The organism is Pseudoalteromonas sp. RWi3, from assembly GCF_054960735.1.
Map to the genome: position 1 here is coordinate 1 of NZ_JBHNYL010000015.1, position 57,671 is coordinate 57,671.

The 57,671-nt window shown below is 40.8% G+C and carries 53 protein-coding genes, 4 tRNA genes and 1 riboswitch (1 of these 58 running past the window's edge); of the genes, 33 read left to right on the plus strand and 24 right to left on the minus strand.

Going from position 1 to position 57,671, the window contains the following annotated elements; translation table 11 throughout:
* Positions 1-588: 588 nt before the first annotated feature.
* Positions 589-1,602: a UDP-glucose 4-epimerase GalE gene (galE, locus tag ACFI4Z_RS15655; protein WP_462671391.1), complete on the minus strand. Its 1,014-nt coding sequence runs from the start codon at positions 1,600-1,602 to the stop codon at positions 589-591.
* A 223-nt stretch (positions 1,603-1,825) separates the two neighbouring features.
* Between galE and ACFI4Z_RS15660 the strand changes: the two genes are divergently transcribed.
* Positions 1,826-2,323, plus strand: a complete 498-nt coding sequence (locus ACFI4Z_RS15660; protein ID WP_462671392.1) for a DUF3016 domain-containing protein — start codon at positions 1,826-1,828, stop codon at positions 2,321-2,323.
* A gap of 41 nt (positions 2,324-2,364) precedes the next feature.
* Here the strand turns inward: ACFI4Z_RS15660 and ACFI4Z_RS15665 are convergent, their stop codons facing one another.
* Complete coding sequence (locus tag ACFI4Z_RS15665; protein WP_462671393.1) at positions 2,365-2,655, minus strand: prephenate dehydrogenase; 291 nt, start codon at positions 2,653-2,655, stop codon at positions 2,365-2,367.
* A 72-nt stretch (positions 2,656-2,727) separates the two neighbouring features.
* Between ACFI4Z_RS15665 and ACFI4Z_RS15670 the strand changes: the two genes are divergently transcribed.
* Entirely contained in the window at positions 2,728-2,937 is a 210-nt protein-coding gene (locus ACFI4Z_RS15670) for a hypothetical protein (protein WP_087534599.1), read from the plus strand.
* On the opposite strand, the gene epmB is transcribed toward ACFI4Z_RS15670, so the two are convergent.
* Positions 2,934-3,947: an EF-P beta-lysylation protein EpmB gene (epmB, locus tag ACFI4Z_RS15675; protein WP_462671394.1), complete on the minus strand. Its 1,014-nt coding sequence runs from the start codon at positions 3,945-3,947 to the stop codon at positions 2,934-2,936. The genes ACFI4Z_RS15670 and epmB overlap by 4 nt on opposite strands.
* A gap of 42 nt (positions 3,948-3,989) precedes the next feature.
* Here epmB and efp point away from each other — a divergent pair, with 42 nt between their 5' ends.
* The gene (gene efp, locus ACFI4Z_RS15680) at positions 3,990-4,556 is read left to right on the plus strand and encodes an elongation factor P (protein ID WP_099297804.1); all 567 of its coding nucleotides are present in this window, start codon (positions 3,990-3,992) and stop codon (positions 4,554-4,556) included.
* Between the two features lie 59 nt (positions 4,557-4,615).
* Complete coding sequence (epmA, locus tag ACFI4Z_RS15685) at positions 4,616-5,590, plus strand: elongation factor P--(R)-beta-lysine ligase (RefSeq protein ID WP_462671395.1); 975 nt, start codon at positions 4,616-4,618, stop codon at positions 5,588-5,590.
* Between the two features lie 84 nt (positions 5,591-5,674).
* Here the strand turns inward: epmA and ACFI4Z_RS15690 are convergent, their stop codons facing one another.
* Positions 5,675-7,768, minus strand: coding sequence for a TonB-dependent receptor (locus tag ACFI4Z_RS15690; RefSeq protein WP_462671396.1), 2,094 nt, complete (start codon positions 7,766-7,768; stop codon positions 5,675-5,677).
* A gap of 120 nt (positions 7,769-7,888) precedes the next feature.
* Between ACFI4Z_RS15690 and ACFI4Z_RS15695 the strand changes: the two genes are divergently transcribed.
* From ACFI4Z_RS15695 to ACFI4Z_RS15730, 8 genes are all read left to right on the plus strand, one after another.
* Entirely contained in the window at positions 7,889-8,275 is a 387-nt protein-coding gene (locus ACFI4Z_RS15695; protein ID WP_462671397.1) for an acyl-CoA thioesterase, read from the plus strand.
* Positions 8,276-8,413: 138 nt separating this feature from the next.
* Positions 8,414-8,815: an META domain-containing protein gene (locus ACFI4Z_RS15700; protein ID WP_462671398.1), complete on the plus strand. Its 402-nt coding sequence runs from the start codon at positions 8,414-8,416 to the stop codon at positions 8,813-8,815.
* A gap of 52 nt (positions 8,816-8,867) precedes the next feature.
* Positions 8,868-8,978: riboswitch (TPP riboswitch) on the plus strand.
* 152 nt (positions 8,979-9,130) lie between these two features.
* Positions 9,131-11,083: a phosphomethylpyrimidine synthase ThiC gene (gene thiC, locus ACFI4Z_RS15705; protein ID WP_462671399.1), complete on the plus strand. Its 1,953-nt coding sequence runs from the start codon at positions 9,131-9,133 to the stop codon at positions 11,081-11,083.
* An 81-nt stretch (positions 11,084-11,164) separates the two neighbouring features.
* Positions 11,165-12,160, plus strand: a complete 996-nt coding sequence (locus tag ACFI4Z_RS15710; RefSeq protein ID WP_462671400.1) for an FAD-dependent oxidoreductase — start codon at positions 11,165-11,167, stop codon at positions 12,158-12,160.
* Positions 12,161-12,168: 8 nt separating this feature from the next.
* A complete protein-coding gene (thiS, locus tag ACFI4Z_RS15715) occupies positions 12,169-12,366 on the plus strand; it encodes a sulfur carrier protein ThiS (RefSeq protein ID WP_462671401.1) in 198 nt (65 codons plus the stop codon).
* Between the two features lies 1 nt (position 12,367).
* Complete coding sequence (locus tag ACFI4Z_RS15720; RefSeq protein WP_462671402.1) at positions 12,368-13,153, plus strand: thiazole synthase; 786 nt, start codon at positions 12,368-12,370, stop codon at positions 13,151-13,153.
* Positions 13,154-13,170: 17 nt separating this feature from the next.
* Positions 13,171-14,700 carry a thiamine phosphate synthase gene (gene thiE, locus ACFI4Z_RS15725; protein WP_462671403.1) on the plus strand — a complete coding sequence of 510 codons (1,530 nt, stop codon included), beginning with the start codon at positions 13,171-13,173 and terminating at the stop codon, positions 14,698-14,700.
* 3 nt (positions 14,701-14,703) lie between these two features.
* Positions 14,704-15,453, plus strand: a complete 750-nt coding sequence (locus ACFI4Z_RS15730; RefSeq protein ID WP_462671404.1) for a HesA/MoeB/ThiF family protein — start codon at positions 14,704-14,706, stop codon at positions 15,451-15,453.
* Positions 15,454-15,487: 34 nt separating this feature from the next.
* Here the strand turns inward: ACFI4Z_RS15730 and asd are convergent, their stop codons facing one another.
* Both asd and rsgA read right to left on the minus strand, forming a co-directional pair.
* A complete protein-coding gene (gene asd / locus ACFI4Z_RS15735) occupies positions 15,488-16,354 on the minus strand; it encodes an archaetidylserine decarboxylase (RefSeq protein ID WP_462671405.1) in 867 nt (288 codons plus the stop codon).
* 15 nt (positions 16,355-16,369) lie between these two features.
* Positions 16,370-17,428, minus strand: coding sequence for a small ribosomal subunit biogenesis GTPase RsgA (gene rsgA, locus ACFI4Z_RS15740; protein ID WP_462671406.1), 1,059 nt, complete (start codon positions 17,426-17,428; stop codon positions 16,370-16,372).
* 121 nt (positions 17,429-17,549) lie between these two features.
* Here rsgA and orn point away from each other — a divergent pair, with 121 nt between their 5' ends.
* The 4 genes from orn to ACFI4Z_RS15760 all read left to right on the plus strand — a co-directional run bounded on the left by orn (position 17,550) and on the right by ACFI4Z_RS15760 (position 18,597).
* Entirely contained in the window at positions 17,550-18,095 is a 546-nt protein-coding gene (gene orn, locus ACFI4Z_RS15745; protein ID WP_462671407.1) for an oligoribonuclease, read from the plus strand.
* Between the two features lie 93 nt (positions 18,096-18,188).
* A tRNA-Gly gene (locus ACFI4Z_RS15750) sits at positions 18,189-18,264 on the plus strand.
* A gap of 52 nt (positions 18,265-18,316) precedes the next feature.
* Positions 18,317-18,392, plus strand: a tRNA-Gly gene (locus ACFI4Z_RS15755).
* 129 nt (positions 18,393-18,521) lie between these two features.
* Positions 18,522-18,597: transfer RNA gene (locus ACFI4Z_RS15760), tRNA-Gly, on the plus strand.
* 275 nt (positions 18,598-18,872) lie between these two features.
* Here ACFI4Z_RS15760 and ACFI4Z_RS15765 read toward each other — a convergent pair.
* A complete protein-coding gene (locus ACFI4Z_RS15765) occupies positions 18,873-20,129 on the minus strand; it encodes an aromatic amino acid transport family protein (RefSeq protein ID WP_462671408.1) in 1,257 nt (418 codons plus the stop codon).
* Between the two features lie 326 nt (positions 20,130-20,455).
* Positions 20,456-22,294 carry a cation:proton antiporter gene (locus tag ACFI4Z_RS15770; RefSeq protein WP_462671409.1) on the minus strand — a complete coding sequence of 613 codons (1,839 nt, stop codon included), beginning with the start codon at positions 22,292-22,294 and terminating at the stop codon, positions 20,456-20,458.
* 894 nt (positions 22,295-23,188) lie between these two features.
* Here ACFI4Z_RS15770 and proB point away from each other — a divergent pair.
* On the plus strand, positions 23,189-24,295 hold the full coding sequence (proB, locus tag ACFI4Z_RS15775; protein WP_135474746.1) for a glutamate 5-kinase: 1,107 nt from the start codon (positions 23,189-23,191) through the stop codon (positions 24,293-24,295).
* Positions 24,292-25,539, plus strand: coding sequence for a glutamate-5-semialdehyde dehydrogenase (locus ACFI4Z_RS15780; protein ID WP_462671410.1), 1,248 nt, complete (start codon positions 24,292-24,294; stop codon positions 25,537-25,539). Before proB ends, ACFI4Z_RS15780 begins: the two co-directional genes overlap by 4 nt.
* 383 nt (positions 25,540-25,922) lie before the next feature.
* Here the strand turns inward: ACFI4Z_RS15780 and ACFI4Z_RS15785 are convergent.
* A tRNA-Ala gene (locus tag ACFI4Z_RS15785) sits at positions 25,923-25,998 on the minus strand.
* A gap of 172 nt (positions 25,999-26,170) precedes the next feature.
* Here ACFI4Z_RS15785 and ACFI4Z_RS15790 point away from each other — a divergent pair.
* A complete protein-coding gene (locus tag ACFI4Z_RS15790; protein ID WP_462671411.1) occupies positions 26,171-26,557 on the plus strand; it encodes a hypothetical protein in 387 nt (128 codons plus the stop codon).
* A complete protein-coding gene (locus ACFI4Z_RS15795; RefSeq protein WP_462671412.1) occupies positions 26,558-27,058 on the plus strand; it encodes a prolyl-tRNA synthetase associated domain-containing protein in 501 nt (166 codons plus the stop codon).
* On the opposite strand, the gene ACFI4Z_RS15800 is transcribed toward ACFI4Z_RS15795, so the two are convergent.
* Positions 27,025-28,167, minus strand: a complete 1,143-nt coding sequence (locus tag ACFI4Z_RS15800) for an MFS transporter (protein WP_462671413.1) — start codon at positions 28,165-28,167, stop codon at positions 27,025-27,027. The genes ACFI4Z_RS15795 and ACFI4Z_RS15800 overlap by 34 nt on opposite strands.
* A 292-nt stretch (positions 28,168-28,459) precedes the next feature.
* Between ACFI4Z_RS15800 and ACFI4Z_RS15805 the strand changes: the two genes are divergently transcribed.
* The 4 genes from ACFI4Z_RS15805 (at position 28,460) to ACFI4Z_RS15820 (ending at position 31,709) form a co-directional block, all read left to right on the plus strand.
* On the plus strand, positions 28,460-28,999 hold the full coding sequence (locus tag ACFI4Z_RS15805) for a DUF2058 domain-containing protein (RefSeq protein ID WP_462671414.1): 540 nt from the start codon (positions 28,460-28,462) through the stop codon (positions 28,997-28,999).
* A gap of 273 nt (positions 29,000-29,272) precedes the next feature.
* On the plus strand, positions 29,273-29,596 hold the full coding sequence (locus ACFI4Z_RS15810) for a c-type cytochrome (protein WP_462671415.1): 324 nt from the start codon (positions 29,273-29,275) through the stop codon (positions 29,594-29,596).
* 160 nt (positions 29,597-29,756) lie between these two features.
* A complete protein-coding gene (locus tag ACFI4Z_RS15815; protein WP_462671416.1) occupies positions 29,757-30,524 on the plus strand; it encodes a class II aldolase/adducin family protein in 768 nt (255 codons plus the stop codon).
* A 9-nt stretch (positions 30,525-30,533) separates the two neighbouring features.
* Complete coding sequence (locus tag ACFI4Z_RS15820) at positions 30,534-31,709, plus strand: mandelate racemase/muconate lactonizing enzyme family protein (protein WP_058560482.1); 1,176 nt, start codon at positions 30,534-30,536, stop codon at positions 31,707-31,709.
* A gap of 304 nt (positions 31,710-32,013) precedes the next feature.
* Here ACFI4Z_RS15820 and ACFI4Z_RS15825 read toward each other — a convergent pair whose 3' ends face one another.
* The 9 genes from ACFI4Z_RS15825 to zapB form a co-directional block, all read right to left on the minus strand.
* Positions 32,014-32,409, minus strand: a complete 396-nt coding sequence (locus ACFI4Z_RS15825) for a hypothetical protein (RefSeq protein WP_462671417.1) — start codon at positions 32,407-32,409, stop codon at positions 32,014-32,016.
* Complete coding sequence (locus ACFI4Z_RS15830) at positions 32,402-33,964, minus strand: S41 family peptidase (protein WP_462671418.1); 1,563 nt, start codon at positions 33,962-33,964, stop codon at positions 32,402-32,404. Before ACFI4Z_RS15830 ends, ACFI4Z_RS15825 begins: the two co-directional genes overlap by 8 nt.
* A 57-nt stretch (positions 33,965-34,021) precedes the next feature.
* Entirely contained in the window at positions 34,022-34,867 is an 846-nt protein-coding gene (locus ACFI4Z_RS15835; protein ID WP_462671419.1) for an amidohydrolase family protein, read from the minus strand.
* 13 nt (positions 34,868-34,880) lie between these two features.
* Positions 34,881-35,609 (minus strand): SDR family NAD(P)-dependent oxidoreductase, encoded by a 729-nt coding sequence (locus ACFI4Z_RS15840; protein ID WP_462671420.1) that lies wholly within the window; start codon positions 35,607-35,609, stop codon positions 34,881-34,883.
* Positions 35,610-35,622: 13 nt separating this feature from the next.
* Positions 35,623-36,111 (minus strand): FKBP-type peptidyl-prolyl cis-trans isomerase, encoded by a 489-nt coding sequence (locus ACFI4Z_RS15845; RefSeq protein ID WP_394193779.1) that lies wholly within the window; start codon positions 36,109-36,111, stop codon positions 35,623-35,625.
* 71 nt (positions 36,112-36,182) lie between these two features.
* Entirely contained in the window at positions 36,183-37,682 is a 1,500-nt protein-coding gene (locus ACFI4Z_RS15850) for a transglycosylase SLT domain-containing protein (RefSeq protein WP_462671421.1), read from the minus strand.
* A 54-nt stretch (positions 37,683-37,736) separates the two neighbouring features.
* On the minus strand, positions 37,737-38,747 hold the full coding sequence (locus tag ACFI4Z_RS15855) for an MBL fold metallo-hydrolase (RefSeq protein ID WP_462671422.1): 1,011 nt from the start codon (positions 38,745-38,747) through the stop codon (positions 37,737-37,739).
* An 82-nt stretch (positions 38,748-38,829) separates the two neighbouring features.
* Positions 38,830-39,129, minus strand: coding sequence for a cell division protein ZapA (locus ACFI4Z_RS15860; protein WP_394193776.1), 300 nt, complete (start codon positions 39,127-39,129; stop codon positions 38,830-38,832).
* Positions 39,129-39,359 carry a cell division protein ZapB gene (gene zapB / locus ACFI4Z_RS15865; protein WP_394193775.1) on the minus strand — a complete coding sequence of 77 codons (231 nt, stop codon included), beginning with the start codon at positions 39,357-39,359 and terminating at the stop codon, positions 39,129-39,131. The genes ACFI4Z_RS15860 and zapB overlap by 1 nt, the downstream gene beginning before the upstream one ends.
* Before the next feature lie 276 nt (positions 39,360-39,635).
* Here zapB and ACFI4Z_RS15870 point away from each other — a divergent pair, with 276 nt between their 5' ends.
* Positions 39,636-40,475, plus strand: coding sequence for a 23S rRNA (adenine(2030)-N(6))-methyltransferase RlmJ (locus tag ACFI4Z_RS15870; protein WP_462671423.1), 840 nt, complete (start codon positions 39,636-39,638; stop codon positions 40,473-40,475).
* A 57-nt stretch (positions 40,476-40,532) separates the two neighbouring features.
* Here ACFI4Z_RS15870 and ACFI4Z_RS15875 read toward each other — a convergent pair whose 3' ends face one another.
* Both ACFI4Z_RS15875 and ACFI4Z_RS15880 read right to left on the minus strand, forming a co-directional pair.
* Positions 40,533-41,327: an META domain-containing protein gene (locus ACFI4Z_RS15875; protein ID WP_462671424.1), complete on the minus strand. Its 795-nt coding sequence runs from the start codon at positions 41,325-41,327 to the stop codon at positions 40,533-40,535.
* A gap of 142 nt (positions 41,328-41,469) precedes the next feature.
* On the minus strand, positions 41,470-42,036 hold the full coding sequence (locus ACFI4Z_RS15880) for a PhnA domain-containing protein (RefSeq protein WP_462671425.1): 567 nt from the start codon (positions 42,034-42,036) through the stop codon (positions 41,470-41,472).
* Positions 42,037-42,297: 261 nt separating this feature from the next.
* Here ACFI4Z_RS15880 and ACFI4Z_RS15885 point away from each other — a divergent pair, with 261 nt between their 5' ends.
* The 7 genes from ACFI4Z_RS15885 (at position 42,298) to ACFI4Z_RS15915 (ending at position 51,620) form a co-directional block, all read left to right on the plus strand.
* Positions 42,298-43,572, plus strand: coding sequence for an EAL and HDOD domain-containing protein (locus ACFI4Z_RS15885; protein WP_462671426.1), 1,275 nt, complete (start codon positions 42,298-42,300; stop codon positions 43,570-43,572).
* A gap of 47 nt (positions 43,573-43,619) precedes the next feature.
* On the plus strand, positions 43,620-44,228 hold the full coding sequence (locus tag ACFI4Z_RS15890) for a paraquat-inducible protein A (RefSeq protein ID WP_462671427.1): 609 nt from the start codon (positions 43,620-43,622) through the stop codon (positions 44,226-44,228).
* A gap of 139 nt (positions 44,229-44,367) precedes the next feature.
* Complete coding sequence (locus ACFI4Z_RS15895; protein WP_462671428.1) at positions 44,368-44,739, plus strand: hypothetical protein; 372 nt, start codon at positions 44,368-44,370, stop codon at positions 44,737-44,739.
* Positions 44,740-44,838: 99 nt separating this feature from the next.
* Positions 44,839-46,164: a TolC family protein gene (locus ACFI4Z_RS15900; RefSeq protein WP_462671429.1), complete on the plus strand. Its 1,326-nt coding sequence runs from the start codon at positions 44,839-44,841 to the stop codon at positions 46,162-46,164.
* Positions 46,154-47,875, plus strand: coding sequence for an efflux RND transporter periplasmic adaptor subunit (locus tag ACFI4Z_RS15905; protein ID WP_462671430.1), 1,722 nt, complete (start codon positions 46,154-46,156; stop codon positions 47,873-47,875). The genes ACFI4Z_RS15900 and ACFI4Z_RS15905 overlap by 11 nt, the downstream gene beginning before the upstream one ends.
* Before the next feature lie 8 nt (positions 47,876-47,883).
* Positions 47,884-51,003 carry an efflux RND transporter permease subunit gene (locus ACFI4Z_RS15910; protein ID WP_462671431.1) on the plus strand — a complete coding sequence of 1,040 codons (3,120 nt, stop codon included), beginning with the start codon at positions 47,884-47,886 and terminating at the stop codon, positions 51,001-51,003.
* 161 nt (positions 51,004-51,164) lie between these two features.
* Positions 51,165-51,620 (plus strand): hypothetical protein, encoded by a 456-nt coding sequence (locus ACFI4Z_RS15915; RefSeq protein WP_462671432.1) that lies wholly within the window; start codon positions 51,165-51,167, stop codon positions 51,618-51,620.
* 38 nt (positions 51,621-51,658) lie between these two features.
* Here ACFI4Z_RS15915 and ACFI4Z_RS15920 read toward each other — a convergent pair whose 3' ends face one another.
* The 3 genes from ACFI4Z_RS15920 to ACFI4Z_RS15930 all read right to left on the minus strand — a co-directional run bounded on the left by ACFI4Z_RS15920 (position 51,659) and on the right by ACFI4Z_RS15930 (position 55,851).
* Entirely contained in the window at positions 51,659-53,146 is a 1,488-nt protein-coding gene (locus ACFI4Z_RS15920) for a Ppx/GppA phosphatase family protein (RefSeq protein WP_462671433.1), read from the minus strand.
* Complete coding sequence (ppk1, locus tag ACFI4Z_RS15925) at positions 53,139-55,226, minus strand: polyphosphate kinase 1 (RefSeq protein ID WP_462671434.1); 2,088 nt, start codon at positions 55,224-55,226, stop codon at positions 53,139-53,141. The genes ACFI4Z_RS15920 and ppk1 overlap by 8 nt, the downstream gene beginning before the upstream one ends.
* Before the next feature lie 118 nt (positions 55,227-55,344).
* Positions 55,345-55,851, minus strand: coding sequence for a glycine cleavage system transcriptional repressor (locus ACFI4Z_RS15930; RefSeq protein ID WP_462671435.1), 507 nt, complete (start codon positions 55,849-55,851; stop codon positions 55,345-55,347).
* A gap of 376 nt (positions 55,852-56,227) precedes the next feature.
* Here ACFI4Z_RS15930 and ACFI4Z_RS15935 point away from each other — a divergent pair, with 376 nt between their 5' ends.
* Positions 56,228-57,671, plus strand: the 5' portion of a protein-coding gene (locus ACFI4Z_RS15935; protein WP_462671436.1) for an ABC transporter permease subunit. 791 nt of this gene lie beyond the right edge of the window; 1,444 of the gene's 2,235 nt are visible here — the first part of the coding sequence; its start codon is at positions 56,228-56,230; the stop codon falls past the right edge of the window.

Consider the following 57,671-nt stretch of genomic DNA (forward strand, 5'->3'; position numbering starts at 1 on the left):
GGAATAAAGGTATAGCGCTCAACTTTAAGCCGTCAATGCGAAAGTAGGTCATCCTACTGCGTAGCGCACCATGGCTCCAAATACAAGAAAGCCCGACTCATTGAGTCGGGCTTTTTTACGTCTTCAAGAAAGCGAATGTGTACGACAGCGTCAACCTATACACCGTAGCGTGGGTTGAGTATCACGAAACCCACGGATAAATAACGTCACGGACGATGAGATGTAGCATTTGTTATGTGACTCTTTACCGCTGTGGGCACCATGTCATCCTACTGCGTAGCGCACCATGGCTCCCATTAAGAGAAACCCGTTACAGCAATGTGACGGTTTTTTTGTTGTCTGGGATTAATACGAGCTCTCAGCGTAAACCGTTATCTATCAGCCGCACAGCGTCAATTCATACACCGTACCGTGGGTTGAGTAATTGATACCCACGGATAAAAGAACGCGACGAGCACTTCAAAGTCCAATATATCCCTTTAAATAGGTTAAATTTTGGTGGTTAATTGCAAAATTCACTACACGTTCGTATTTTTAAGACATAAAAAAACCGCTTAAAAGCGGTTTTATAGATTTGAGTAGATACTTTTATTTATAGCCGTTAGGGTTGTTACTTTGCCAACGCCAAGTATCTTCCATCATGGTATCAATGCCTCGCTCTGCTTGCCAACCTAGCTCTTGTGAAGCTTTTTCAGGTGCTGCATAGCAGGCTGCGATATCACCTGGTCTACGTGGTGACAATTGGTAAGGAATTTCCTTACCACAGGCTTTGCTAAAAGCATTAAGCATTTCAAGTACTGAGTAGCCATTACCTGTGCCAAGATTATAAACATGTGCACCAGTATCTTGGTCAATTTTGTTAAGTGCTTTTAAGTGGCCAAGCGCTAAATCAACTACATGTATATAATCTCGAACGCCGGTACCATCCACTGTATCGTAGTCATCCCCAAACACGCCCAACTGCTTTAATTTACCTACAGCAACCTGTGAGATATATGGAAGTAGGTTATTTGGAATGCCATTTGGATCTTCACCGATTAAGCCTGATTCGTGAGCACCCACAGGGTTAAAATAACGTAATATTGCAAAAGCAAATCGCTCATCAGATTTAGCGATATCTTGTAACATCATTTCAACCATCAACTTTGATGTACCATAGGGGTTTGTTGTGCCACCTACTGGAAAGTCTTCTTTAATAGGCAAGCTTGCTGGATCGCCATAAACAGTGGCAGATGAGCTAAAAACAAGTTTAAATACACCAGCATCGCGCATTGCATCTACTAATGTGAGAGTGCCTTGAACATTGTTTTGATAATATTCAATTGGCTTTTCAACTGACTCACCAACGGCTTTAAGCCCTGCAAAATGTATTACACTATCAATATTATGCTTATTAAAAACACCATCTAAAAAATTCTTATCAAGAATGTCACCTTGATAAAACTGCGTGCTTTTACCTGTTATCGTTTTTACTCTGTTTAGTGACTCGAGCGAAGAGTTACTCAAGTTATCAATCACAACAACATCGCTATTTTGTGCTAATAACTCAACTACGGTGTGCGAACCTATATATCCTGCACCACCTGTTACTAAAATTGTCATGAAATCTCCATATATAAGCTTAATTAAGCTAATTTCACCATAAAATACCTGCTATTACATGTTTTAAATTTATTATTTTTTTGTATCGAGTTTTTTACTGTATCTTTGATTACACATTTTATATAAATGATAACAATGATAGTAAAAAGGATTAAGCTATAGTTAAGTTGTAGCTGCTAATATTTTAATCAAAGTCATCCCGAGTGTTTTTGGAGAATAATATATGAATACATTAAAAAAAATTGCTGTGGCAATGTTTGTTTTAGTTCCTGCATTTGCACACGCGGGTGAAGCTGTCGTTAAGTGGCATGATTTTGATGATTATCGTGACGTGCGTCCTTCTAATGATGTTAAGGGGGCTTATCACAAACGTATTGCCTCTAGTTTTGAGAAGCACTTTAATAAACTTGCTGCAAAACTACCTGAAGGGTATAAGTTTAGTGTTGAGGTTACTGAGCTTGATCTTGCTGGTGATGTACAATTTGGAGGCATCAATGAGTTTAGAATTATTAAGCCAATTTATATTCCTCGTATTGAATTTAATTACTCTGTAACTGATAAAGACGGGCAAATTTTGAGTGAAAATAACAATGTTTCGCTAAAAGATATGGGCTTTATGGATAGGATTAAAAGAGGTCGTGATGAAGAGTTTTACTATGATAAACGCATGATCACGCAGTGGTTCGATAAAGAATTAATCCCTAAAGTAACCCCACAATAGTGTTTTAAAGCGCTGACTTATTTAAGTAAGCGCCTTTAAAATTATTTGAACGTTGATAATAACTGTAATAACTTTTGTAGTTTAAGCACAGTTAATTTTAGTTTTTCTTCATCTAAACCGTCAGAGCTTAAACTCTCAACATCTGCGGCAACGTTCAGTACGTAAGGTTTGAAGCGTTTAGCTTCAAAATCAAAACCAGCGTCTGCAGGGAACAATGCTTTGAATTTTCCATGACCTTGTTGTTGAAGATCATCTAATTTTTTATCAGCATCAAGTGATTGACGATAAACGATTTTTAAGTTGGCATTGAGTTGCTCAATAATTGATTCCATTTTTTTCCTAAAGCTTAAACTTGCAATGCCGATATAGTACTTGGATTGCAAATAAATGTCAGGTATTGAACTATGAATATATCAGGTGGAAACTTACCAGCCATGAGTGGCGCCGGTGAAAGCGCTGAAGTTTACAGTGCAGCGCTTGCCAAAAAGCAACAGAAAGCGGATGGTGCAGCTGCTCTAGCACTAATTGAAGGTGCAGCTTCGTCTAGTGTTGCACAAACTCCCGCTAAATCTGTTACTGCAACTTTAGGCAACAACGTAAACGTATACGTTTAAATCAGTTTGAGATCGATGGGGGTTTTGCTTTGCTGACCACCAATTTCTCGAACGAGTTTAGGCACTAAAAATCCTGGCAATGCAATAAGCATATCTGCCATTATTTTACGTGCTTGTTTTTCTTCAATATCAAAGTGACTCGCCCCAGCTACTTTGTCTAATAGGTAAAGATAATAAGGTAATATGTCTGCATCAAATAATGCTTCACTTAATGCAATTTGTGCTGAGCTTGAATCATTCACATCTTTTAAGATTACCGCTTGATTCAATAAAGTTACACCCGCTTTTTTTAGTTGCTGCATTGCGGCTTTAAAATCATCATCTATCTCATTGGCATGGTTTATGTGATTTATAAAGACTATTTTCAGGGGGGAGTTTGCTAAACGCTGGCATAGTTCATTAGTGATACGCGCTGGGATCACGACGGGAAGACGACTATGAATACGCATGCGCTTAATTTGCGGTAGCTGTTCAAGTTTATCCATAAACCAACTAATTGCATCATCTTTGGCCATCAGTGGGTCGCCGCCACTGAGAATAACTTCGTTGATATTACTGTCTGATTTTATATATTCTAATGCATCAAGTAAGCTGTGTTTGTTTAACTGATTTTCTTGATAAGGAAAATGACGACGAAAGCAATATCTACAATTCACCGCGCAGCCTGTTTTAAACATAACGAGCACTCTAGACTTATATTTATGGAGTAAGCCTGTTTGTGTATTGTCTTGCTCTGCTAGCGGGTCGTTATTAAAACCTTTTTTATCAATAAACTCTTGATGGCGAGGCATGACCTGCAGTAAAAGTGGGTCGTTAATATCACCATAACGCATTTTTTTTATAAAAGGGACAGGTACGCGCACAGGGAATAAACTGCGAGCTTTTGTATCCTTTTCATGTACTTGGCTTGAAAGCCCGACCATTTCTAGCAAGGTTTTTGGGCAAGTAACTACATTAGCTAATTCTTTTTGCCAGTTTTTATGCAAATTTGCTTCATTTCTTTGTATCATTGGTAAGTAGATTACTCGAAAAATTATTAGACAGAGGAAACGATGGCGAATTATAGCACTAATGAGTTCAAGGGCGGCCTAAAAATTATGATGGACGGCGAACCTTGCAGTATTTTAGAAAATGAAATGGTAAAACCTGGTAAAGGCCAAGCGTTTAACCGTGTTCGTATCCGTAAGCTTATCTCTGGCAAAGTGCTTGAAAAAACATTTAAATCAGGCGAATCAGTTGAAGGCGCTGATGTAATGGATACCGATCTTGCTTATCTTTATACCGATGGTGAGTTTTGGCATTTCATGAATAACGAAACGTTTGAGCAAATTGCCGCGGATGAAAAAGCGTTGGGCGATGCTGTTAAATGGCTCGTTGAAAACGACCTATGTACTATTACATTATGGAACGGCAGCCCAATCGCTGTAACACCGCCTAACTTTGTTGAGCTTGAGATCACTGAAACAGATCCAGGCTTAAAAGGTGACACTGCGGGTACTGGTGGTAAGCCAGCTACATTAAGCACAGGTGCTGTAGTACGTGTTCCTTTGTTTGTACAAATTGGTGAAGTAATTAAAGTAGACACTCGTAGCGGTGAATACGTAGGCCGTGTTAAGTAAGTAATAATACTGTTTAATAGAATCCCGGCTTTAGGCTGGGATTTTTTTTGGAGAAAATTATGTCAGCAGATCTTTGGGAGCCAAGTGCAAAGGTTGCAACCTTGCAGCGACGAGCCGAAATTTTACGGGTTATACGCGAGTTTTTTTACCAACGTAATGTAATGGAAGTTGAAACGCCTAGCCTAAGCGCAGCAAGTGTAACGGATATCCATCTTGCTAGCTTTCAAACTCATTTTGTTGGCCCAGGGCATGCTGCAGGACTCGATTTATATCTACAAACATCGCCTGAATTTGCCATGAAACGATTATTAGCGGCTGGTAGTGGTGCAATTTATCAGATTTGTAAAGCATTTCGAAATGAAGAGGCAGGAAAGCATCATAACCCTGAGTTTACTATGTTGGAATGGTATCGCCCTGAGTTTGATGAGTTTGCATTAATGGATGAAATAGATGAGCTAATGCAGTTAGTTCTCGATGTACTGCCCGCAGAGCGTTTAACCTATCAACAGGCTTTTTCGCAAGTGCTGGGTCTTGATCCGTTAACGGCTTCACTTGAGCAATTACAGCAACTTGCCATTGAACAGGGTTTTGCTGATATTGCTGCAGATGAAACTCATCGAGATACGTTATTGCAGTTGTTATTCTGCATGAAGGTAGAGCCAACAATCGGTCAAGATAGACCTTGCTTTGTATATCATTTTCCAGCATCTCAAGCTGCTTTAGCAAGCATTTGTAGCCACGATGAACGCGTTGCTGGACGGTTTGAGCTTTATTATCAGAACATGGAGCTAGCAAACGGCTTTAATGAGCTTACAGACGCGCAAGAGCAAACGAAAAGGTTTATGGATGATAATGTCTATCGTAAAGCAAATAACTTACCTGAAGTGCCTATAGACTCGCGTTTAATCAAAGCCCTTAAGCATGGTTTACCGCAATGCGCAGGCGTTGCACTTGGGATTGATAGGTTAGTGATGCTAGCGACACAAAAACAAACAATAAAAGAAGTCATCGCATTTGATGTTGATAGGGCTTAATTGAAGAGCTAGGTACTAGGTAACTAGATGCTAGGAAATCCTAGTACCTAGTAACCTATCACCTAGTAACCTAGCACCTATTAATTACAATTCGTAAATAAATGTCACACCTGCAACCATTGGCTCACCAAATTGCGTGTAGGTATGTGATTGCCAACCGTCAGTAGGATCGTTACCAAATTCAAATCCGCGAGTAGGCACTTCTTCATCAAGCACGTTACGTGCCCAAGCACGAATTGACCACATATCAGCCTCGTATCCTGCAGTGAAATTAACTAAGTTAACACTGGGGGCTTGCGAGTTATGACTATCAGAGAAGTAGTAATCATCTTTACCTTCAACACCCATAGTGGCAAATAACTCGTTGGTAAAGTTATAACGCGCAGTAAATGCGTATTGATATTTAGGTGATTGTGCTTGCTCGCGGCCATCTTGGTCTAAACCTGATTTAGCAACGAAATCGTTGATTTTAGTGTTTAAATAGCCCGCGCTACCAGTCAAAAATAAGTCATCGGTTAACTGATAACTACCTTCAATTTCAAGGCCGTAGTTTTCACCAGAACTTGCATTATCAACATAGCCAGTAAACTTTTGGCCATCGACTTGCCACGCTTTAAGCTGCATATCTTCACGGTACATATAAAAAGCCGCTAAGCGAAGAACGAATTTGTCATCTAATGAGCTGCCTTTAACACCAAACTCACCACTCCATAAGTATTCAGGAGCAAAGCTTGTATGATTTTGAAAAAAGTCAGCATCGAGGTTTAGTCCATCATCTTTCGCTTTAGCCAGTGCTTCAGAGTTAATACCGCCAGCTTTATAACCTCGGGTCAGGCTTGTGTAGATCATGGTGCGATCAATCACTTGATATTCAAGGGCTAATTTACCACCAACCATAATATCGTCAGTATCATTAATAAAACCATTGTTATCAGTGTAATCACCTTGGTACTGTTCAACACGCAGGCCGGTAACTAACGTGGTTTTATTACCAATAGGTGTTGCTAATTGGCCATAAGCTGCAATGTTACTAGTTTCGTAAGTTGATAAAAATGGATTGGCAAGCCAAGTGTATTGGCGTTCTAAATCAACATCTCGGCCTTGATAATAAAGCCCGGCTACCCAGTTTCCACCTTTACCGTTAAATTGCAGTTCTGCGGCTTGGTCTTGACGATCACGGAAGTAAATATCTGTCGAGCTATAACCTTCAGGGTGAAGGCCCGCAGCGCACAGAGTTGGCTTACTAGTATCATTACACACCCAATCTTCATCAAAGCTGTAAAGGAGGTCACTATCAATACCAGATAGGTTTAAACTAACGTCAAACAAATCAAATCCAGTGTAAATATTGGCAAGGCCAACAGCAATGCTTTCTTGATTATCTTGGCCAGGCTCATCAGCTACGCTATTACGGCTGTTATCAAGGGTAAATGCATCATAGCCGTTATTTATATCGATATAATGGACACTGAGCTCAGAGCGTAAATCATTAGTCAATTGGCTGTGTAGCTTAAAGCGGCTAACAAGTTCATCTTGTTGTTGTGTTGGTTTATTTAAATAAAGGTTATTTTGATAACCGTCTGATTCACGTTGATAAATACTACCACGCACAGCTGTATCGTTAGTTATACCAGTACCTGCTGCAATACCGGCTTCGTAGCTATTAAAATTACCTGCGCCAAGTTGTACTTTTACACTTGGATCGAGTGTCGGGTCAGCTGATTCCATTTGAATCATACCTGCCATGCCGTCAGCACCAAAGCGAGTACCTTGAGGGCCGCGATAAATTTCAATTTGGTCTACATCAAAAAGTAATGAGCTGCCACCTAATCCTGAGTAATTAATGCCATCAATAACTAATCCAACGGATGGATTAATAGGATCAACAAATTGAGAGCGTAAGCCCACGCCCCTTATTTGAATATAGCGTCCGCGAGATGCTCCAGCACTAAAGTTTACATTAGCAGCACTGGCAAGCATTTCATCTAAGAATGTAGCACCACGTTCATTAATTTCGTGCTCACTGAATAAACTCGCACTAGCGCTTAATGTTTGAATGCTTTCTTTTTGGAAGTCTCCAGTGACCACTATTTTTTCAAGGTCGGTATCTTCCGCAAGCGCTGGAACGCTCAATAATGGTAATAATGCAGCAGTAATTAAAGACAGACGTAGTTTCATTCGGTTTCTTAACTCCATTTCAGGGACGTGCATGATAACAACTATTCTCATTAAAGTCGTGATACCAGCTGTATAAATATGCTATAAACGCGCACAGTATACATAATTAGGAATATTAATATGACCTTTAAAGTGGATTTTAAAGTGCGTGATTATGAATGTGATCTGCAAGGAATAGTAAATAATAGTGTCTACTTTAACTATCTTGAACATGCTCGTCATGAGTTCTTACATGCCAATGGTATTGATTTTGCAAAGCTTGCTCGCGATAAAATAAATCTAGTAGTCATGCGTAGTGAAATGGATTATAAGCAATCACTCAAACCTGGTGATGAATTCTATGTAGTAGTAGAGCCTGAGCGCATTAGTCGCTTAAAGTTTGGTTTTCGTCAAACCGTGATACGTAAATATGATGATAAAGTAATGCTTAAAGCGTTGGTAATAGGTACTTCTGTTAATGAACAGGGTCGTCCTTTTTTACCAGAGGAAATTGATAAGGTATTTTAATTAGCCTAAATAAGCGCTGATGTTGAAAGTTTATTACTATCTTAGAACAATTTTTTACATTAAAAACATGCATTATTAACGGTATCTATGGTTAATTATTGTTATTATGTTCCGATTGAATTTTAGGTTAATAATTACATGAAATTAGCAGCAATACCGATGCTTATTGTCGGTCTTTGTATTGGCTGCTCATCGACAGGGACAGTCACCAGTGAGCAATTAAAATACACTAAGTGGCAACTATCACGTGTAGATGGTTTAGCAATTCCAGCGTCTTATAGCGCGTCGTTAAGTTTTATTGAAGCATTGCAAGTTAATGGGTTTGCTGGTTGTAATAAATTTTTTGGTGAAGGCGATTTAACTAATAACCAGCTAAGTATTAATAAACTCGGTATGACGAGAAAATCATGTGGCGAGAAACTCGATCAATTTGAGCAACAGCTATTAGATTCGCTAAAGCAAGGAGCGCAAGTTCAGTTGCAATCGCAGCAGCTGATTTTAAATGGCAAGCAAACTTTTGTGTTTGTTCCTGCAAGTTAACCGCTTGCAGGCTTACACCATCTAACGTACACTCAACCTCGAAATCAAAGAATTTTACTTGTCGGAGTGCCTTGAGTATTAACTTAAAGGCTGAGATCGCGAAAGCGGGATCCGTGAACCTGATCAGGCTAACACCTGCGTAGGGAACAAGCTGCCTTTACTGGTGCTTGTGTGCCATGTTTTGGCCACAAGCCCTGTGGCTGCCAAGGTTGGTAGTACATGAATAATACCAATCTACGATCCATGTAGCACTTGCTACTCTCTATTGCGTTTGCAATATCTGACAAGACAACCCTTTTAGCAATGAGGTAAGTCATGTCAAACACATCAAATAAACCGTCTCGCCGCGAAACTCGTGCGGCTGCATCAGATTATATTTATAACCTTACAGGGCAACCATTCCCAAGTTCTCATAAAGTGTATGTTGAAGGCACCCAAGAAAATGTACGTGTGGGTATGCGTGAAATCACCCTAAGCGACACTTTTGTAGGTGGTACAGATGAGAATCCAATCTATGAGCCGAATCAACCGCTACGCGTATATGATACATCAGGCCCTTATACCGATCCTGAATTTACGCTCGATGTACGTAAAGGGTTAGATAAATACCGCGAACAGTGGATTGAAAGCCGTGGCGACACTGAGATATTAGAGTCAGTGACGTCACAATTTTCACAGCAACGTATGGCCGATGAAGGGCTCGATCATATTCGCTTTGAGCACCTTCCTAAAATACGCCGTGCTAAAGCAGGTAAAAATGTCACGCAAATGCACTATGCACGCCAAGGAATTATCACCCCTGAAATGGAGTATGTGGCAGTACGTGAAAATATGGGCCGGGCAGAAATACGTAAAGAGCTATTAGCTGAACAACATAAGGGCGAGTCATTTGGGGCGAGTATTCCTGAGTTTATTACTCCGGAATTTGTTCGTGATGAAATCGCTCGTGGCCGTGCCATATTACCAAATAACATCAATCACCCTGAAACAGAACCCATGATAGTTGGCCGTAACTTTTTAGTTAAGGTGAATGCAAATATTGGTAATTCATCGGTAAGTTCATCTATCGAAGAAGAAGTTGAAAAAATGGTTTGGTCAACCCGTTGGGGCGCCGACACTGTAATGGATTTATCAACTGGGCGCTATATTCATGAAACGCGTGAGTGGGTAGTACGTAACTCACCAGTACCAATTGGTACCGTACCCATTTATCAAGCGCTTGAAAAAGTAAATGGTGTAGCAGAGGATTTAACGTGGGAGATATTCCGCGATACTCTGATTGAACAAGCTGAGCAAGGCGTTGATTACTTTACTATTCACGCAGGTGTGTTACTTCGATATGTACCAATGACAGCCAAACGTGTGACGGGCATCGTATCACGTGGCGGGTCTATTATGGCGAAGTGGTGTTTAGCACACCATAAAGAAAACTTCCTTTACACTCACTTTGAAGATATCTGCGAGATTTTAAAACAATACGATGTCTGTTTTTCACTCGGTGATGGCCTGCGCCCAGGTTCTATTGCGGATGCTAACGATGAAGCACAATTTAGTGAGCTACGCACCTTAGGCGAACTGACAAAAATAGCGTGGAAACACGATGTACAAGTATTCATTGAAGGCCCAGGCCATGTGCCAATGCACATGATTAAAGATAATATGGAAGAGCAGCTTAAGCATTGTGACGAAGCGCCTTTTTATACTTTAGGCCCATTAACGACTGACATCGCCCCAGGTTATGATCACATTACGTCGGGTATTGGTGCGGCGCAAATTGCTTGGTATGGCTGTGCCATGTTGTGTTACGTAACACCTAAAGAACACTTAGGCTTACCAAATAAAGAAGACGTTAAAGAAGGCTTGATTACCTACAAAATAGCAGCTCATGCTGCGGATTTAGCTAAAGGTCACCCTGGTGCACAAGAGCGTGACAATGCGTTATCTAAAGCGCGTTTTGAGTTCCGCTGGCATGACCAATTTAATATTGGCTTGGACCCTGAGCGTGCCCGTGAATATCATGATGAAACTTTACCGCAAGAGTCAGGCAAAGTAGCGCATTTTTGCTCTATGTGTGGACCAAAGTTCTGCTCAATGAAAATCACCCAAGAAGTCCGCGAATACGCCAAAGATCTCGAATCGCGTGGTATCGACCCTAATAATGTGGGAGATGCGATTGAAATTAAGATGGTCGATGTAGAGGCTGAAATGAAAGCGAAATCTGAAGAGTTTAAGCAAACAGGCTCAGAGATTTATCATAAAGCGATATAAAACTAGTTATAAGCGATAAGCTTTAAGTTGTAAGCACTTGCTTATGACTTAAAGCTTTTGACTTAAAGCTTAGAGGTTATTATGTCTTACAACATTGCGGTGGTGGGGCTTGGCTTAACAGGGCGTTTGGCGGCGCTTGAATTAAGCTTAGCGCATAATGTGACCGTGTATGAAGCTGATGACGCTCAGGCGTTAAATAGTGCTGGGCGTGTTGCTGCCGCTATGCTTGCGCCTTTAGCTGAATCAGTATTGTGTGAACCAGACTTGGCGCTAATGGGGCTTGACTCAATAAGTCGTTGGCCCGGAATTTTAGCGCAGCTAGACGATACTGTGTTTTTTCAGCAGCAAGGCACGCTGGTGGTTGCTCATCAACAAGATAGAGGCGACTTACAGAGCTTTACTGAACGTTTAAAACCGTTAGCTAATCACCATGCTCAGCAATTAAGTGGTGCACATATTAGTGAGCTTGAACCTGAATTATCTGGGCGCTTTAATCAAGGCGTTTACTTACCTTGTGAAGGGCAAATAGATAATCAGGCATTTTATCAAGCAAGCTTTAAAACGCTTAAAGCGCGCGGTGTGAAGTTCAATTTTGGTGAAAATATCAATTGTCAGCAGCTACAGCAATCACATGATTACATTTTTGATTGCAGAGGCTTAGGTGCTAAAAGTGCACAGTGTAAACTGCGTGGTGTTCGTGGTGAAGTGATTCGTTTACACGCGCCCGAGGTTAATCTGACGCGTCCTGTACGGTTAATGCACCCGCGCTACCCATTGTATATTGCGCCTAAACCAAATCATGAATACGTTGTTGGCGCGACCGAAATAGAATCGCAAGATAATGGACCTGCAACGGTACGCTCAACCCTTGAGTTGTTATCGGCGGTGTATACGGTACATAGTGGGTTTGCTGAAGCACGTATTATCAACATTCAAACAGGTTTGCGCCCCGCATTTAGTGATAATCGCCCACAAGTAAAACGCCAAGCTAAGGTGATCAGTATTAATGGTCTGTACCGACATGGTTACTTACTTGCACCAAGCTTAGTAGCTGAAGCCGTCGCGTTAATTAAATAGGTTAAAAAATGAAGATTACAATTAATGGTCAGCCGTTTGAAACTAAAAACCAAACGACATTAGCTAATGTACTTGCAAAGTTTGGTGCTAAAGAACCCTTTGCAGTAGCGTTAAATGGCGATTTTATCCCACGTAAAAATTGTGATGAGATTGTAATTACGCAAGGCGATAGCCTCGAGCTACTTTCGCCCATTCAAGGGGGCTAACATGAGAGACAGTTTTAACATTTATGGTGAACAAATAACCAGTCGTTTATTAATTGGTTCAGCCCTTTACCCGTCGCCTGCGATTATGGCCGATTCAATTAAGGCTTCAGGCGCACAAGTGGTTACTGTTTCGCTGCGACGCCAGCAAAATGCTGCCGCAGGGGATGATTTTTGGCAGCTGATAAAAGATACTGGTTTAAAGATTTTACCCAATACCGCAGGATGCCATAGTGTCAAAGAAGCGATAACGCTGGCACAAATGTGTCGCGAAGTATTTGCTACCGATTGGATAAAGCTCGAACTGATAGGCGATGAATACAATCTTCAGCCTGACCCATTTGCGTTGCTAGAGGCAACAAAAATACTGATGGATGATGGTTTTAAAGTTTTACCATATTGCACCGATGACTTAGTACTTTGCCAGCGATTAGCTGATGTTGGCTGCGAGGTATTGATGCCATGGGGAGCGCCAATAGGCACAGGCAAAGGGTTATTAAACCAATACAATTTAAAAACCATTCGCGAGCGTCTACCCGAGTTAACATTGATAGTTGATGCAGGGCTTGGTTTGCCTTCTCATGCATGCCAAGCGCTTGAGCTTGGTTATGATGGTGTTTTGTTAAATTCGGCTATTGCAGGGGCGGGTTGCCCTGTTACCATGAGTCATGCCTTTAAAGCGGCGGTCGATGCTGGGCGCTTTGCTTATACAGCCAAAGCCATGCCAGAAAAAGACGTTGCCGCGCCATCAACACCCACGATGGGTATGCCTTTTTGGCATCAAACGTAATAAATTAGGAAGTAATAATGAATCAAGTTGTTTGGACAATTGCTGGCTCAGACTCTGGCGGTGGTGCAGGTATTCAAGCTGATATAAAAGCCATGCAAAGTTTTGGCGTACATGGCTGCACAGCCATTACTGCACTCACGGCACAAAACAGTTTAGGTGTTGAGGCATTAAACCCCATATCAACAGAGGTGATTGAATCACAACTACTTGCCCTTGCCAGCGACATGAAAGCGAGCGTGATTAAAATCGGCATGCTCGCCAACGTACAGCAAATACAGCTTATTAGTGAGCATATTAAGCATTATCAAGCCACATGGCCAACCCCCCCTTTAGTGGTTTATGACCCGGTAGCTATTGCTAGTAGCGGTGATTTACTCACAGAGGAAGATACCGTCAGCGCAATAAAAGAATGTTTATTGCCGCTGGTGGATGTGATCACCCCAAACACCCATGAAACCCAATTATTAACGGGTGTTTACTTAATTGGCCCAAGCGCGGTTATTGAGGCGGCTGAAAAGCTACAACGCTGGGGTGCAAAAGCCGTGGTGATCAAAGGTGGGCATTGGGATTACCCCAGTGGCTACTGCATAGATTATTGCCGTGAAAACACCACTGATGGCGCAAATGAATATTGGCTAGGTAATGAAAAAATAGCCACACCGCATAATCACGGTACAGGCTGTAGCATGGCGTCTGTTATTGCGGCGTGCTTAGCAAAACAATACCCACTTAAAGATGCATTTATTTTAGCAAAAGCGTATATAAACCAAGGATTAAAAGCGGCTGTGCGTTATGGCGAAGGCATTGGCCCTGTTGCACAAACTAGCTTCCCACAAAATATTGACGATTACCCACAAGTTATTGAAGCAGGCAGTTTGCTTGGTGATGAGCTAGACTTTGATGCACCGAATGAGTTTACTATGGCTGCTAATTTTGCAGCGTGTGAAAGCAAGCAGCTAGGTTTATATGCGGTAGTTGATACCGTTGATTGGCTAGAAAAGTGCTTAGCGCAAGGCATTAAAACCGTGCAGTTACGTATCAAACAGGGCAGTGAAGCCGAGCTTGAAACTGCTGTTGTTGCCGCCGTTACGCTTGGCCAAAAATATGAAGGTAACGTGTATATAAACGATCATTGGCAACTTGCAATTAAGCATAGTGCTTACGGCGTACATTTAGGCCAAGAAGATTTGTTAAAGGCAAACCTAGTCGCTATTAAAGAGGCAGGTTTACGCTTAGGGCTTTCAACTCATGGCTTTTATGAAATGATCCGCGCACATAATTATCGCCCAAGTTATATGGCGTTTGGTGCTATTTACCCAACCACCACCAAAGATATGACAGGGCAAATTCAAGGTCTTGAAAAGCTCAAACACTTTGTGCCGTTAATGCAAGGTTACCCGACAGTCGCGATTGGTGGTATCGACTTATCCCGTGCCAGTGAAGTGGCTGCAACTGGTGTTGGCAGTGTAGCAGTGGTAAGAGCCATTACCGAAGCTGATGATTACCAACAAGCTATTGCAGACTTACAAAGGGCTATAGGTCATTAAATAATGAGTGAGTTATCTGACAAAGAGCAGCTGCGTTATAGCCGTCACTTAATGCTCAAAGAAGTGGGTTTTGAAGGTCAGCTAAAATTAAAAGCAGCCCATGTGGTGGTAGTTGGTGCGGGCGGTTTAGGCAGCCCAGCACTGTTATATTTAGCAGCCTCTGGCGTGGGAGAACTCACTTTATTGGATGACGATAAAGTTGAGCTTTCTAACTTGCAGCGCCAAGTACTTTATAAAGTAAACCATTTAGGGCAAGCCAAAGTGAGCGCCGCTGGTAAAGTGCTTGGTAGTTTAAATAATCAAATTACTGTGAATAGCGTCGAGCAGCAATTAACTGAACAAAATGCCGAGCAAGTTTTTACCGGGGCTACCTTGGTGCTTGATTGCAGTGATAACTTTACTACGCGTTATACCGTTAACCGTTTTTGTTTAAAGGCAGGGATTCCGCTGATATCAGGTGCGGCGATAGCCAGTGAAGGGCAGTTGATGTGTTTTGATTTTCGAAAGGCAGATAGCCCTTGCTACGGCTGCTTGTTTCCAGAGCAACCAACAGAGCAAGCGTTAAATTGTGATAATGCTGGCGTATTAAGCCCGTTATTGGGAGTAATAGGTTCAATGCAGGCACTATTGGCAATTAACCTGATTTTGGGTCACCACGAGGGGAGTCAGTTTGTGCGCTTTGATGGATTGAGTTTGACGCAACAGCAGTTTAGATTAACTAAAGCACCTGAATGCACTGAATGTGGATTGTAATGAAAGCGCGAGGTAACACTCGCGCTTGCTATTGTTAATCGTTTATTTTGGCGAACGGTGTGCCCATGCGGGTTACCGTTTCAGGTTGCTGATCAGCTAAGATTTCTGCCTGATTAGCGCCCCACGCTAAAATAACCGTTGAGCCGAGCTTAAAGCGGCCCATTTCTTCACCTTTTTTCAAGGTGATTGCGTTATCGCCTGTGGTTGGGTAATTCCAACTAAATACGTCTTTCCCTGCTGGTGGTGTTACCGTACCAGCCCAAATAGTTTCAATGCTAGCGACAATCGTTGCACCGACTAATACCATCGCAAGCGGGCCAATTTCGGTGTCAAAAATCGCGACTACACGTTCATTACGGGCAAACAAGTTAGGCACATTTTGTGCTGTTAGTGGGTTCACCGAAAATAAATCACCTGGCACGTAAATCATTTTGCTTAATGTGCCGTCGATAGGCATATGAATACGATGGTAATCTTTTGGTGCTAAATAAATCGTCGCAAACTCACCACCTAAAAATGGCGCTGTGTCTTGCTCTGAGCCACCAAGTAATGCTTGTAAGCTGTAATCGTGACCTTTAGCTTGAATAAGTTGGCCATCAACAATTGCGCCAAGCTGGCTAATTGCACCATCCACAGGGTGAGCGATTATGTCACTTTGCGCATCTAACGGGCGTACACCTTCTTTAAGCGGACGGGTAAAAAATTCATTAAAGGTTTTATAATGAGCAGGATCTGAATATTGTGCCTCGCTCATATCTATTTTGTACTGCTTAATAAATAATTTGATTAACCATGTTGTTAAGCCACCAAGTTGTGCAGCAGCTAATTTACCTACCATGCGCGATAGAAAATGTTTTGGCATTGCATATTGCATGGTAATTTTGAATTTATCTAAACTCACTTGTTTCTTCCTAAATTATACGCGCGGAGCACGAGCTCCAGCACGGCCATCGGCCATTGTTTCTAAAATTCGGTGGTAACTATCAAAGCGCAGCTCTGAAATATCACCATCATCAACCGCTTGGCGAATAATACAGCCAGGGTCGTTTAAATGTTTACAGTCGCGAAAGCGGCAACCACCAATAAATTCGCGGAATTCTTTAAAGCACCAAGTTACACGTTCAACCTCTAAGTGCCATAAGCCAAACTCTCTAATACCAGGAGAATCGATAAGGTTACCACCTGAAGGTAAATGGTGTAACCGCGAAACAGTCGTTGTATGTTGACCAAGACCACTGTTTTCAGAGACTTCTTTAGTCAAGATTTCAGCATCAGGCAGTACAGTATTAACTAATGTTGACTTGCCAACACCACTTTGACCAACAAAAATGCTATTTTTGCCCACTAATGTTTGCTTTAAAGCATCGATACCTTGTGCAGTTTTATTACTCACAAGTAAAACTTGATAGCCGAGTTTACGATAGATATCGAGCACTTCCTCAATAGCTGTAAGGCCTGGTTCGTCAATAAGGTCTATTTTATTGAGCACTAAAATAGGCTCGATGCCCATATCTTCACAAGCCACCAAATAGCGGTCGATAATATTTGCAGTAAACTCAGGTAATACCGCAGAGACCATTAGTATTTGATCAATGTTAGCCGCGACGACCTTAACGCCATCGTAAAAATCAGGGCGTGTTAATTGTGAACGGCGCTCATGCATCGCTTCAATAACGCCTGCTATATCGCCTTCACTTACTTTTGCCCGGCGAAATTGTACTTCATCACCGCAAACAATGCCTTTAACAGTTCGACGTATATTACAGCGCAGTACATCACCATTATCGGTTTCGATATCGGCATGCTGACCAAAACGACTAATAACCACTGCATTTTCAGCAGGGCCTAAATTGTCGTTCTGTAGTTGCTCGTTAGTCCCTTTGGCTGACTTAGCGTCGGCATTGGACAAGCGTTTTTGATGATTAGCCTTGATCCTACGGGATTGGCCTTTACTTAATTTCTTCTGTTTTGCCACTTTTGGCCTATAACTTAGTTAAATGTCGCGCTTTTTGAAAAAAAAGCTTTAGGTCGACTGATGATACTAATATGATATATCTAAATGCGTTAGATCTAAAGGAAAGCACCGCAAGGTAATTATGTCTTTTCATAAATCAAATCTGATTTGGCTCGACCTCGAAATGACAGGTCTAGAACCAAGTACAGACAAAATACTCGAAATAGCGACTGTTGTCACCGATAGTGAGCTAAACATCTTGGCTGAAGGCCCAACGATTGCTATTCATCAAAGTGATGAATTGTTAGATGGGATGGATGAATGGTGTACCACTCAACACGGTCAATCAGGGCTTACGGCTCGCTGTAAGGCAAGTACTTATGATGAAGCTTACGCCGTTGATCAAACCATTGAATTTTTAAAGCAATGGGTTCCTGCAGGTGCATCACCCATGTGTGGAAATTCTATTGGTCAAGACCGACGCTTTATGAATAAGTATATGCGCGAGTTGGAAGATTACTTCCATTACCGTAACTTAGACGTGAGCACTATTAAAGAGCTTGCTAGACGCTGGAAACCTGAGGTTTTAGCGGAAGTGAACAAAAAAGGCTCACACCTTGCTCTTGATGACATTAAAGATTCCATTATGGAATTAAAAGTTTACCGAGAAAAATTCTTTAATTTGTAAAAAATACTTGCAAACACATCGAATTATTGTAGAATCCTGCCCCGCTTAAGACGATAACCCCCGCGGGGTTAGTATGCTTAAGATGATTGAAATGCGGCACTAGCTCAGTTGGTAGAGCGCGACCTTGCCAAGGTCGAGGTCACGAGTTCGAGCCTCGTGTGCCGCTCCAATTTCTCACCAAAGAAATTCGAGTAAGTTTCAAGATAAAAGTAATGCATATTGCGGCACTAGCTCAGTTGGTAGAGCGCGACCTTGCCAAGGTCGAGGTCACGAGTTCGAGCCTCGTGTGCCGCTCCAATTTCTAACCAAAGAAATTGCAGCAAGTTACAAGAAAAAATAATAGATAATGCGGCACTAGCTCAGTTGCCAGAACGTTTTACCGCGACTCGTCGCGCACCAACGGACAAATTACTGACTATTTTGAATGCGGCACTAGCTCAGTTGGTAGAGCGCGACCTTGCCAAGGTCGAGGTCACGAGTTCGAGCCTCGTGTGCCGCTCCAATCTCTTTTCTTAACATTTCATACCCACCAATACTCAGCTACTTTAAAACACTACCTTATACAAAATCAATGCTTTAGCTTTTATCCCAAAGACAATACTTATTCTCCTGTACTCGCTTTTTACTCCGTCGACTTAGTTACAAACTTCGCATCGAGTTTAAACGAACTTTAATCCTAAAAGATCAGTAGAGCTTGCTTTAAAAATAAAAAAGGCCAGCAAATGGCGACATTTGCTGGCCTTTTCTGTATTTATACCAATCCGCAATAATACTTAATTACTTTATAAAGCTATACAGCAGTGCTAGAACCGCCAAGCTACCCATAAATAAAATAAAGTAAGTACTTTTACCACGATACTTTTTAAGGGCCGGTACCTTAAATACGGCTATCATTGGCATGATAAATAAGATCATGGCGATAATAGGGCCTGATAGTTGATCCATCATATCTAAGATACTTGGGTTTTTAACCGCACAAAACCAGATAGCAAAAAACATAATTGCCACACCCAACTTATCAGCGCTCTTCATACTTAGTTTGGTTTGCTTGGTGACTAAGCCGTTAAAGCTTTCACGCGCTCCTAAAAAGTGCCCTAGGAATGAAGATGTGATAGCTATAAACGCCACTAGAGGACCTAAGGTGGCGATAAACGAGTTATCTGTGATGTTTGCTAAGTACGATAAGATAGACACGTTCTGAGCTTTCGCCTGCGCCATTTGCTCTGTTGAAAGAGAAAGCACGCACGAGAATACAAATAACAGTACAAAAACAATCAATAATAAGCTGGTACGCTTCAAAATAGCTTCTGACTTTGCTGCGGCATCATTGCCATAGTGGCCACGTTGTACGTTAGCAAAGCTTGAAATTGCCGCCGCATGACTAAATGAAAACACAATAATAGGCACCGATAACCACAAAGTTTTAGCAAAACCACTTAATTCAGGAAAAGCCATATTAGGCATTTGCCAGCTAGGAATTAAGTAAATAGATAAGAAAAATAAAATAGCGACTAGTGGATACACTAAAATAGCGAATGCGCGCAGCATGAGCTTTTCACCGCCCAGCATTAAGCTGATCATGCCTGCAACAAGTACACCTGAAAGCAATACTCTTGAAGGTGATTCCATGCCCAGTTGATTGACGATAAAACTATCAACTGTATTCGTTAGTCCTACACCATAAATAAGCAAAATAGGAAAAATAGATAAAAAGTATAACAATGAAATCAGTCGTCCGGCATTTGCGCCAAAATGCTCCTCTACCACATCGGTAAAATCAGCATCTTTATTGTTGGATGATAAAACAAATCGCGCCAAGCCTCGGTGAGCTAAAAAAGTCATAGGGAAAGCTAAGCAGGCCAAAATAATTAATGGCCAAAAACCACCAATACCTATATTGATAGGCAAAAACAGAATACCGGCGCCTACAGCCGTACCAAATAGACTTAAAACCCACTGAGTATCGTGTAAATTCCATGTTGTTTTGTTTGTTGTCGATGCATCTAACTGCGTTACATCTTGATATGAGCTCATTTATACTCCACCAATTAGAATAATAATTTGCGGCAGGATATATAAGTTGAAGCATGAATGCATGTTTTGTCGATGTATTAACATAAGTATGCTGTAAGGTGTTACTTACAGATGGAAAAAAATCGACCGTTTTCTGCCAGGTTTGTTTATATTCAATAGATGGCTTGGCAGCAATGCGATTTACTTTTAGATAGGGCAAAATCTTGGTATATATACCATTCGAACGCTATGCTAGTGAGTTTTAGCATTACGTGCTTTAAACAGTGTTCCAAGTTACAAAAATAACTACCCTTGGGTATATATGTTTAAAGCACGCTTAGTGAGGCTTATTCTTTTGTTTTGGCTGGATCTTTCAGCACAGACATTTTAGGTGGCTGAAGGGCAACAATACGCTCTCCTTCCTGTGGTGGTTTTTCCATATTGATAGTGAAAGGACGAATTTTAATAGGTGCGTCGTCGTCACTGTCCTTCTCAGAATGCAAAATAAACAAAGGAATAGCTTCTTTATTAATTTCTTGGTATTTATCCCAGCTAAACTCTTCTGAAATTTTGGTTGAGCTTACCTTGCCTCCTTTGGCTATGAGACTACTTAATTTTGAATAAGCCCCGCTTTCGCCAAACAAAATTTGTCGCGACAAGAAGGTTGCACTGTCCTTGTTCGCTTTAGCATGACTGGTAGAAGAGCGCAGTGAAAATACATTTTTTTCATTTAATAAATGAGAAAAATATTGTACGCCTAGTGCATTATGATGCCTATTAGGCGATAGCGCTAACACACTACGTATAGTTGTTAGCGGCAGGTAGCGCTCAGCATGTTCAGATTGAGGGTTACCATAATAACAAGGAAGGCCATCCATTCTTGCCATTTTACAGTTCTCCCATGCTGGATCAGACAAATGCACAGGAATATTTTGATCTTTTAAACCACGTCCAATTGCTCGGGCAACATGGTTTGCCCCAATGATTAAAATTGTATTTGGAGAAGGTTGACGTACACCGAGTAGCTTTGCAACAGGGATGGCCGTTAAGCTTTGTAACACAACAGTGATAATAATAACGGTAAAAATCAACGGAACAATTTTCTCAGCATCAGCGACACCAGCTTCCATCATACTAATAGCAAATACAGAGCCTACAGCAGCCGCGACAATACCGCGAGGTGCGATCCATCCTAATACTAGGCGAGACTTGACGGGTAAGTCAGAGCCGAAAGTAGACAGCGCAATACACACAGGTCGAGCAATGAATAATACAACCGCTAAAAAAATAAATACATCACCGTCTAGCATCATTAGATCAGATAGTTGAAGTCTAGCGGCCAGTAGGATAAACAAGCTAGAAATCAATATCATTGATAAGTCTTCTTTAAACTCTAAGACTGAGTCAATTTCAAGATCGTCTTGATTCGCTAGCCATATACCAAAAACAGTAACGGCTAAAAGTCCTGACTCGTGACTTAGGTGATTAGAAACGGTAAAACTAATTAATACTAAGGCTAAAATGCCAAACTTGTGTAATTCAAAGGGTAGCCATTCTTTTCTAATTAGAAGCGTGGTTAGCCAACCAGCGACGAGACCAATGGTCAAGCCAACTCCAAGCGTTTTGAATAAAGCAATAAGGGTATGAACAAAGACCTCTCCTTGGCCAACCAGCATTACCGCTTCAAAAACAAGTACAGCAAACAATGCACCAATCGGGTCAATTACAATGCCTTCCCAACGTAGAATACGGTCAATATCTTGTGTTGGTCTCATTGAATTTAAAAGCGGTGCTATGACGGTAGGGCCTGTCACAACGAGAACAGCACCGAGCACGGCGGCGACGCGCCAATTCAACTCTAAAATCCAATAAGCACTTAGACTAATAATAATGCAGGTGGCGATCATGCCGATAGAACACAAGTTTCTGACAACTTTACCAATCCCTTTGAGTTCCTTGAAATGCAGAGTCAATGAGCCTTCAAATAGGATAACAGCTACACTCAATGACACTACTGGGAATAATAAATCGCCAAGTAATGCGTCAGGGTCTAATACGCCAGTTGCTGGCCCAAGCAAAAGGCCGGTGAGTAATAAAAACAAAATAGCAGGAACGCGAAAAGCCCACGCTACCCACTGAGCTAGAACCGAACAAAGCGCAATCCCGGCTATATAAATGGCTGACATATATAAAGTATTCCTTATCCATTACTTTGATTTAGAGAAAAGACTATCAAACTTATAATACAGGGATATACACGTGTATGATCATTTCTCCTAATAGAATTTTAGCTGCTTATGATTTTTTTGTAGAAAATATTGTGGTTATTGAGCTAGTCCGTTTCATTAAAAATTCATTATTCTTTAACATTATGAAATATATGGATAATTTATCCTATCGTCCTAGTGTAATTTAAGCGCATAAAATATAACCTTGATCTTAAAGTCGATTTTAGCGTATTATAGTTAGTGTTCAAACAATTTGTTATCTAAATAGTTCTGGTTGAGCTATAAGCTAATACATATAGTTATTTTTAAATTAGTGCGAATAAAGTTAATTTAAATGCAGGTTACTATATTTATTTGTTTAAAAATCAATAGTTTTTTGTTTTGAATAAAATTTGTATGTAATTACTCATTTTTGGGTATTGGTTTACTTGAAAGCATATCGCCTCTTAAAGGCTAATTTTATATTTTGAGTTGAATTATTACCTGTTCAATATTTGGCGCCCATCGTGGTGAACAAATCTCGGTCCTTAAGTCATCACCCTATCTGTTGGTGTATCTGACTTCAGAGGCTCTATGTATGTTGTTAATAAAGAAGCTTCACACAGCTTTTTACAGCGATGCATAAACAACACTTTTTATTTTACTTTATAACCGTTCAATCTAATGATTGGATGAAAGTTATGCTATATCTAAAATTCACTATTTCAGATAGAAATGGGCGTATTTTGCTGAGTACTAAAAAGTGTATAGGAACATACAAATTGTAAACTCGCAGCTTAGTAATAGTGCTAAGTGATTGTTTTATTACTTCTCTTTGGGAAGTTACAGTTAAATGGAAAGTTGAAATACATTATGCAAAAGTTAAATTGGCGACGTATTGTACTTAAAGTGGGCAGCGCATTAATTGCCCCTGATCAAGATGGTTGTCGTTCACGTTATCTATTAACTATCGCACAGTTTATCGTTCGTTGTCGTAGTCGCGGCATTGAAGTTATTTTGGTTTCTTCTGGCTCTGTTGCAGCCGGTGCTCATCTATTCCCTGATCAGCAAGAACGTACAGTGACCATGAAAAAAGCTATGGCAGCTGCTGGTCAAACAGAAATGATGGCAATGTGGGACCGTTTTTTTGATTTCCCTTCAGCACAAATTTTGTTAACCCACGGTGATCTACGTGACCGTGAACGTTATGAAAGCATCCGTGAAACCGTATTCACATTATTAGAGCACGGTGTATTACCAATCATGAATGAAAATGACACGGTAACTACAGATGATTTAAAAGTTGGCGACAATGATAACTTATCGGCAATGGTTGCAGCTGCGGCAGATGCTGATGCATTGATGATATTTTCGGATGTTGATGGGTTATACAATAAAAACCCGAACTTACATGATGATGCCGTATTACTTCCTGAGATAGAGTCTATAGACGAATCTATTTACGCAATGGCTGGCTGCGCAACCAGCGCAGTGGGTACAGGTGGTATGAAAACCAAGATAGAAGCCGCCGAGAAAGCAACATCACACGGTATTACGACTTACATTATTAACGGTTTTAAAGAGCAAACATTTAACCAGCTACTTGAAGGGATTAACCCAGGTACTGTCTTTTTACCTTATGAAAAACCGATGCAAGAAGCTGTGCATTGGATGACTCACACGGCGAATGAGCAAGGCGAGGTTGTGGTTGAAGGTTCATTTGATGAATCACTTGAAGGTGAAACAGGTTGTATTCGCGGTGATGAAATTGTTGCCGTGCATGGTGAGTTTGCTATTGGTGATACTATCTTAGTTCGTAGTAACGATGGTACACGCTTAGCTAAAGCAACAGCTAATTACAGTAGCTGTTTACTAAATTTTATAGCCGATAACGAACAAAGCGAGTTTAGCGATAAGATGCAAGATTCGATTGGCCCAGTTATTTCAGAAAAAGATATCGCATTATTGGAGAAGTCATGAGTTTAATTACGGATATTTCACGTCAAGCAGCAAAAGCTGCACACCAGTTAGCTTTACTCGATACCGAGACAAAAAACCGTGTGCTGCTGGAAATGGCTAGCGCATTAAGAGAGCAAAAAGCATTCCTCATTAAAGAAAATGAGAGTGATTTAAGCGCGGCACGTGACAATAATTTAGCCGCATCAATGATTGACCGCTTAACACTTAATGATGAGCGCATTGAAGCGATGGCTGAAGGTATCGAAGTGATTGTTAGTCTTGAAGACCCTGTTGGTCAATTACGTGACATCACAGAACGTCCAAATGGTATTAAAATTCGCAAAATGCGCGTACCGCTTGGTGTAGTGTGTATGATTTATGAAGCACGCCCAAATGTAACTGCTGATGCGGGCGCATTGTGCTTTAAATCAGGAAACGGTGTAATTTTACGCGGTGGTAAAGAAGCGCTTAAAAGTTCACAAGCAATCGCAAGCGTAATGCACCAGGTATTAGAGAATAATGACTTACCGGCTGCACTTATTTCTGTCATCCCAGATCCAGACCGTGGATTATTAATGGAGTTGATGCAGCAAAGAGAGAGCATTGATTTGATTATTCCACGCGGTGGTGAAGGCCTTATTAATTTTGTGACAGACAACAGTACTATTCCTGTTATTCAGCATTTTAAAGGTGTATGTCATTTATATGTAGATAAAGACGCTGACCTAGAAGTTGCGGTGAATTTACTGCTCAATGGTAAAACACAACGTACAGGCGTGTGTAATGCATTAGAAGGTTTAGTAGTTCATGAAGCAGTAGCCGATGAATTTTTAAACTTGTGCGCTGTAGTTCTTCGTCAAGAAGGTGTGAAAATAAACGCCGATAGTAAAGCTGCTCAATACTTTGATAATGCAACCGTGCTTGCTGACAGTGAGTTTGGTCAAGAGTACCTTGATTTAGAAATAGCTATTCGTGTTGTGCCTGATTTTGCAGGGGCAATTGATCATATTGCTCAGTTTGGTTCAAACCACACTGAAGTTATCTGTACTAAAAACCAAGATGCAGCTAAATTATTTCAGCGCAGTGTGGATGCATCAGTTGTAATGGTTAACGCATCATCACGCTTTTCTGATGGATCACAACTAGGTTTAGGTGCCGAAATCGGTATCGCGACATCTAAGTTGCACGCATATGGTCCTATGGGCTTAGAGTCACTTACAACTGAAAAATACTTAGTAGATGGCGAAGGTCAAGTTCGCGAATAATCTAATCCATACCGTTGTAATGGGCGGTAGAAAATTAAATCGGTGCTGACGAATGTTGGGGCCGATTTTTTTTGCGCTAAATTATTAACCTGAGCTCTGGATAATAAATCTATCTCCAGCGGCTACTTTCAACGCTAACTGCGTTGAATTTACTTGCTATAGGCTAGCTATTGACGCGTAAATTCGCCTTGTTATCGCTAAAACTCTCCGGCTGGAGACTAATAAATATATTTGTGATTTAATTTCAATACATTAGTACATCTCTTAACCAGAGTTCAGGTTAATTTATTAAAAAATTAAAATGGTTTAATAGGATTCAATAGTATTGGAAGATGATCTAGTTCAGATGGTGTTTGATTTATCTTTTAGAAGAGGTAGGAAAGTGGTGGAGCTAAGCAGGATCGAACTGCTGACCTCCTGCGTGCAAGGCAGGCGCTCTCCCAGCTGAGCTATAGCCCCACATTCCTAAAGTTACAAACTTTGTAACCTACTTGAGTTTCCCTTTCAAGCGGGACGAACTTTAATGAGATTTATAGATTTGGTCAAGTGTTTTTTAATTTTTTATGAAAATTCACGTAAGTAAAGTTTTTTTGATAGACTAGGGGCTCATAAAATACAAATAGAAACTAAAATGAAAAAATATACTTGGGTGTTACTCCTGTTTCTATTCGGTTGTGCAAGCCAACAAGAAGATGCGCCGTTTGAAATCAATAACAAGCAATTGTATAAAAAGTTAGATGATCAAGGGAATAAAATCTTCGCATATGTAGTGTCTGTAAAAGCAAATAGCCGAAAAAGCCGCAACTCTGATCGGCCTTTAACACGCAGTGAATTTAAACGATTTGCTGAGCAAGAGTATTTTGAAGAATCAAATAGTTTAAAGTTAGAGCTTGAAAACCAAGCTGTAGCAATGTTGAAAACAGAGTTAGAGCAACAGCAATATTGCTCTGATAAATATGAAATTGATGAAGTCATGTGGCGTGATTTAAGTGTTCAATTAAGAGGGCGTTGTTTATAAATGCTTGCAGATAAAAATAAGCTGATTGCATACTTTGCACATTTAAGTATTGATTACCAAGTAATAGATCATCCTCCTTTGCACAGCAGCTTAGATGCGGATGCGTTTTTGGTCGAAAGACCTGGTACCCGTTTAAAAAATTTATTCTTGCGTGATAATGAAGGGAAAAACCATTTCTTAGTGATTACAGCTCATGATAAGCAGCTTGATTTAAAAGCGTTAGCTAAATATCAAGGCTTATCAAGGTTGGGGTTTGCCTCCGATGAGCGGCTAGCGCGCTATCTAAAAGTCGCTCCTGGGTGTGTGTCTATGCTTGCGCTTATGAATGATAAGCAAAATAATGTCACAGTTTGGCTAGATCAAGATATATGGTTTGGCGATTTATTCCATTGTCACCCATTTGAAAATACGCAAACGTGGATTATGGCTAAAAGTGATTTAGAACGCTTTTTTGCAAGCACAGGGCATCAACCTAAAGTGGCTTTTTTACCCGCTAAATAACCACTTAACACCAACATAAACCCGCAAAAGCATACCACTAAAAGCGTAGTCATGAACGCAATTTGTCCATGTTGTTGGTACACCAGCCCTGGTAAAAAGGAGCCTAGCGCTCCTCCACTATAATAAAATGATACATAGCCACCATTAGTCACACTGGCTGGTGCCCTGCTAATTTTATTCACCAAAGGTGCGGCTGTAGAGTGAATCATAAACATTGCCGCACAAAAGCCCGCAAAAGCAATCAAAAATACAAGCAGCTCTTCGCTAATTAGTAAAATAATGGTGATGCAATAAAATGCAAATACACCACACAATAAATGCCATGGGGAGCGGCTGCGCTTCAACAGCCAAGGTGTAGTCATTGAGAATAAAGCACCCAACAAATAGCCACTATAGATAAAGCCAATATCGCGAGTATTGGTTATTAAAAAGGTATCTTGCAAAATAAACGGAAGGTAATTAAGCAAAGCAGCAAAGCAAAAAAACATACAAAAAACTGCACTATATAGTTTTAATATGGGGGCTGTTGCAAGTTGTTTTAAATGACTAAATGGTGATTGCGGTTCTTCCATGGGTGGGTGTGTGCGGTTACTCATTGTCAATGCAAGTAGTACCAAAACGGCAGCTATTACGTAGTAAAAGCTCTGCCAGCTCCATAAATCAGCAAATACTGCGGCTAGCACGCGGCCAAAATACCCGCCTGCAATTGTACTACCTATGTACAAGCTCATCTTTTTTTGCAAACAATCCGCTTTATATGACATGCCAATATAGGTTGTCATGGCAGTGAGTGCGGCAGGTAAGATTAACCCCTGTATAAAACGGATAAATAAAAGTAGTTCAAATCGTGGAGCTAAGGTAAAAATAATACAGCTGACTGCGAGCCCAAGCATTGCATAACGTAAAATGTTCAGTGGGTTATGCTTGGCGAGTATTAAGCCATATATGAGGGGGGCAATAGCTAATGGCACCATTGTCGCTGTCATCAAGCTGCCCGCAGTGGCAGGATTGACTGAAAATTGAGTTGCAAATAACCCTAAAAGTGGCTGGGGTGCATACAAAACAAAGAAGATAAATAATGAGCACAGTAATAAATGAAAAATACGCATTCATTTGGCCTAAGAGCAAAAGCAGATAGCTTACGCTTAGTTGTTATTAGATCAATTACTAATTTAAGTTGTTATTTTGGAATAAAAAATACAAATTTATTGCGCTAAATCAGGTTTTGCACTTTTAGCTTTGCTACATTACCAGCATAAAGATGGGAAATCTTAAGTATTAATCCATAGCGCATTTAAAGGGTTGGAAAAATTGGTTGAATTCTAGCGCAACTCGTATCTTGAGGTGTGGTGGGTATCGGTATAAAATAATTCCAATATCAGTTTTTCATGGAACAAGACAATGGGTTCATTACAAGACCAGTTACTTCAGGCAGGGTTAACAACGTCGCACAAAGCAAAAGTGGCAAAAAGTGAGAAACGAAAGCAGCAAAAAAAACAAAAGAAGGGGGCAACCAGTAACCCCAGCGATCTGCAAAAACACATTCAACAAACAAAGTTAGAGCAACAAAAGAAAGCTGAAGAGTTAAATCAAGCGCGCCAAGGCGATTTAAAACAACGTGAGCAAGTTGCACGTGTTAAGCAAATTTTAGAGCATCACAATCAAGATGAGATCCGCGGTGAGCGCACCTTTAATTTTACTTATGAGAATAAAGTAAAAGAACTCGATGTGAATGAAAAAACTCAAAAAGCGTTGTCAGGCGGGCGTTTAGCAATTTGTGTTCTTGAAGGTCAGTTTTATGTGCTTGAGGATGAGCCTGCACGCAAGGTGGCTGAAGTTGATGAAAAGTATATCGTATTTCATGTTGAGCCAGACGATAAAGATAAGGACGATAATGACCCATATGCTGACTTTGAAGTACCAGATGATCTTGTGTGGTAATAGCGCACTAGGCTGAATAAGTTGTATTTGGCATAGGCCGTGTATGACGATAAATAAGTATGGTAACTAATCTTTTTATTTGTTTCTTTTAATCACACTTTAGTTTATTAAATAGGTTATTTTTAACTAATATTGGTACACTAAGTGAAGTGTACCTAAGAAGTATCAGTGATCTACACAGTGTATGAATCACGTACAAATTAGCAAGTTAGTGTGCATGGTCTACACTTAATTGGACAGATTTCTAAACCGTTAAAAAGAAGAGAAAATATAATGAGCAAGATAAAAACAGTACTTTTAGGGGCAAGCCTTGCTGTGGCTGCAAGTGCTTCATTTTCAACAATGGCTGCGGACGGTGAAGCGCTTTATACCGCTAAAAATTGTCAAACATGTCATGGTGCTGAAGGTAAATCACCTATCATGGCAATGTATCCTAAGCTAAATGGTCAAAACAAAGAATACTTACTCGCACAGATGAAAGACATTAAGTCAGGTGCTCGCGCAAACGGCATGAGTATGGCAATGAAAGCTATGGTTGCAAATGTATCTGAAGAAGAAATGGCGGCAATCGCTGATTACTTATCAAATGTTAAGTAACTGACACGTTAAGCTGACTCTTAGTTAACGCTAAAACAGCCACATCAATTTATTTGATGTGGCTGTTTTGTTTCTAATGGTTGATTGCAACCTTAGACTGCTTTAGACTTCTATACATCTATTTCGCATTGTACTCAGTGTGTTTATACAAGGCATAAATATGTTTGAATTACCGCAACTTGATTTAAAAAATAAAGTATCAGAACAGGAGTGGCAGTTACGTGTTGATTTAGCCGCATGTTATCGTTTAGTTGATCACTTTCGTTGGGGTGATTTAATCTACACGCACTTATCGGCACGACTACCTGGCACTGATCATTATCTTGTAAATGCGTTTGGTCTCACATTTGACGAAGTAACGGCATCAAACCTGGTGAAAGTGGATTTATCGGGCAATATCTTAGATGACACTCCGTTTAAAATTAATCCGGCTGGTTTTACTATTCACAGTGCTATTCATGAAGTGCGTGACGACGCCCACTGTGTTATTCACTTACATACTAAAGAAACCATCGCAGTAGCAACGCAAAAACAAGGCTTGTTGCCACTTAGTCAGTATTCGATGTTTTCTTTACCATCATTGTCTTATCATGGTTATGAAGGGCTTGCAGTGAATGATGATGAAAGAAAACGACTGCAAGATGATCTTGCTAATACTAATCATATGTTATTAGTAAACCACGGTGGACTTACTGTTGGCCCAACAGTAGGTGATGCATTCATGCGTTTTTACGACTTACAACGCGCCTGTGAAATCCAGTTGTCTCTGCAAGCAAGCGGCGAAGAAGTCACGCCAGTACCGCAAGCTATTATCGACAATATTTATAATCAAGCCAACGTTGTTCACAGTGGTAGTACAGGTGGTCAGCTAGCTTGGCCTGCAATGCTACGTAAAGCCTATCGTCTTGATCCAAGTTTTGCTAATTAAGGAGTTTTCATGAAAGTTAATCGCGTTGAAGTATTTGATATCCATTGCCCTGAGCGTCCAGCGTGGACTCCTGTATTTGTTCGTATTCACACGGATGAAGGCATTAGCGGTGTTGGTGAGGCGGGTCTTGCGTACGACTTAGGCCATAGTGCCGCTGCTGCTATGATCAAAGAAATGGCAGATGCGTTTTTGATTGGGCATGACCCATTTCAAACAGAAAAGTTATGGTCACGTATGCTACGTGAAAGCTTTTGGGGTTTAGGAGGCGGTCCGGTCGTTTATGCTGCGATGAGTGCTATTGATACTGCGCTTTGGGATATCAAAGGTAAAGCACTTGGTTTACCTGTTTACCAGTTACTTGGCGGCAAAGTTAACGATAAGCTACGTACTTATGCCTCACAATTACAGTTTGACTGGGATAGTGAATTTAAAGCACTCGTGCAACCACAAGAATATGCAGAAGCCGCTTTAAAAGCGATTGCAGAAGGTTACGATGCCGTTAAAGTTGACCCTATTCAGTATGATAAAGACGGTAATACTTACTATGACCGCACCAAGATCATTTCACGTGCTGAAATGAAGCTTTATCGTGCGCGCATGCAAGCGATTCGAGAAGCAGTAGGTGATGAAGTTGATATTATTTTTGAATGCCACAGCTTGCCGGGAGCAACATCTGCCATTCAAATCGGTGAAATAGCTGAAGAATTTGATTGTATGTACTACGAGGAGCCGGTTAACTATTTAAATCACTCATTACATGCAAAAGTTGCAGATAAAGTTGCCGTACCAATTGCCGGTGGCGAACGTTTATATAACCGTTGGGGTGTGCGCCCATACCTTGAAGATCAAAGTATTGATGTATTACAACCTGATATAGGTTTGTGTGGTGGCTTTACCGAGACTAAAAAGGTGTGTGATTACGCGGATATTTTTGATGTACGTATTCAGGCACATGTGTGTGGCGGCCCGGTTGCGACAGCTGCATCATTGCACCTTGAGACAGCAATCCCTAACTTTTTAATTCATGAGCATCACACTTATGCAATTAAGAAATGGAACCGCGAACTATGCTTACAAGATCCGCAGCCTAAGAATGGTTTCTTTGAAGTATCAGAAGAGCCTGGCTTAGGTATTGAGCTAAATGATGAGATTGTAATGCGCTCACAAAGAGTAGAGATTAAATAATCAGCTACGGGTTTCTAGCTGCGAGAGGCGAGCTGAATTGAGTCCGCTTTTTGATGGGGGAGATCCTTCGAAAAATAAAACGACTTAACGTATAAGTTTGAATGTAAAATAACTATTGGCTGGAAGCTGCTAATCTAATAGCGCTTCCCAGTCGATAAAAGGCTCAGATTAATTATTTTGGCTTTGATAGAATTAAATCTATTTTTATATTCAATTCACAGTACTAAAATTTTGCCCGAAGCCCGAAGCCCGAAGCCCGAAGCCCGAAGCCCGAAGCCCGAAGCCCGAAGCCCGAAGCCCGCACCTAGTTATTATTCACCTTACATTTCACATCCGGCAATGGCTCAGTCGCTTTGCTATCTAAATGGCGAACAAAGCATTGATCATTTTTGATCAGTAGCTCAAATCTATCAGGCATATTAAGCTGTCTGCCCATAATTGGGTTACCTAATTCATCCGTTTTAGTGACGTTATCCACTACCATGAGGCTGCGTTGCATAAATACATCTTTTGCAACGGCAATATTATTACTGCGCATGAGTCGTGCTATACCTTGCGCAATTAATTCGCTTTGAGGCTCTTGTAATAGTGCATGCTGTAATTTGGGCGTAGGCTTATCAGCTGGTGCTACACAGCCCAATAACAAGGTGCTACTTAGTATGCAAATACCGAAAGTGTTTTTCATTATACGTTCACTCATTTTCAGCTTTAGGTAACACTTTGTTCTGCTCTGCAAATGTGATGGCTCGTGTATCAATAACATAAGGCGTATCACTTTGCTGTGAAGGCGCAAAACCTTGCAGGCTGGCCGTTGATGTTGGCGCAGGGCAATTACCTGTTTCACGGTAATTAAGCGCTGTTGCCAAGAGTGCTTCATTAGGATCGCCTAACTGACGAGTAAAGTCATCAGCCACAGCACAACCAGCAACACGCACGGGTAGGCGTTCGGTGTTAACCGTATTTTGTGGGGCAAAGCCATCAGCATACTCACCAAAGCCCTTGTTGTTTTCACCGGTAAATTGAATGGTAAAATAGGTAACGTCGCAGTTATCAGTAGCATAAAACCCATACGGTTTACCACAGGTACCAGCTCCAATTTGTATTACGTCGATATCAGCCCCCCGCAAACCATTAATAATAGCTTCACTAGCTGAGCATGTACTACTTGTTGTGAGTAAATACACGCGCTCTAAGTTGAGGGTGGGTAGTTTAGTTCCGGGGTTAAGACTTGGATTTTCAGCAAAACCGACAAATTCATCGGTAAATAATACGGGCTCTAAACGCTCACCTGTTACAGGGTTGAACACAGGGTGTTTATCGTTAAAAATAGTGCGTTCAAAAATTTTATTATTAGTATTCGCATCACCTGCAATCATGTAAGCCACTTGGCTTGCCATTTGTAAAAAGCCACCGCCGTTGTAGCGAATATCGATGATTAAATCAGTGACATTATTATTTTTTAAAGTATTAAACGCATCATATAAGGGTTTTTCTGCAACTGCATTATGGCTATTAAATTGAAAATAACCGACCTTACCATCAGCCAGTGTTTTTACGTTAGTCACTGGCTGAGTTGCTATTGATTGAGCGGTGAGCGTGACTTCTCGTATTTCAGATGTGGTAACGCTCTTGAACGTAAACGAGGTGACTTTACCCGACTCTTTAGGGAATAAGCCGGCATTAATCGTGTCGACGTCCTCTTGTGTGCTGGCATTTACAAAGTCGACACCGTCTACTTCTATGATTTCAAAACCACGAGTGAGGTTCGCTCGACTAGCGGGGGAATTAGGCTCTGTGTAGCTAATAACTGCTTGGCGAGGTGCTGTTGGGCTAATTATTTTAGTTTTAAACCCATAGCCAAAGGCGATCCCAGACTGACTTTGTGCTTGCCATTGTGCTGTGGGTAAGCTGGAATGAAAGTTGTCTTTATTAGCACCAGAGTTAGTGATTTCTTCTGTTTTTAATAGTTGAAAGTAATCAGCAACAGATTCTGTAAGTGCAGGGTCACGATCAATAATCTCATCATACCAAAGGTAGGATTCGTTGCTCCATGAGCGGAGCCAGTGCTTTTCGTTAAGTGCTTGGCATTGTTGCTCAAAGTTACGCGATGATTGAAATTCACCTTGTGTCCAATTAATGACAGTTGGCCCTGAAGAGTTGCTGTCAGAGGAACCTGAGCCACACCCAGATAACACACTCAACGATAGGGCAGATATGACTGTTAGTTTATATTGTGATTTATTCATTAATCGCACTCACACTTAACAACTTAAGTAGAATATAGCGCTTTTTATTTGTACAAGATAGTCACATTATATTGAAAGTCGATAAAAGCGAAGAGCGTTGTCGTAACTCAGTTTTTGCCATAGGGTATGATTCTTACATAACGCAAAGTGGCTTTGCCAAATTGCTTCATAACTTTGCTCAATTTGGCAAACCGGGAAGTTACTAGCAAACATAACGCGTGATTGGCCAAATTGCTGGATAATAAAATCAAAGCAAGTGTGTTTTTGCCTGGTTGATAGAGGGAGTAGTTCAAACCCCGAATACTTAATATACACGTTTTGATTATCTGCTAAAGCTTTGACTCCTGTTTTCCAGCCATCTATTTTTTGAGGTAACCCGGCATGATTAATAACTATTCGTAAATTGGGCAGCTGTGCGCAGTAGTCAGCAACGCGTTGGCTAACAGAGGTGTTTTCTAACTCAAATTGCGCTTCAAAATGTAATCCTAACTTGGCTAAGTAAGCTAAGTTGGTAACAGTGTTAGGGTTTAGTAAACGCGAGCTCTCCTTTGCTTGTGTGATGTCTCTGATACCAACAAGTGATGGGTGCAATAATTTTGCAATTGCTTGTTTGAAAGTTTCAGGACAATCATCAATTTTTGCATAGCCAATTGCTCTATATTGAGTCTGGGCTAAGTGTTTACTGAGCCAAATTAACTCTTCAATTGGGCGATCATTATTAAACCCAGCCTCTATGTGAACAAGGGCCTTTAACTCAAATGGGCAATGCTGTATTAACTCAGCAGTAGTAGTGGGTGCTTTTATTTGGTCAAGGTGTGGCCATGGAGGCGGTGTGCCTCCTTGTAACCACCTGTATTCACCTTCAATCAGATTGAAAAAATGCACATGGGGGTCAATTATTTTATTATGCATTTTATTCACCTAACTATTGAGCTGTGTAGCCGCCATCAATGTTTTGTAAGCTGCCGGTGATAAAGCTTGCATTGTCACTTGCTAAAAATGCTGTTAAAGCGGCCACTTCTTCTGGCTGCCCTAATCGGCCTAGTGGTTGTAATGAACCTTCTTGGGCAACGATATCAGCTTTAATGGCGCCACTACTTTTGCAGTAGGCGTCAATAGCATTATGAAATAAAGGCGTTTCAATTGTGCCTGGGCATACAGCATTGGCACGAATGTTAAAAGCTGCATAATCTAAAGCCGTTGTTTTTGCCATCGATGCAAGGGCGTGCTTTGTCAGGTTATAAGCAAAAGAATTGGTTTTGCCTATACTTGCTTGGTCAGAGGCGATAAAAATTATCGCTCCATTTTTTTGCGCTTTCATACTCGGCAATACTGCCTTTACAGCGGCGTATGCCCCTTTAACATTGAGCGCAAACAAAGAGTCAAAAGTTGCTTCGTCGGTGTCTTCTATCGTCGCGCTAAGATGCTTACCTGCGTTCGATACGAGTACATCAATACGGCCTTGGCTTTGTGCTATTTTTGCGATTGCCAGCTCTACGTGTACGCTTTGGCTAACATCGCATTCATGCCAAGTACCGTATTCACCATTTTGAATGTCTAAGTTAAATACCTTGAAGCCATCACTTTCTAAGCGCTGGCAGATAGCACGACCAATACCTAAGCTTCCACCGGTTACTATTGCAACTTTTGTCATTATTTGTCCTTAATTAGTGATTGTGACCACAGCCGCCTTCGCTATGAACGTGTCCATGAGACAGCTCTTCACTCGTGGCTTCACGCACCGAAATAACGTCTACATCAAACGTCAATGTCTTGCCTGCAAATGGGTGGTTTAAATCACAATCAGCATTAAAGCGGCCAACTTTAACAATAGTAACTTGGTGCTTACCTTGGTTTGAATGCACCATAGCAGTCATGCCTGGTTTCCATACTTTGGTATCGCCTTGTAAGTGCTTAAGTGGGATACGTTGAATTAAATCATCAACGCGTTCGCCATAAGATTCACTTGGTGCTAATGTCACGGTTAAGTTGTCGCCGGCAGATTTGCCTTCAAGGGCTTTTTCAAGACCTGGTAGCATACCTTCAAGACCATGAATATAGCTAAGTGGCGCGTCGTTTTTACTGCTTTCAAGTTGCTCGCCCGCTTCACTCAAGGTGTAGTGAAACTCAACCGCTGAATTTTTACTGATTTGCATGCCAATCTCTTATAGAAAAATATAGATAAAGGCTAATTTTACGCTAATTGTGACAGATCTGAAACTATAGACTATTGTGGCTTAGTTAAGGTTTTTTCTAACCCCGAAAGCATACCTTCGGTATTAATTTTGGGAGTAGGCTTTGTTGCTTGAGGTAAATGAAGTACTAGTAAAGCACCGGGCTTTAAAATACTGGATGCACTAATCTTGTTCCACTGAGCTAAATCTTTGTGAGGCACATCATATAACTGGCTTATTCCCCATATAGTGTCACCGGGTTTTACTTGATATTCCACGGCAATGGTGGGTATGGCGATTTCAGTGTGTTCAAGATATGGGCTAATTTTATAATCTATTGTTAAAGTGTCAGGCATGGTACGTGGTTGACCTACAGTTAACGTTTCACCAATGTTAATTAGGTTTGATAGCTTATTATTCATCATCTTTAACTTTTTAACTGGCATGTCAAAGCGACGCGCAATGGCATATAAAGTATCCCCTTGTTTTACAATATACTCTCCTGCAAAGTTACGTTTAAAAAATTGACTTGTCAGGAGGTTTTGCTGTGCCATAGGGATTAAAAGGGTGTGGGGTCCATTTGGTGAGCTTTGATTTTTTAAATATCCAGAGTTGAGCTTGTGAAGTTGCTTGCGGCCAATACCAGATAAATTAGCTATGACTGAGAAATCAAACTGCTGGCCAACATCAAATTCTGTTGTGATTGCTTTGTTGGCTAATTTAGGGCGCTTTAGGCCTTTATTGGGGTTTTGTACTAAGTAGCTTAGGGCAAGAAGCTTTGGTACATATTCAGCAGTTTCTTTGGGTAAATTTAATGACCAATAATCAGTACTTTTACCACGTTTTTTATTTTCCGCTATGGCACGTTTTACTCTTCCTTCACCGGTATTATATGCAGCTAAAGCATGTAACCAATTACCATTAAAACGCTTGTGTAGGTATTTTAAATAGGCCAGTGCAGCATCAGTCGATGCTAGTACATCTTGGCGGCCATCGTACCATTGGTCTGACTTTATCCCAAAATGATGAGCCGTTGCGCCAACTAGCTGCCAAACACCAACAGCATGTTGGGATGAGCGTATTGCAGGTCTAAAGTCACTTTCTACAAAGGGTAATAAAGCGATTTCCATAGGGAGCTTTTGTTGCTCTACTTTTCGTACAATATGATATAAGTAAGGGGCGGCCCGTTTATTAACTGTTGTTAAATAATGGGGTTGTTTAACATACCATTTGATACGCTTTTTTAGTGCTTTGTTGAGGTATATTTTAAACTGTAAATTGTGTGCAATATGCTGCCATAAATCAGTCTGGCGCTGATTTTTTGTTGCTGTTGAGGTGATTTTTGGCGTTGTTTTCTCTGGCGCTTTTATACCTAACGGCGCATCGATAATGTGAGTTTTTAAGGTTGTAGTCGGTAGTGTGTTTGATGGCTTAAAATGATTAAAAATAACCGGGGCTTGAATTGTTTCATCAGATTCAACTGGGTGCTCGATTGTTTTACATCCGAAAAGCAAAATAAACATTAGCAATAAAGCACAAAAATATCTGCACATAAAAAACACCCAACTTCAGACCTTGTTTAAGTTTAGCACAACCCTGTGCGGCTGCTATTTTGACTGTTTAGCACGTTTAAGTCCAGCTTGCAGAAACATTGGGTAAGCTTTGGCTGAAATATCATCGGTAATGTACTGGTCAGCAAATTGTTTTTTAAAACTTTGTTGAAGCTCAGTTAAGTTTTGTTCTGGGGTGTTTTGCACATGCTCTTGTATGGCAGTTAAAAAAGCGTGGGATTGCTGAAGGCTTTTTACTGTTAATGGCTTACCGTGGCCGGGTAAAATAATCTGCTCAATTGTGCTTGTAGTTAGTTTTTTTAATAATTCTCGCCAGCTAGTTAAATTTCCGTGCCCAGGGTAAGGTAAATAGTCGACAATATCTCCACCGACCAAAATTGTTTTTTGCTCTGCAAAAAGCATTAAATCAGCATCAGTATGTGCTTGGTAAGCATTGATTGTTATAGGGTAGTTACCTAAATCCAGTGCGAGTGAGTCAGTGACTGTTAAAGTAGGTGAATGCAGTGCGTACTCTCGCCAACGCAGCAGTCGCTCTTTAGCTAATTCAAGTTTATCACGCCAGGCTGGTTGCTTATCTTCAGGTTGCTCGGCTAAGCGCTGATAGCTTAATTCAATACTTTGCTGGTAGTTGTCTAACTTATTGGTATATGTCTGTTGAAAATCTGTAAAGTTTGCTGCTAATTTTGTGTGTGTAATTAATTTAGCATTTGGGTAATGATGCTGTAATACCGCCATCCCAAGCAGGTGATCGTCATGAAAGTGGCTTGCGACTAAATAACATAAAGGGACTTTAAGAGTTTGCTTTAGGTGTTTTACCGTTGCCTCAACGGCTGAAAAATCACCACTAGCATCAAACATGAGTGCGCAACTATTGCCCTTGATTAGTATTTGGTTTGAATCGTAAAAACGTAAATTAGCGGGCTGTTGAAAAAAATCGACTTGGTTAGATATTTTTTGCCATTGCGCATTAGCCTGATTGGCGGAAAAAAAACAGCTGGCCATGACGAACAAGTGAGTTAAACGCGAGCTTAAAAATTGGTGAGCCATGCATCCATACCTAAATTAAAGTTGCTTTTTATATGTGAATCATTGTTTAGCATATAAAAAAACAAGCGCATAGTGCGCTTGTTTATTTATGATTAGAGTCGTTTAAATATAAACTAAGTTTATCTATAAGCTCATCTTGTTGTTGTTGTGCTGTTGCTTGTTGCTTTTGCACTTCTAACAACTCGTGGCTGATGTTCAATGCTGCCATAAGCAAGGCTTTTTGATCGTTTCTTACGGTAGAGCGTTGTTTCATTTGCTCTACTAAATCATTGAGGTGCTTTGCAGCAGCAATCAGTGCTTCCTCTTGGCCTTGTGGGCAAGCAAATTGCTGCTCTTTGCCAAGTAGTTCAACAGTGACCCGCTGGTTTTGCAACTCAGACATTAGCTAGCCTGTTGGGCGCTTTGCAATTTCTCTAATAGGCCGCTGAGTGTTGAACTAGTGTCTTTTTGCTTTTCTTCGCTATCAAGTACTTCAAGCTGTAAGGTTTCATTTTCGTCAATTAGCTGACCATTTTTTTCAGTCAGGCTTTTTACTTCGGCTTGTAGCTCATTGTTACGAGTGATTAATTGGTCGATCAGTTGTTCGAGTTGAGAAAGAGTTTCGTTGTTCATAAAGGCGCTCATATAACTGTTATTAATAACTTGCAAATGTAAAGCAAAGTTACACTATATGCTAGCACTTACGCAGCTTTTAGCTGTTTTTTATTTAATGTTAAGGAAAAATTCAGCTGGTTAGCTTCTTTGTTCAGAATTGGTTCACTTTAATTGCTTGTGTTGTGATGTTTAAGGAGGATATTAATTTCATCATAGACTCGTATCTTAGGTAAGCTTGGGTATAATGAGACCGTTCACAGCTCCTATCAATTGGTTTATAGCGAAACTTAAATTATGCTCAGTTACAGACATTCATTTCATGCTGGAAATCCAGCCGATGTTCTTAAACACCTCGTGCTTGCGCAGGTATTAAGTTATCAAACAATTAAAGATAAGCCACTTGATTATATTGACACTCACTCAGGGGCGGGCTTTTTTGAATTAGCTTCTGCTGATGCGCAAAAAACACAAGAATTTCAAGATGGCATTGCAAAGCTTTATCAGCACAGCAGTGGTCACGAAGCTTTAAATGACTATATAGCATTGATTAAATCCTTTAATGAACAAGGAGAGCTTGCTTTTTATCCAGGCTCACCAAAAATAGCTGAGCATTATTTACGCCGCCAAGATAAAGGGTGGTTTTTTGAGTTGCACCCTAGGGATCTGGTATTACTGGAAGAAAACATGCAAGGCAAGCGCTCAATCCGTGTACGTGGTGAAAATGGTTTTGCGGGGCTTATCGGTTTGTTACCCCCAGCATCACGCAGAGCCTGCGTATTGATTGACCCACCTTATGAAATCAAAGACGACTACGATACAGTTGTTCAAACGTTAGTTAAAACTTATCAACGCTTTGCTACGGGTACTTACATGATTTGGTATCCAGTAGTTGATAGAGAACGTATTGATCGTATGGAAGAAGGACTTATTGCATCGGGTATGCGTAATATTCAATTGTTTGAATTAGCAACCCAAGCTGATACTGATGTACACGGCATGACAGCATCAGGCATGATTGTAATTAACCCACCTTGGAAGTTAAAACAAACCATGGATACAGTGTTACCTGAACTAGTGGATTTGTTAAGCGATGCCAGCGGCTTTTACCGTAGCGAACAGTTAGTTGAAGAATAACCGTGTGAACCTGTTTTAAAAACACCCAACTTTGCTTGGGCGTTTTTATGCAAGAGTCTAATTAAAGTACGTTGCTTGGAAGATTGCTGTGACTTCACCTGCTGCATTTTTCATTGTGAGTGTTTCACCATCAATAGCAAATTCGCTGGCGGTATCAAGCACTGCTGACATCGTTGTTTCAATATTCATTTGCTCAATACACATTTTTTGAGTGCTTGCTAACGGCTTGAAAGTAAGCGTTTGTTCACTTACTTCGTAGCTACCAGTAAAGTTATTACATCCTAAAAAACCATGTGTAGTGCCATCGGCTTTAAATTGAATAAAGGGCTCTTTGGTTTTCACCTTAACAGTTTCACCATTGAAGCTTATAGCTTTCCAGTAAGTGTTTGTTAGGTTTACGTCTGGCTTAAGTGCAGCGGCTTTTGACACGATAACTTTATAAGGTTGATCTGTTTGCTGTTGCGCAAAAGGGTTATTACTGGTTGTGCTAATGTAAAGCAATTTGCCTTGGTTTTCGATACGTGCACTAACGCTGTAACGATGGCCAGCTTTAATTTCTGACTTATCATACTGCAGCGATACATCATAAGGCGGACCACCATTGAGCTCTAAGGTTTGCTCGCTAATAACATCGGATTTAACGTCCATTTTAGACACATCAGAAAGCTTAACGGTCATTACGGAGCCTGGTGGTAACATGCTGCGGTCTAAATAGGATACTTGGGTATTAAGCGTCGCCATTGTTTTTTGCTCTGCTGTATTGTCAGATGCATTCTCCTGAGTACAACCAGAAAGGGCAATACTTGCCGTTAATAAAACAAGACAGCCTAATGATGATTTTTGTAATGACATAAATTTTCCTTGAATGAGCTAAAGCTTGCAGTATATGCGACTGAAAACCCTGCAAGCGTATTCCTTTCACACTTAATCTTAGCTTAACTCTCAAAAAATGGGCACATGGCCCATTTTGAAAAATTAAACTGCAAGGTTGAGCTTATTTTTTTACATACTTGGTCAAAATAACTATACGTTGACCGTCTACACGCCCTTCAATGTGCTCAGGGTTGCTGGTTAAGCCAATGTTACGCACGGCGGTACCACGTTTAGCAACCAAGCTACTTCCTTTAACATCAAGTTCTTTGATAAGAGTAACAGTATCGCCAGCTTGTAAAACTACACCATTACTATCAAGGTGTTTAATATCATCTTCTTCAGCAAGAACTTTTTGTGCCCAGCTCAGCGTGTCTTCTTCAAGATAGATCATATCTAAAGCGTCTTGCGCCCAGCCATTTTCTACTGCAAGACGAGTAAGCATTCTATAAGCGACTACTTGCACGGCTGGCGTCTGGCTCCACATGCTGTCATTTAGGCAATGCCAATGTGTTGGTGTTAGCTCAGTAGTTGATTCAATTTGGTTTTTACATGTCTGACAAACAAAAATGCATTTATCTGAATGTGCTTCAGCAACTGGTGGTACTTCATAAACTGATAGGTTATCGGTTGCACTACATAACTCACATTGGTTATTGCTACGCTCAATTAAAGTGTGTTCAATACTCATATTTTAGATTCTTTTAGTGTGGGCCTAGATATAAAGCAAGTATACCACTGTCGAGTCCCAGAAAAACATATCCCTTAAAAATGTAAGGGTATTTTTATTATAATTCATTAAATCAGAAAGTTCTGGTTGCTTTGATTGAAGGGAATTACTACTTTTAAACACAGTTTATACATGCAAGCTTCTAAAAAATCACTATACTAATTTAATATATGAATACTCAATTGATGAACCTCAAAAGCAGCCGCATCAGAAGGGCAAGAAATGTCGAATACTAAAATAACAAAAACAATGCCCACTATGGTGACGCAATACATCGCACGCCAACCAATTTTTAATGCCGAAAAAGGCATTTTTGCTTACGAGCTATTATATCGTGATTCAGTTAATAATGTGTTTCCTGCAGGCACCTCAGATGGCCAAGCCACGGGGCGATTATTTTTTAATGCGCTTATGCTGATAGGGTTAGAAAAATTAACAGCAAAACAATACGCGTTCATCAACTTATCGTCAGACGCCTTATTGGAAGACTTTCCTCGTTTATTACAGCCTAGTAGCGCTGTTATTGAAATTGTCGAGCGTGCCAATAACATTGAAAAGGTTACCCATCGCGTTAAATCTTTAAAAAGTGAGGGTTACACGTTTGCTTTAGATGATTATGATGGCGATGAAAAGTGGGAACCTCTTTTGGAGCTTGTTGATTATATAAAACTAGAAGTTGAAGAGCCCATCATTAAAACTAACATGGCGTTAAAAAAGCTTAAACGCCGTTTTCCTGGGTTAAAAATAATTGTTGAACGTATAGAGACTCATGAACAATTTTTATCGTTAAAAAACGCTGGATGCGACCTCTTTCAAGGCTTCTTTTTTGCACGCCCAGAAATGCTGACGTACCAAAATGTTGAGCCGTCAAAATTGGCGGTTTTTGATTTATTAAGATGCACCTCACGATTGGATCTTAATTTTGATGAAATACAGCAGCGAATTGCAAAGGATGTAGGTCTCACTGCACGGATTCTAAAACTGGTTAATGCTCGCTCAGAGAGTAAGAGCTTAGTTATTACGTCAATTTCACAAGCTGTTATCTACTTGGGTGAAGACGCTATTCGCCAATTTGTGCGGGTACTTGCTTTAAGTGAACTAGGGGTAGATAGACCAACTGAATTAACTAAACTTGGCTTAATACGTGCGCACTTTATGCAGCTAATGCTGGAACCCGGCGGCAAGGACATGTCAGAGCAAGGCTACTTAGTCGGATTAATTTCAATCCTTGATGCGATACTAAACATAGAGCTCGATGTTATCGCAAAAGAGTTTTGTTTGGGCGATGAGCTATCAGGTGCTTTGCTTAACTATAATGGAATGCTTGGTGCAACATTGCAATTAGTTCGTGCTGTGGAAGAAGATAATTGGCCCATGGCGGAGCAATTGCTTGAAACAATTCGCCCAGCTTCAAATATAGAGGTTGTCTATAATATTATGCTTAGTGCGCGAGAATATGGTGATGAGGTGTTAGCGTCTATTATTGAACAAGTATAACAGTTTCAGTACTATGCGATGCTATTAACCTTTTTTGAAGACGATTTATGCGTAAAATTTTACCACTAGCAATTATACTTATAGCACTCGCATTATTATTACCAGGTATTACGCAACCTGTTTTAACTCTTGAGGGGAGAATAGACAAGTCGCAATTAGCTCAAGTGGGCATTGAAATGCTAGCAGAGGAAGGTGACGTAAGTACCCGCAATATGCTGATGATGGCATCTAGTATGCTAGGGCTTGATAAATTGGAAGGTGAAATTAGCGCTTACCAAAAAACACGGAGTATTTGGGGCACGGTTAATGAACTGGCAGATAACAAGAATTACTTAGTCGCAGCATTAGTGGCATTTTTCTCGATAGTGATCCCAACCTTAAAATTATTAATGCAATTGTTATATATTTTTTTACCAGTGAATAAATTTAAGCACATGCTTGGCCAAATAATACAAGGTGTCACTAAGTGGAGCATGGTCGATGTATTTGTGATTGCCATAATCGTGGCTTATCTTGCAGGGAATGCTGATGGCCAAATGGGTGAGTTGATCAACATGCATGCCGAACTTGGTACAGGTTTTTGGTATTTCACTGGCTATTGTTTATTTGCCATCGCCGCTAGCAGCTTAATTAAAGTTACGCCAAAAAATAGTTAAACATTTGTGTTAACTAAGTAGTTATCATAAACTTCGCTAGAACCTAGAACCTAGAACCTAGAACCTAGAACCTAGAACCTAGAACCTAGAACCTAGAACCTAGAACCTAGAACCTAGAACCTAATTTATAAAAGGCATTGTGTTGCAACGTATTCACCAGAGTTTATTGGCCATAGTTTTGTTATTCACGTTAGTGGGTCAAGCTGTTGCGTCTGTAACTATGTCGTGCGAAATGCCCCATATGAGTCAACCCCAGTCGCAAGTTGTTGATACTACTGATATGCACCATGACATGTCGGCAGGTATGATGAACATGGATTGCTGCGATGACGATGCAACAAACAACCAAGAATGCGCTTGCCCAATGAGCGCCTGTAGTACTCACTCAATGTTGAGTATGAGTAACTTATTTACCACCGTGTTGCTCAGTGCCGAGAAAGTGCAACTCTATACCCTGCAAGACCAACATTACATAGCCAGCTCGCTATATCGCCCTCCTATGTCTGCTTAATTGCAGGATAGGTGCGTCTAAAATTTACTAAACCATATTAAAAATCGCCTATTCCTGCCTCTAAATTAATCATTTTTTTAATTTATAGTGGAGTAAGTGATGAATCACTTCGCAGTACTTAAAGCCAGTTTTTTAGCGCTTTTGCTAACAACGGCAAGCTCAGCATACAGTAACGAATTAAGCCTTGAACAAGCGCTCGATTATGCGCTTAATAACGAACCGTGGCTGACGGCCAATAAATATCAACAAGCTGCTGTGCAAGCACAAAGCTTAGCTGCAGGCACGTTACCTGATCCGGTATTAACCTTAGGGCTGATGAATTTACCAACGAATGGCTTTGCTTTCGATCAAGAAGGCATGACCCAGTTAAAAGTGGGTGTAAGCCAAATGTTTAGCCGTGGTGACAGCCTTGAACTTAAACAGCAAGCTTTAGCTCAATCAGCGCAGCAATATCCTTGGTTGCGTGCCGACAGACTTGCACAGGTTAAAACCATCATTATTGAATCTTGGCTCAATGCTTATCGTGCTCAGCAAAGTATTGCGCTGATTGAGCAAGATAAAGGTTTATTTACACAATTGATTGATATTACTGAGTCAAGTTATGCCAGCTCGGTAGGTAAAACCCGCCAGCAAGATATTATTCGCGCGCAGTTAGAATTAACCCGCCTTGAAGACAAGCTAGTGATGTTAGAGCAGCAATTTGAAAGTGCTAAGAAACGGATGTCGCAATGGCTACCGATGAGTATGTTAACTCAACCTGTGAGTGCTAAGCGCGGTGATATAAAGCCATTGGTTGACTTTGCAGAGCTTAAATTTGAGCAACTCATGAAGCTGTTGATGGCACATCCTGCCATTGTTGCCATAGAGCAAAGCATTACTGCCAAGCAAACCGAAGTTGCAGTAGCTAAACAAGGCTATAAACCACAACTTGGCGTAAATATGGCTTATGGCTATCGCGATGACACGCCGATGGGCGACTCCCGTGCCGATCTGTTCTCTGTAGGTATTAGTATTGATTTACCGCTATTTACCGACAATCGTCAAGACCAGCAAGTCAATGCTGCTATTGCCATGGCAGAGTCGGTAAAAACAGAGAAATTGCTCGCACTACAAAAGCTCAAAGGGATGTATTTTAAAGAGTTTAGTCAGCTTGCAAGGTTACAGCAGCGTGACGCGCTTTATCAAACAAAGTTATTGCCGCAAATGGCAGAACAAGCACAAGCGACATTAAATGCTTATACCCGCGATGATGGTGATTTTTCAGAAGTGATGCGTGCTCGCATTAGCGAACTAAGCGCCAAAATAGACGCATTGAACATCCAAATAGATCAACAAATTATCATAGCTCGGTTGAATTATTACGCCAGTAGTAAAGATGTTGCTGTGATGGCTGAGCTACTTGCAGGAGAGCATAATGAACACTAATTTAAAACTGCTTATCGCCGCACTCTCTGGTGCAGCCATTGCGGCAACGAGTTTATCCTTACTGACTAATCGTACAGATACATCCATTACTAACACACAGAAAAAACCCCTGTATTGGGTTGCCCCTATGGATAGTAATTACCGCCGTGATGAACCAGGACTTTCACCAATGGGTATGGATTTAGTGCCAGTTTACGCTGAGAGTGAAAGCAACAACCCAGATGGCCCTGGTGCTGTAACAATATCTCCTGCAGTAGTGAATAACCTCGGCGTTAGAACCGCAAAAGTACAGCTCAAAGCACTGCAAAGTGAAGTAAGAACCGTGGGCTACATACAATATAATCAAGATCAGTTAGTGCACATTCACCCGCGTGTAGAAGGCTGGATAGAAACTTTGTACGTTAAAGCTGCTGGCGATAAAGTTGAAAAAGGTGAACCGCTATATACCTTATATTCACCGCAGCTGGTAAACGCACAAGAAGAGTTTGTACTGGCAGTTAATCGCAATAACCCAGTACTGATCCGTGCGGCAAAGGCGCGCTTAAAGGCATTGAATGTGTCAGACGGTTTTGTTGAGCGTTTACAAGCAAATAAAAAAGTGATGCAGAACATTACCTTTTACGCCCGTCAAAGCGGTGTAATGGATGAACTTAATATCCGTGAAGGTTTTTATGTGAAGCCCGGCACTTCAATGATGAGTATTGGTCAACTAGATGAAGTGTGGGTCGAGGCAGAAGTGTTCGAGCGCCAAGCGCAGCTTATAGAAGTGGGTTTACCGGTTACCATGACTCTTGATTATATTGCCGGGCAAAGTTGGCGTGGCAAGGTTGATTATATTTACCCTACCCTTGATGCTAAAAACCGCACGCTGCGGGTGCGCCTGCGCTTTAACAATAAAGATCATCAACTAAAGCCAAATATGTTCGCGCAAATTAGCATTCATGCCAAAGCCGCACAGCAACAACTTATTGTGCCTAAAGAGGCAGTGATTCGCACCGGCTCGCAAGACCGCTTAGTAGTGGCGCTAGGCGAAGGTCGCTTTAAATCAGTAGCAGTAGAACTTGGTCGCAGCGATAGTGATAACACGGTTATTTTAGCCGGTATTAAAGCAGATGATGAAGTCGTCACCTCAGCGCAATTTTTGTTGGACTCAGAATCAAGCAAAAGCTCCGATTTTAAACGTATGCAAACACCGGCGCCAGTTACTAGCGTGTGGGGTAAAGGCGAAGTGAATAGTGTTATGGCAGATCATCGCATGGTGAATATTAGTCACGAACCAATGGGTGAATTAGATTGGCCTAGTATGACCATGGACTTTACCGTTTCCGATGGCGTTGATTTTCAGGCGCTACAAGCAGGGCAAGCTTTGCATTTTGAGCTAACAAAAAAAGCGGATGGTAACTACATAATAAGCGCAATTCATATTATGGATTCAACCCATGTAATGAATGAAGCTGACAACATGGCTACTGTAACGGGCACTATCAATACTATTGATAAAGACAAACGAATTGCCAATATAAGCCGCGGCGCAATTAAGAAATGGAATCGCGGTCCTGCCACTATGAACTTTGTATTTGCTAAAAATCTCGATTTAACCGGCTTAGTCCCGAAGCAACAGCTGACTTTTACTTTTAGTGTGCAAGCGGGCGAATTTATCATCCAGCGTATTGATATTGCATCAAGCATGCAATCACACAGTAATCATTAGGGGGCATTATGATAGCAGCAGTTATTCGATGGTCCGTTACTAATCGCTTTTTTGTCTTGTTACTCACAGCAATGTTAATCGGTGGAGGTATTTTTGCGGTAAAAAATACCCCTATTGATGCCTTACCTGATTTATCTGATGTGCAGGTGATTGTAAAAACCTCATACCCAGGGCAGGCACCGCAAGTAGTGCAAGATCAGGTGACTTTCCCACTTACCACCGCGATGCTCTCAGTTCCTGGGGCACAAACAGTGCGTGGTTTTTCATTTTTTGGTGACTCCTACGTATATGTCATCTTTGATGAAAGTACAGATTTGTATTGGGCACGAAGCCGAGTGCAAGAGTATTTAAGTCAAGTCTCTAGCCGTTTACCTGATACCGCAACCGCCGAGCTCGGCCCAGATGCCACGGGCGTTGGTTGGGTTTATTTATATGCGCTGGTGGATAAAACCAATCAGCACGACATTAGCCAACTACGTAGCTTGCAAGATTGGTTTTTAAAGTTTGAATTACAAACCGTACCCGGCGTATCAGAGGTTGCCTCTGTTGGTGGTATGGTTAAGCAATACCAAGTTAATGTTGAGCCAGATAAACTGCGTGCTTATGGTATTCCGCTAAGTTTAATCCAAACCGCTATTAAGCAAGGCAACCAAGAAATGGGCGCCTCGGTAATCGAAATGGCCGAAGCCGAATACATGGTAACCAGCACGGGTTATATCAAAAGCTTAGCTGACTTAGAAGCCATTCCATTGGGCGTGAACGCTAACGGCACACCACTGCAATTGCGTGATGTCGCTGATATTCGTCTTGGACCACAAATGCGCCGTGGTATTGCTGAGCTAAACGGCGAGGGTGAAGTTGCTGGTGGCGTAGTGGTAATGCGCTTTGGCGAAAATGCGCAAAAAACTATAGAGCTGGTAAAAGCAAAGCTCGAATCACTAAAAAAAGGCCTACCTGATGGCGTTGAAATTGTGCCTGTGTATGACCGCTCTAATTTGATCCAAAATGCCGTGGATAACCTCTCCAGCAAACTGCTTGAAGAGTTAGTGGTGGTAGCCTTGATTTGCTTAGTTTTTTTGTTTCATGTGCGCTCGTCCTTGGTTGCAATAATCACCTTACCGCTGGGAATTTTAACGGCGTTTATCATTATGTATTGGCAAGGCATTAACGCTAATATTATGTCGCTCGGCGGTATTGCCATTGCTATTGGCGCGATGACCGATGGCGCAATCGTTATGATTGAAAACATGCATAAACATATGGAAAAAACTCCACTAACCGATGAAAACCGTTGGCAAGTGGTTATAGATGCCGCCAGCGAAGTCGGGCCTGCGCTATTTTTTAGTTTAATGATCATCACCGTAAGCTTTATGCCGGTGTTTATTCTAGAAGCCCAAGAGGGGCGTATGTTTTCCCCTTTAGCGTATACTAAAACTTATGCCATGGCAGCCTCAGCAGGTCTTGCAATAACTTTAGTGCCCGTATTGATGGGTTATTTTATCCGTGGCAAAGTCATTTCAGAGCAGACAAACCCGGTCAATCGTTTACTGGTCAACATCTACAAACCATTACTGAATCTGGTTTTACGATTTCCTAAAGTGACCTTATTAATGGCTCTGTTAGTGGCGGTTATTGGTTTTTACCCAGTGAACAAAATAGGCAGTGAGTTTATTCCACCGTTGGATGAAGGCGATTTAATGTATATGCCAACTACTTACCCAGGTTTATCTATTGGTAAAGCGCGTGAGATTTTACAACAAACCGATAAGCTCATCGCCACAGTACCAGAGGTGTTAACGGTATTTGGTAAAGTCGGGCGAGCAGAAACCGCCACCGATCCTGCACCATTGACCATGATTGAAACCTTTATTCAGCTCAAGCCTAAAGATCAATGGCGCGAAGGCATGACCTTAGAAAAGTTGAAAAAAGAACTCGACGGCTTAGTGAAGTTTCCAGGCCTGACTAATGCGTGGGTGATGCCGATCAAAACCCGTATTGATATGCTGGCAACCGGGATTAAAACGCCAGTAGGCATTAAAGTCGCGGGTCCAAATTTGAATGAGATCCAAAAAATTGGTCAGCAGATAGAAGTCTTACTTAAAGATGTTCCCGGCACGGCTTCGGTTTATTCTGAGCGAGTAGCGGGTGGGCGTTATATTAAGGTGGATATCAACCGTGAAAAAGCCGCCCGTTATAGCTTAAATATTGCCGATGTGCAGCAAGTGGTTTCCACTGCAATTGGTGGAATGAACGTTACACAAACGGTCGAAGGGCAAGAACGTTATCCGGTAAACTTACGTTACCCGCAAGATTACCGTGATTCGCCAGAAGCTCTCATGTTATTACCAATTGTCACGCCAACAGGGCAACGAATAGCGCTTGCCGATGTGGCTGATGTATTTATTGAAGACGGCCCTGCGGGGATTAAAAGCGAAAACGCACGTTTAAACGGTTGGAGCTTTATTGATATAGATGGCATTGATATTGGCAGTTATGTAGATAATGCGCGTCAAGTGCTGGACGAAAAGCTAGAGTTACCAGCAGGTTATTCAATAACGTGGGCAGGGCAGTATGAGTACATGGAGCGCGCCAAAGACAAGCTCGCGTATGTATTACCACTGACCTTAGCGATTATTATTGTGCTGTTGTATCTCAACTTTCGAAGCTTTGTTGAAGTAACCATAATAATGGCCACCTTACCGCTGGCAATGATAGGCGGTATCTGGCTCATGTACTTAGAAGGCTTTAACTTCTCAGTCGCCGTGGGAGTGGGCTTTATTGCCCTTGCCGGGGTCGCGGTGGAGATTGGCGTCATTATGTTGGTGTATTTAAACCAAGCCTACAATGAAAAGTGCGCGCAGGCACAACAAGCAGGTAAAGCGCTTAGCTTTGTAGAACTTAAACAAGCCATAGTTGAGGGAGCTGGGCTGCGAGTACGCCCTGTGATGATGACCGTCGCCACTATTATTATTGGTTTACTCCCCGTGCTATACGGCACAGGCACTGGTAGTGAAGTAATGAGCCGTATTGCTGCCCCTATGGTCGGTGGTATGTTCAGCGCGATAGTATTGACATTGTTGGTTTTACCCGCGGTATATTTACTGTGGCGAAAGCAATCATTGAGGTAGTTTGAACTGTCTATAACTTTTACAGGTGGTGTGTAACTTGTGCTTTTAAAAGTGCGGCATGTTTCGCGCCACATGTATTTGTTATTGATTTTAAAGGATTTAATTCTTTGGCATGAAACCCGCATTTAGTTACTAATCACGTGAGTAAAAAAGGAATACACATGCAAGTTAAAACAATACAAGAGGTGTACGATTGGACGATACTTTTTCACACCCAAATGGCAGCAAACTTCCATAGTGTGAAAGACAATCTCGATGAACATAATCAAATGTTGGTTGAATATTACTTAGAGTATGAAAAAAAATTAGCCGAGGATCTGGTTGGTTTTAAAGCGATCACTGAAATTAATACACTCGATACATACTGTTATGAGTATTTCGCTAAAAATCCAGAGTTGCTAACATTTAACGATCTTGACCAAGATAAACAAGTGGATGAACACGTTATTCAGGCATATTTAACGGAGCAACACCAAGCGGTGATTGAGTTATATGAGTACTTATTGTCGCGAGCTAAAACCCAAAACGGTAAAGAAAAAATAGCGCAGTTACTAGAGCTTGAACAGCAAGGCATCAAACAAATGATGCAAAGCTCAAATCGACATATGGATATGTAAAAATGTACGGGTAGCACTGGCTACCCGTGTTATTTCAATCAGACAAAGTCGATTAAAAAACCCACCTTTTTCAAGTGCTTTTGCTCTTGCTGTAGGTCAGCTAAAAGCAAAGTTTGTTCGCTTAGCCACCCCACAGGGAATTGCAATAACATACTGTTTCCCTTTACAGTTACCGCCAGCTCTTGGTGTTGATCACTCAGGCGCTTTTGATTTAATAATACCGCTAACCTGAGTAATACAATGAGTTGCAAGATCTGGAAATGGGGTAACGAAAGAAGTTGGGGGAATGCTTCTAAGCGAATCTTTTTACGATAGAAACGTATCAAACAACTCAATAACGTTTGCTGTTGCTGTGTGAAGCCAGGCAACTGGCTGTTTTCAACAACATAGGCACTGTGCTTATGTAGGCCTGATGAGTTTATACTTAAGCCAATTTCATGTAATTGTGCAGCCCAAACCAGTAGTTGGTGGTTATCTAGCGAGTCCAATTGCCACTCTTTTTGTACTTGATTAAAAAGCCAATCAGCGGTGTTTGCAACTCGCCCAGCGTGTACTTTATCAATAGCATTTCTTTCACTTAAGTTAGCGATTGTATTAGTACGAATATCTTTAAGTGCCAACTTTTGCTGCATTTCATGAAGTAGTCCTTCACGCAATGAGAAGTCACTGTAATCCATTTCGTCGATACTAAATAACTTAAAAATAGCGATTAAAATAGCCAACCCGCCGCAAATGCTGACTTGCCGCTCAGGACTTAACCCCGTGATAAGTAAGTTATCAATTGTTTTAGCTGCGATAAACTGTGTTTTTAATTCAAGTAGACGCTCTAGAGTTATGGCTTTTTGTTGTGGATCATTTGCAATAATGATTGCAAGAATCGACTTAATTGTTCCTGAAGTACCGACCACAGCGTCCCAGCCGGAACTCATATAGCTGGCATAAATAACCTCAAGCTCTTGCTCTGCTCTAATTTGCGCTTTATTGAAGCGCTTTACATTAATAATCCCATCAGCAAAGAACTGTTTACTATAACTAACACACCCCATATTTCGGCTACTGAGCAATGAGTGTTTAAAATGTTTACCAATTATTAATTCTGTACTGCCACCACCAATATCGACAACTAAGCGATTTTCATCATGATGGATATAATGCGCCACACCTTGATAAATTAAACGAGCCTCTTCCTGGCCTGATATAACATCAATATGATAAGGAAAAACCTTACTTGCTTGTGTTAAAAACGCATTAATGTTCTTGGCGCGCCTTAAAGTATACGTTGCAGCTATTTTTACATTACTAGCAGGGAAGTCCTGTAATGTAGTGGCGAACTGTTTTAATACAGCTAATGCTCGCTCAGTTGCAGCTTGGCTAAGTTGGTACTTATCATCCAACCCATCAGCTAAATATACGCGTTGTTTCTCTTTATGAAGAACCTGCAAAGAGCCATCCACTTCTCTTGCTACCACTAAGTGAAAACTGTTTGAGCCTAAATCAACGGCAGCAATTGAAGGATAATTATTCATTATGGTAATTGTGTTCCCATTTTTTTAAGAGGTCGTGGATTGCTATTTGCGAGCGAATCTTTTTGCGATTACCGCGTTTAACATAGAGATTTTTTTGTTCACTATCAATAATACGTGCTTTTGTGCGGTCTTTAAATTGTAAGTCGATGATATCAATAATGAGCTGTTTCAGCTTTTCATCGTAAATGGGAACGCCCACTTCAACACGGTGATCTAAGTTACGTGTCATCCAATCTGCTGATGAGATATATACTTTTTCTTCGCCTTTAGTTCCAAATATCATGACTCGAGGGTGCTCTAAAAAGCGATCGACAATACTTATTACACGAATATTATCGCTAAAGTTTGCAATGCCGGGTACTAAAGAGCACATACCACGTACTATGATTTTAATCTTGACCCCTTTGCGCGCAGCGAAATATAAATTATCAATCAGTTCTTTATCAACAAGATTATTGACTTTAATAGCTATCTTGCCCGATTTACCGTTCTCGACGTTTGTTACTTCTTGTAAAATCAATTCATTAAGGACTATTCGCGCATTGACAGGCGAGATCATTAAGTGCTCAAAAACAAACGGTTTATAGCTGTTTTCTATAAATTTAAATACGCTGTCACTTTCATCACAAATGCCGCTATGCTTGGTAAATAAACTAAAGTCAGTGTAAATTTTAGCTGTTTTTTCGTGAAAATTGCCGGTGCCTATGTGTGCATACTTTACAATTTGGCCTTTTTCACGGCGGTGGATAATACATAGTTTACTGTGTACTTTTAATGCGGGGATGCCAAAAATAACTTTAATGCCTGCAGCGCTTAATACCTTTGCCCAATTAATGTTATTTTCTTCATCAAAGCGTGCTTTTAGTTCCACCATAACGGTGACTTTTTTGCCATTTTTTGCTGCATTAATTAGCGATGAAATTAACCGTGATTTACTGGCTACACGATAGATATTTACTTTTATTTGAGTCACTTTAGGGTCAAATGCAGCCTGACGTACATACTCAAGTAAGTGGTTAAAAGTGTGGTAAGGGTAGTATAGTAAAATATCCTGCTGAGTAATCGCGTCAAACACACTTGCGTGGGTATTAAATGAGCTGCTTTGTAAGACGGGTAAACTTTTATTCTCTAGGTATTGGCGTCCTATATTAGGGAAGCCGATAAAGTCTCTAAAGTTACGATAGCGTCCACCAGGTATAAGGGCATCATGATGGGTGACCCCTAAACGTTTTTTCATTACTTTAAGCATCGACTCAGGCATTACTTGATCGTATACCAGTCTAACGGGCTCGGCATAAATGCGCTGCTTTAAGCCTTTAGACATTTTATCAAGAATACCTTCTTCTAGCTCGTCATCTAAGTTGTACTCGGCGTCACGGGTGAGTTTGATTGAGTGGCCTTGTATTTCGTTAAAACTAAAAAAGTTACTAAACACATCATTAATAAAAAACAAAATTATATCATCGAGTAATACAATTGTTTTGTGACGACGCGTTTTCTCCGGAGGTAAAATTACAAACCGAGGGACTCTATCGGTTGGTACTTCGAGCATCGCATAATGGCTTTTATCACTGAGCATTTCGACAAAGATATAGGTCATTGTATCGTTGATATGATCAGAGTAATCTTTATTCTCATCCAGCATGATGGGAGAAATATGCTGAAGAACTTTGTCATGAAAAAAGGTTTTCAACCAATTGATATGAAAATCACTGAGAGTCTCTGGGCGATCAACATGGATGTTATGATCATTTAAGTCACAAAGGATTTGTAGGTGAATGGTATTAAATTTTTTAGTTAATTGCAGAACTTTTTGCTGAATCTCAGCAAGTAATATCTCGTCTTCATCAAAGTTAGTATCAGGTAATTTATTAAGTAGTATTCTGCGTTTTACATCAGCAACACGAACCCTAAAAAACTCATCTAAATTGTTAGAAAAGATCCCTAAAAAGCGCATGCGTTCTATAATGGGATTGTTTTCGTCAGCGGCTTCTTGTAACACTCGGTCATTAAACGACAGCCAACTTAACTCAGGTGCAAAATAGGTGATTGTTTGCGACACGTTTGAGCACGCATTCATGATTCATTCCTTAAATAACGTCTCCTTTAAAGGTAGTACAAAAAGATGACATTATCATGACAAACATGTCAATTACATTACATGTTTGTCATGGGAATTTGCATAGGTAGGGGGAGGTTTACGCTGACTCAATGTCAACGATCAAATCAGCTGTAATAGCCTCTAGCGCATTAACAACTTCATCTTTGTTCATGCCCTGTGGAAGTTCAATTGTTGCTACAGCGCTGAAAATAGGTACTCCCCAATTTGGCGCGCTTTGTTGTTTAGAGTTTAGGTGAGTAATGCTGGCACCTTTGTGTCTAATAACACTGGCAAGCTCTTGTACTATCCCTGGGCGATCATTACCTGTAATAACAAAGTTCAATGTTTCAGCGGGTGTATTTTCAACTGACTCGACACCGTTTTCAATTTTGACCTCTAAATCTGGCAACTCATCGAGTGCAACTTGTAACTCTTTAAGATGCTCCTCAGGTACTGTTACTTCTAAAATTCCTGCAAAATGTCCAGCTAAATGACTCAAGTTACTTGTTAACCAATTTCCATGATGACTTAAAATGGCAGACGAAATGTCTTCGACAAGGCCGGGGCGATCGTGCCCTAAAATAGTGATAACTAATTGCTTCATGAGTAGATTCCTAAAATTGCCGTTATAAAAATGCACGGGCATGAAAGAGTTGAATGATTATTATGTTTATAAAGCCAAGTTGAGTATTGACTCAGTTGGTTATTTTGTCCAACTTTTGTTGGGTTTGGTTCCAATTTGAGACAAAGAAAAAGTAGGCTGCTTGTACTTAAATTAGTTAACTCACTGTTTATTATGTAGTATTTTAAAAGTGAAATTTTCTCATCTTGATGGTGAGAGGCTAATTTATTGATAAATAATAACGTTTAATGCTATTGGTTATCGCTAGATAGCAAATTAACGCTATTATGACGTCTGTAACAATACTGTCATCTTGGTGAAATATAATAAGCCAACGTTAAGTTTTAAAGGTGTTTCGATGACTTCCAATCCGAATAAACCGTCTTTCAATACGGATAGAAGCCGTCTATTTAAAGACCGGTTTGCCCAATTTAGCATTACTGCTGGCGGTATAATGGTATTAATAGCGTTGCTGTTAATATTTTTCTATTTGCTATATGTAGTTCAACCTATTTTTGAATCTGCAAATGTGGAAACACGCGATAGCTTTGAATTGAATAATATTGAGCAGATTGCAGGCCTAGGTGTAGAGGAGCAAACAGAAGTTGCGTTTTTACTGACTAGAGCGGGCGCAGTTGATTTTTACAGTGTAGAAAAGCAAACATTTGGTAATAAACTCACAAGCCTCCCTGTCACACTCGACGCTAAAGTATCAAGCTTTGCTAAAAGCGCGCCTTTTCAGGGGCAGTACGCATATGGTTTGGAAAATGGTTCAGCGGTCATCGTTGTACCAAAATTTTTAGTTACTTTTCCAAACAACAAACGCAAATTAACGCCTCGTTTAGATTATCCACTGGGTGAAATGTCACTGGTTGTTGATGATCAAGGTGCTGCCATTTCTCAGTTTGCTTTTAGCCACTATGAAGAGAAAACGGCCATCGTTGCGCAAACCGTTGATAAACGTCTAATGTTTAGCAGCTTTGTTGCTGAAGAAAACATGTTCACGGGCGAAATTGAATGGCAAGTTGAACGCACAGAATTAGATGTTGATGGGCGTATTGATCAATTGCTCATGTCACCAGATACAACACGCACTTTTGTCCGCACGGCAAATCAAATCTATATCTATGATACGCGCTTTCCTAGCGACGTTGAACTGATTCAGGTTTTGGCTGCTAACGAAGAAAATGCTAATTTAGTTTCTGCAGAACTTCTGGCCGGTGCAAACTCATTGATGCTTGCTAATGACAACGGCGAAGTATCTCAGTGGTTTGAAGTCAACACGGATGACGGTCGTGAGTATCAAAAGATTCGTGCTTTTGAAACAACAAAACAAAACAAGCTAGACATCTTTACAGAGTTTTACCGCCGCACCTTCTTTACTACCAGTTCAAATGGTGAGTTAGGTTTGTACTACACCACCAGTGAAGCAAAACTTTGGCAAGGTAAAGTAAGCGATGGTGCGATTGAAAACTTTGCAATTGCGCCGCGTTCGAATGCGGCACTTATTTTAGCCGACAACAAGCTAACCGTTGTAGAAATCCATAACGAACACCCAGAGGTTACATGGTCAGCTTTATGGCAAGAGGTATGGTATGAAGGCTACCCTGAGCCTGGTTATATTTGGCAATCAACCTCTGCGAGCGATGACTTTGAATCGAAGTTTTCTTTAGTACCTATCTCATTCGGTACTATTAAAGCGGCAATGTATGCCATGTTATTTGCTGTGCCGATTGCATTGTCAGCGGCTATTTATACAGCATACTTTATGTCGAGTGAATTACGTAAGGTAGTTAAACCCA

Bases quoted from the DNA above. Each gene is read 5' to 3' on its own strand.
- galE (WP_462671391.1), bottom strand. From the start codon at position 1,602: ATGACAATTTTAGTAACAGGTGGTGCAGGATATATAGGTTCGCACACC.
- ACFI4Z_RS15660 (WP_462671392.1), top strand. From the start codon at position 1,826: ATGAATACATTAAAAAAAATTGCTGTGGCAATGTTTGTTTTAGTTCCT.
- ACFI4Z_RS15665 (WP_462671393.1), bottom strand. From the start codon at position 2,655: ATGGAATCAATTATTGAGCAACTCAATGCCAACTTAAAAATCGTTTAT.
- ACFI4Z_RS15670 (WP_087534599.1), top strand. From the start codon at position 2,728: ATGAATATATCAGGTGGAAACTTACCAGCCATGAGTGGCGCCGGTGAA.
- epmB (WP_462671394.1), bottom strand. From the start codon at position 3,947: ATGATACAAAGAAATGAAGCAAATTTGCATAAAAACTGGCAAAAAGAA.
- efp (WP_099297804.1), top strand. From the start codon at position 3,990: ATGGCGAATTATAGCACTAATGAGTTCAAGGGCGGCCTAAAAATTATG.
- epmA (WP_462671395.1), top strand. From the start codon at position 4,616: ATGTCAGCAGATCTTTGGGAGCCAAGTGCAAAGGTTGCAACCTTGCAG.
- ACFI4Z_RS15690 (WP_462671396.1), bottom strand. From the start codon at position 7,768: ATGAAACTACGTCTGTCTTTAATTACTGCTGCATTATTACCATTATTG.
- ACFI4Z_RS15695 (WP_462671397.1), top strand. From the start codon at position 7,889: ATGACCTTTAAAGTGGATTTTAAAGTGCGTGATTATGAATGTGATCTG.
- ACFI4Z_RS15700 (WP_462671398.1), top strand. From the start codon at position 8,414: ATGAAATTAGCAGCAATACCGATGCTTATTGTCGGTCTTTGTATTGGC.
- thiC (WP_462671399.1), top strand. From the start codon at position 9,131: ATGTCAAACACATCAAATAAACCGTCTCGCCGCGAAACTCGTGCGGCT.
- ACFI4Z_RS15710 (WP_462671400.1), top strand. From the start codon at position 11,165: ATGTCTTACAACATTGCGGTGGTGGGGCTTGGCTTAACAGGGCGTTTG.
- thiS (WP_462671401.1), top strand. From the start codon at position 12,169: ATGAAGATTACAATTAATGGTCAGCCGTTTGAAACTAAAAACCAAACG.
- ACFI4Z_RS15720 (WP_462671402.1), top strand. From the start codon at position 12,368: ATGAGAGACAGTTTTAACATTTATGGTGAACAAATAACCAGTCGTTTA.
- thiE (WP_462671403.1), top strand. From the start codon at position 13,171: ATGAATCAAGTTGTTTGGACAATTGCTGGCTCAGACTCTGGCGGTGGT.
- ACFI4Z_RS15730 (WP_462671404.1), top strand. From the start codon at position 14,704: ATGAGTGAGTTATCTGACAAAGAGCAGCTGCGTTATAGCCGTCACTTA.
- orn (WP_462671407.1), top strand. From the start codon at position 17,550: ATGTCTTTTCATAAATCAAATCTGATTTGGCTCGACCTCGAAATGACA.
- ACFI4Z_RS15765 (WP_462671408.1), bottom strand. From the start codon at position 20,129: ATGAGCTCATATCAAGATGTAACGCAGTTAGATGCATCGACAACAAAC.
- ACFI4Z_RS15770 (WP_462671409.1), bottom strand. From the start codon at position 22,294: ATGTCAGCCATTTATATAGCCGGGATTGCGCTTTGTTCGGTTCTAGCT.
- proB (WP_135474746.1), top strand. From the start codon at position 23,189: ATGCAAAAGTTAAATTGGCGACGTATTGTACTTAAAGTGGGCAGCGCA.
- ACFI4Z_RS15780 (WP_462671410.1), top strand. From the start codon at position 24,292: ATGAGTTTAATTACGGATATTTCACGTCAAGCAGCAAAAGCTGCACAC.
- ACFI4Z_RS15790 (WP_462671411.1), top strand. From the start codon at position 26,171: ATGAAAAAATATACTTGGGTGTTACTCCTGTTTCTATTCGGTTGTGCA.
- ACFI4Z_RS15795 (WP_462671412.1), top strand. From the start codon at position 26,558: ATGCTTGCAGATAAAAATAAGCTGATTGCATACTTTGCACATTTAAGT.
- ACFI4Z_RS15800 (WP_462671413.1), bottom strand. From the start codon at position 28,167: ATGCGTATTTTTCATTTATTACTGTGCTCATTATTTATCTTCTTTGTT.
- ACFI4Z_RS15805 (WP_462671414.1), top strand. From the start codon at position 28,460: ATGGGTTCATTACAAGACCAGTTACTTCAGGCAGGGTTAACAACGTCG.
- ACFI4Z_RS15810 (WP_462671415.1), top strand. From the start codon at position 29,273: ATGAGCAAGATAAAAACAGTACTTTTAGGGGCAAGCCTTGCTGTGGCT.
- ACFI4Z_RS15815 (WP_462671416.1), top strand. From the start codon at position 29,757: ATGTTTGAATTACCGCAACTTGATTTAAAAAATAAAGTATCAGAACAG.
- ACFI4Z_RS15820 (WP_058560482.1), top strand. From the start codon at position 30,534: ATGAAAGTTAATCGCGTTGAAGTATTTGATATCCATTGCCCTGAGCGT.
- ACFI4Z_RS15825 (WP_462671417.1), bottom strand. From the start codon at position 32,409: ATGAGTGAACGTATAATGAAAAACACTTTCGGTATTTGCATACTAAGT.
- ACFI4Z_RS15835 (WP_462671419.1), bottom strand. From the start codon at position 34,867: ATGCATAATAAAATAATTGACCCCCATGTGCATTTTTTCAATCTGATT.
- ACFI4Z_RS15840 (WP_462671420.1), bottom strand. From the start codon at position 35,609: ATGACAAAAGTTGCAATAGTAACCGGTGGAAGCTTAGGTATTGGTCGT.
- ACFI4Z_RS15845 (WP_394193779.1), bottom strand. From the start codon at position 36,111: ATGCAAATCAGTAAAAATTCAGCGGTTGAGTTTCACTACACCTTGAGT.
- ACFI4Z_RS15850 (WP_462671421.1), bottom strand. From the start codon at position 37,682: ATGTGCAGATATTTTTGTGCTTTATTGCTAATGTTTATTTTGCTTTTC.
- ACFI4Z_RS15855 (WP_462671422.1), bottom strand. From the start codon at position 38,747: ATGGCTCACCAATTTTTAAGCTCGCGTTTAACTCACTTGTTCGTCATG.
- ACFI4Z_RS15860 (WP_394193776.1), bottom strand. From the start codon at position 39,129: ATGTCTGAGTTGCAAAACCAGCGGGTCACTGTTGAACTACTTGGCAAA.
- zapB (WP_394193775.1), bottom strand. From the start codon at position 39,359: ATGAACAACGAAACTCTTTCTCAACTCGAACAACTGATCGACCAATTA.
- ACFI4Z_RS15870 (WP_462671423.1), top strand. From the start codon at position 39,636: ATGCTCAGTTACAGACATTCATTTCATGCTGGAAATCCAGCCGATGTT.
- ACFI4Z_RS15875 (WP_462671424.1), bottom strand. From the start codon at position 41,327: ATGTCATTACAAAAATCATCATTAGGCTGTCTTGTTTTATTAACGGCA.
- ACFI4Z_RS15880 (WP_462671425.1), bottom strand. From the start codon at position 42,036: ATGAGTATTGAACACACTTTAATTGAGCGTAGCAATAACCAATGTGAG.
- ACFI4Z_RS15885 (WP_462671426.1), top strand. From the start codon at position 42,298: ATGTCGAATACTAAAATAACAAAAACAATGCCCACTATGGTGACGCAA.
- ACFI4Z_RS15890 (WP_462671427.1), top strand. From the start codon at position 43,620: ATGCGTAAAATTTTACCACTAGCAATTATACTTATAGCACTCGCATTA.
- ACFI4Z_RS15900 (WP_462671429.1), top strand. From the start codon at position 44,839: ATGAATCACTTCGCAGTACTTAAAGCCAGTTTTTTAGCGCTTTTGCTA.
- ACFI4Z_RS15905 (WP_462671430.1), top strand. From the start codon at position 46,154: ATGAACACTAATTTAAAACTGCTTATCGCCGCACTCTCTGGTGCAGCC.
- ACFI4Z_RS15910 (WP_462671431.1), top strand. From the start codon at position 47,884: ATGATAGCAGCAGTTATTCGATGGTCCGTTACTAATCGCTTTTTTGTC.
- ACFI4Z_RS15915 (WP_462671432.1), top strand. From the start codon at position 51,165: ATGCAAGTTAAAACAATACAAGAGGTGTACGATTGGACGATACTTTTT.
- ACFI4Z_RS15920 (WP_462671433.1), bottom strand. From the start codon at position 53,146: ATGAATAATTATCCTTCAATTGCTGCCGTTGATTTAGGCTCAAACAGT.
- ppk1 (WP_462671434.1), bottom strand. From the start codon at position 55,226: ATGAATGCGTGCTCAAACGTGTCGCAAACAATCACCTATTTTGCACCT.
- ACFI4Z_RS15930 (WP_462671435.1), bottom strand. From the start codon at position 55,851: ATGAAGCAATTAGTTATCACTATTTTAGGGCACGATCGCCCCGGCCTT.